Raw genomic sequence first — 57671 nt, forward strand, 5'->3', positions numbered from 1 at the left:
CCATCCAAGCGAGAACATTCTGTACGACGTGAAATGCACGCGGCACATCGCATCATGGGTCGAAAAGCATGGCGGCCGGCCGCTGATGTGGAAGACCGGGCATTCGCTGGTCAAGGCGAAGATGCGCGAGACGGGTGCGCCGCTGGGCGGCGAGATGAGCGGGCACATTTTCTTCAAGGACCGCTGGTACGGTTTCGACGATGGGCTGTACGCGGGGGCGCGGCTGCTGGAGCTGCTGAGCCGCGAGAAGGATCCGTCGGCAGTGCTCAATGCGTTGCCGCAGTCGACCAGCACACCGGAGCTGCACCTGCAGATGCAGGAAGGGGAGAACGCGGCGCTGATCGGGCGGTTGCAGCAGGAGGCGAAGTTTCCCGGCGCGGAGCAGATCGTGACGATCGACGGCGTGCGGGTCGAGTATGCGGACGGTTTCGGGCTGGCGCGCTCGTCGAACACAACGCCGGTGGTGGTGCTGCGCTTCGAGGGCGAATCGCAACAGGCGCTGCAGCGCATCCAGGGCGAGTTCCGGCGCGCCATCCTCGCCGTCAAGCCGGATGCGGCCTTGCCGTTCTGACAGGAGATTTCCGTGCGGCGTTCTTTTGACCCGTGAATAGCGACTGTCTAACGTACATCAACACCGTCGATCGAAATACGACCTATTTTCGAAACGGCCGATGTGATTTGAGGGAGTCTGCGAAGCACGGAATTTTTCGATCGACGGACGAATTTTTCACTCGAGGGAAGAAGAACAAGATGTTTATCGATACGCGACGGGTTGAGCAAGGTACAACGGTCCAAGCCACTGTTTGCATCATTGGCGGAGGTGTTGCGGGCATCACGCTCGCGATGGAGCTGGACAAGCAGGGGGTCGATGTCTGCCTGCTTGAAAGCGGTGGCTTTGCCCCTGACGACGGCACACGCGATCTGTATCGCGGCGAGGACGTGGGCGAATGGCGTTACAGCTTTGCCGACGGCAGCCGCAGCCGCTTCCTTGGCGGCAGCAGCAACTGCTGGGGCGGATGGTGCAGGCCGCTCGATCCATGGGACATGGAACAGCGTGACTGGATACCGCACAGCGGCTGGCCGTTCGGACTGGACGAGCTGCTGCCGTACTACGACCGCACGCATGCACTGCTCAAGCTCGGCCCGAACAACTACGATCCGGAATTCTGGGAAAGGTCGATCGACCGCCCCGACGTGCGCCGCATGCCGCTCGTCACCGGCAAGGTGCGCGACACCATTTCGCAGTTCAGCCCGCCGGCACGCATGGGCAAGCTGTACCGCGAGACCCTGAAGCGTTCGCCGCGCATTCGCGTGTTCCTGTATGCGAACGCCACCAACATCGACACCGACCGTTCGGCACATTCAGTGACGCGCATCCAGGTGGCGACGCTGACCGGCAAGTACATGGAGGTCACCGCCAAGTACTACATCCTTGCCACCGGCGGCATCGAGAATCCGCGCCTCCTGCTGGCATCGAACAAGGTGCAGCCATGCGGCGTTGGCAATGGCAACGACCTGGTCGGGCGCTTTTTCATGGACCATCCTCGACGCTACATCGGCAACATCAAATGGTCCAGGGAATGGGCGCGGAACAAGTTGTCCGACGTGAAGTACCACTACATGAATTCCGCAGTCGCGGCGTTCGGCACGCACGTCGCGCACCAGTTTGCGCTGACGGAGGATGTGCTGCGCGAGGAAAGGCTGTTGAACGCACGCGTCTGGTTCTGCTCTCTGTTCCCGGGCGAAGGCAGCGAAGGCGCGCAGGCGCTGTTCCGCATCAAGCAGGCGCTGCTCCAGAAGGACCAGGAAGACTGGAGCCTGTCGAAGGATGTCCTGACCATGCTGGCGCATCCGATCGATACCGTCGGCTATGGCTATACGCGCCTGTTCCAGCCGCGCTGGCTGATCCAGGGCGTGAAGTTCCAACTCATCGTGGAACCGGAACCCGACCCGGACAGCCGCGTGATGTTGTCACCGTCGCAGAAAGACCAGCTCGGCATGAACCGCGTCCGCGTCGACTGGCGCCTGGGCAGGAACGTGCAGCGCACCATCGACCGCACCCTGGCGATCATGGCGGACGATATGCATCGCAGCGGCGTGGCGCAGGTCGAGCTCGACCCGCCGATGGAAGGCCAGAAGTGGCCGTCCGACCTCGAAGGAACATGGCACCACATGGGCACGACGCGCATGCATGATTCCCCAAAGCACGGCGTGGTGGATCGCAATTGCAAGGTGCATGGCATGTCGAACCTGTATGTGGCGGGCAGCTCGGTATTCCCCACGGCGGGCGCGAACTTCCCGACCATCACCCTGGCGGCGCTGGCGTTCCGGCTGTCCGACCATATCGCAGAGCAGATCCGCACGTCCAGCCTTCACTTGACGGAACAGGCGGCGTAAGGACCATACAGGGCTGCATGGCGCTGCCTTGCAGCAACGGCAAGACGATCTGCCGCAGGCACGGTTTTCCCGCGCATCCCGCTCCAGAGCGGGATGCGCGGAAATTCTGCGTACTCCGGCATGACTGACATTTTCCAACATGACGACACACAAGACCATTCTCGTTACCGGAGCAGCGGGCTATATCGGTTCGCACACCTGCGTCGAACTCCTGTCGGCCGGCCATGCCGTCGTGGCACTCGATAACCTTTGCAACAGCTCGGCCGAGTCGCTCAGGCGGGTCGAGAAAATCACTGGCCACCTGATCCCGTTCTATGAGGCTGATGTGCGCGACAGGGCGGCATTGGTCGCTTTGCTGAAGACGCATCGCATCGATGCCGTCATTCATTTTGCCGGGCTCAAGTCCGTCGGCGAATCGGTGGAAGATCCGCTGGCGTATTTCGAGAACAACGTGAGCGGAACGGTCACCTTGCTGCAGGTGCTGCGCGAGGCGGACATCAAGAGATTCCTGTTCAGCTCGTCGGCCACCGTCTACGGCGATCCGGAGTTTGTGCCGCTGACCGAATCGGCACGGCTGTCGGTAACCAATCCCTATGGACGATCGAAGCTGATGGTCGAGCAGGTGCTGGCGGATCTGGCGAAATCCGATCCGTCCTGGGCAATCGGTGTGCTGCGCTACTTCAATCCGGCCGGCGCGCATGCGAGTGGCCTGATCGGTGAAGACCCGCGCGGCATTCCGAACAACTTGATGCCGTACATTGCGCAAGTGGCGATCGGCCGGCGCGAGCGGCTGTCGGTGTTCGGCAACGACTATCCCACGGCGGACGGCACCGGCGTGCGCGATTACATCCACGTCGTGGATCTCGCGCTCGGGCATGTCGCGGCGTTGCGCGAGATATTCCGTTCCGGCCAGGGCTTCACGGTTAACCTCGGAACGGGGCAGGGATACAGCGTGCTCGAGATGGTGCGTGCATTCGAAGAGGCCAGCGGGCGCGCGATTCCTTACCAGATCGTGTCACGTCGTCCGGGCGACATCGCGACGTGCTATGCCGACCCTGCGCTGGCGCAGCATGTGCTCGACTGGAAGGCGAAACGGGGGCTGGCGGAAATGTGTGCCGATCACTGGCGCTGGCAGAGCATGAATCCAAACGGGTTTGCTGATCATGCTTGATCCGGTCTGGTTGATCTCCGCTACCTGACGTCAGTGCACGGAGACGATCATGCACACACGAAAACACTTGCGACATGCTGTGCTGCTTGGCGCATTCCTGGCGCTTGCGTCTTCTGCCGGATGCGAAGAAAGCAGTGCGGGAGGCGATGCGCCTGCGACCGTGACGAATGTCGTGAAGAAGATGGTTAAATCGCCGAAGCGCGTCGACAAGTCGCCGTATGGACAGAATGGCGATGATTATGTGCTGACGTTTTCGGAAGAGTTCGATGGTTTCGACACGAACCGCTGGAACGATCACATCTGGTACGAGACGTCCAATCCGACAAAGAACTATCACGTCGAATACGGCCTGCTCAAGATATGGCCGCAGCGCGATGCGTCCGGCAAGTTCTTCAACAGGACGATCGACACTGATGGCAAGTTCGAGCAGACCTACGGCTATTTCGAAATCGAGGCGAAGCTCCCGCGCGGCAAAGGCACCTGGCCTGCCTTCTGGCTCTTCGCGCATCCCGGCAAGCGGCGTCCCGAGATCGACATCATGGAAGCCTATCCCGGTGGCGTCGATCCATGGGGATTCGTGGATGACTCGGGCGTTGCGCGGCCGCGCGCGTATGCCGTGACAGTGTGGCGCGACGAGGGCACGTCGATCGGCGCGCGACAGTTCGATACCGGTGTCGATTTGTCTACCAGGTTTCACAAGTACGCCGTGAAATGGGAGCCGCATGGACATACTTTCTATTTCGACGGCAAGAAAGTGCTGGAGGTCGCGGAGCGCATGTCGGATCCGATGTACCTGATGGTCGACCTGTGGTTCGGCAGTGCCAGCGGCGATCCGGACGAAACCACGCCGGAGGGAAAGCACAATTCCTTCGAAGTGAATTACGTCAGGGCGTGGCAATTCAAGCATCGCGTTGAGCGCGATTGACGTTTCAATTCCCCATCTCTGAAGCATTCTGACAAGACACGAAGGAGCGTCCCGCGCTTCTTCGCGCGCTGCTGTCCATTCATTTCCTTTCTTGCCACGCTTGCCGCGCCGTAACGCAAAGTTACAAAAATAAATGCCCCGAATCAACTGTCCGACCGGAACTATTTCTGATCGGAAATGCTCAGATGAAACTCTTGCTGACGAGTATCAGCAAACTTTCATTGTGAGAAGGGGACCATCTTGTCGAAATTATCTTTCAATCGTCGTACGTCGATCGCCTCGCTGTCTTCCGCCTGCGCGGCGGTTCTTCTTGCTGCCTGCGGCGGCGGCACATCGGGCGATCCTGCAGCACAAACCGCATCTGCTAACGGTGATACGACGCTCATGGCGACGACCACTACCAGCACCACTACCTGGACGCGTTGCGCCGTCGAAGAGGGTACTTGCACATTCTCCGGAACGAAGACCGTGCGTTATGGCCTGAGCGGCAAGTGGGCGTACAAGACTGCTACCGGTTCCATCGGTTGCAACAATAACGTGTTCGGCGATCCTTATCCTGGCGCTGACAAGGTCTGCGACTTTGCAACTACAACAACGACAGCACCGGCGCCTGCTCCTGCTCCTGCACCGGCACCGGCTCCTGCTCCTGCTCCTGCACCAGCACCAGCACCGACCACAACGACAACGAGTTGGACGCGTTGCGCTGTCGAGAACGGAACCTGCTCGTTCTCCGGCACCGCACAGGTGCGTTATGGCCTTAACACCACGTGGGCTTACAAGACTGCCACCGGTTCCATCGCTTGCAGCAATGACGTGTTCGGCGATCCGTATCCGGGTGCCGACAAGGTCTGTGATTATGCTGTGACAACATCGACATCGACATCAACGTCCACATCAACGTCTACATCAACGTCTACATCAACGTCTACGTCAACTTCCACGACGACTTCGCCGACCACGACGACAGCGTCAGGTCCCTACGGCCAGGACGCCAGCCTGTATACACAAACCTTCTCGGAAGACTTCAACAGCTACAACACCGGTTTGTGGAATGATCACATCTGGTACGAGACCTCGAACGCGACCAAGAACTATACGGTGGAAAACGGCGTGCTGAAGATCTGGCCGCAGCGTGATGGGAACGGCAACTTCTTCAACCGCACCATCGATACCGACGGCAAGTACTACCAGACCTATGGCTACTTCGAGATCGACGCGAAGCTCCCACAAGGCAAGGGCACCTGGCCGGCGTTCTGGCTGTTCAACCACGTTGGCACCCGTCGTCCTGAAATGGATGTGATGGAAGCCTATGCAGGTGGCGCAGCACCGTGGGGCTTCACTGATTCCAGCGGCATCTCGCATCCGCAAGCCTACGCGCCGACCGTGTGGAAGGGCGACTACGATGGCCAATTGATGGGTACGCTCCAGTTCGACACCGGCCTGGACCTGTCGGCTGGATTCCACAAGTATGCAGTGAAGTGGGAACCGACCAAGCAGACCTATTACTTCGATGGCAAGCAAGTCCTGGTGGTCAACGCCACGATGAGCGATCCGATGTACATCATGCTCGACCTGTGGTTCGGCAGCGCATCGGGCACGCCAGACAATTCGACGCCGCAGGGCAAGACGAATTCGTACCAAATCAACTACGTGCGCGCATGGCAGTTTAAATAACATGCATTGAACAGGCCGCGGGTCACCTGGCAACAGGGGCATCGCGGCAAGCACGAAGGCCGGCATGCATGCCGGCCTTTTTTCATGCTCGCTTATTCACCCGCCTGTACAGCACAAAATGCCGCAGGGCATTGCAAGCGCTTCTGAAGGCCAACGGATGCGCCGCATGCCGCGAATGCCTCAAGAAGCATCGAAGAGCGCTACGCCCGTTTAACGGGCGTCCACGGGCGGACATTCAGCTGCCCCTGAATTGCACGTGCGAAGCATTGTCCTGTTGGCATGCTCGACCTGTGGCCCGGCAGCATCTGCCACCCTGCGCAGGAAAAGTACTTCTGCGGCGCCACTCCTTTCTCCTTGCCGCATTGACACATCTGTTTGCAGAACGGCAAACGATTCGTTGTCAGGCAACTTACAAATCGGAAAAAAAGCCCGCTTTTTTCGTGTTTCGAGGAAATTTCCCGGAACCATTTTCCGGCGAGCAAGCTCTGACATGCACTTGCTAGCGAGAATTATTGGCTACCATCAATTTAAAGAGAGAGGAACTGTTTTGTTTAAACTGACTTTTCACCGATTCGCGATTTCCGCACTGTGTTGCGCTTCTACAACCGTACTGATCGCCTGCGGCGGCGGTGGCGGTGTCGGCCCTGCTGCCGATGCATCGTCCACGCAAACCCTCGCCTCGACTTCGCAAGTGCAACCGTCTGCTTCTGTACAACCCACCACGACGGGCACCACGGCGGCGACTACCACTACCACTGCGACTTCACCATCAACAGCAAATATTCTTGAGGCTGTTCAAACAACCGCACCCGCAACCGACGCCAAGAATCCGTTCGGCCAGGATGCGACTGCTTACACGCTGACCTTCTCGGAAGAGTTCGACAGCTTCAACAGCAGCCTTTGGAATGACCACATGTGGTATGACTCGTCCAACGCGACGAAGAACTACACCGTTGAAGATGGCAAGCTGAAGATCTGGCCGCAGCGCGATGCGAACGGCAACTTCTTCAACCGCACGGTCGACACCGACGGCAAGTACTATCAGACCTACGGCTACTTCGAAATCGAAGCGAAGCTGCCGCAAGGCAAAGGCACGTGGCCGGCATTCTGGCTGTTCAACCATATCGACAGCCGCCGTCCTGAAATGGATGTGATGGAAGCTTATGCAGGCGGCGCAGCGCCGTGGGGCTTCACCGATTCCAGTGGCGTCTCGCATCCGCAAGCCTACGCACCGACCGTGTGGAAGGGCGATACCGACGGCCAGTTGATGGGCACGCGCCAGTTTGACACCGGCACCGACCTGTCGGCCGGATTCCACAAGTACGCAGTGAAGTGGGAACCGACCAAGCAGACCTACTACTTTGACGGCAAGGAAGTCCTCGTGGTCAACGCCACGATGAGCGATCCGATGTACATCATGCTGGACCTGTGGTTCGGCAGCGCATCGGGCTCCCCGGACAACTCGACCCCGCAGGGCAAGGCGAATTCGTACGAAGTCAATTACGTGCGCGCCTGGAAGTTCAAGTAATACTGGCATGAAGCCCCTGGAAGCAGTGGGCGCCATCAAGACGAAGGCCGGCATGTTTGCCGGCCTTTTTTTCGTCTCGTCAAAACACAGCGCAACACCGCACAAGCCGCATAGCTGCATCATCAGCGAATTGTTGTAGTAACTCAAAGCTCCGCTTGGACGCTGCGGGATACTGTCAGACGGATTACTCCCGCTCGCCACCATCAACCGCACATTTCCACGGCGGAGACGCCCGGAATTCTCATCCGGCGGGCAAGAATAAAGAACAAGGCAGGGCGGCCCTTTTTGAAATGGCATGAACGCCATTCTCCGTGTCTTTGGTTTTGACGGCTGGAAAATCATGGAGCATCAAGGAATCACGATTTCCTGTTATGACGATGAAGTTCCTCCCTTCGTCGAGGCGGAAATCGAGCGACTGTACGGCAATATCTTTTCATCTCTGCTCGAATTCAGGATCTACGGCTGGTCCGGCGCAGACACCGGCACTTACGTGGAGCGGACCAACGGGAAGATCACGACACTGATCGTGTTCGAGCGCCGGCGTGGCAGGGTGAGGGTGCTCAACCAGGGGATCAGGATCGGCGCGGATGAACTCAACCGGTTTGCGCAGTGCCTTTTTTCGCAGGACAGATCGATCCAGGTCATCTCGCTGAAGGCAATCGAAACCGACATAGAGCACTCTGCATTCCCGATGCAGCGCTTCAATCATCTCGAAGACCTCGCGCTCGCATTGCCGACCACCACGCAGGAATATCTCGCCAGCCTTGGAAAGAACACCCGGCGCAACATCAAGCGTTACATGGACCGGCTCATGCGGCGCTTCCCCTCGTTCAGCTTCGAGGTGCATGAGTGCGGAGAGGTGGACGAAAAGGAAATCCGCGCGCTGATTGCATTCAATCGCATGCGCATGGCGGAAAAGAATGTGGTCGCCAACATCGATGAAGAAGAAACGCGGCACATCATCAGCCTGGCGCAAGCGTGCGGCCTGGTCGGCATTGCAAGGATCGACGGCCGGATATGTGCCGGCGCCGTCAGCTACAGGGCAGGGAACAACTACTTCCTGAACCTGCTTTCACACGATCCCGCCTATGACGATTACTGGGTCGGGTTCCTCTGCTGCTACCTGACGATGTGCGCCTGCATCGCGCGCGGCGCGCATGAATTCCATTTCCTTTGGGGGCGTTACGAATACAAGTATGCATTGGGCGCGGTGCAGCGGGACCTGGACAATGTGCATGTGTACCGCTCATGGCTGCACTTTGCGCTCAATGCGAACATGGCATGGGAAGCAGCGCGGGAAGGCTACCTGCGTCGTGCGAAGCTGTGGCTCAAGTACGGTGACAGGCCGCTCTCGAAGCGCATCAGGAAACTGGTCGAAGCGGCCACCGGCTTGCGCCACTCGCTGTCTGCAATGGCGGGCCTGCGAAGGCGGTGTTTGTTGCAGTCGAATCCGGAGAACTGAATTTTTGCTCCGTGCGCCAAAAACAATGCCTGACGTGCCGCGTGGACGATTTCCTGAAAGAGGAGTGCGCGGTAATGTGTTTGCCTGTTGCGAGCCTTCCCGGGTCTTTTCAAGTGCGGACTTCTTTCGCGGTCGCATCGACTGTCATGATGCTGGCTCCCGGGATACCCGCGTGCCCGCTTCCTTTTCTCATGTAAGCCTTCCGCAAAACCGCAAGATGCTGCCTGTCTCATCCATGTACCCGCGTCGGCGGCGCTGCGCGCATTCAATCGTCACGAGCCCGTGCCCCATGGAAAGCCTGAAGGGATGCGAGCACAGCAATGCTTCGCATTTCGGCTTTTCCATGATTTACGTCATCTATGGCTTTGCTCCACACTTTAAGATTAACCCATGACAAGACTTGCGATTCTCACCAACGAGCCGCCGCCATACCGCATTCCGGTGTTCAACCGCGTTGCGCGCATGCCGGGATTTACCGTGCAAGTGATCTTCTGCGCGAAACGCGAACCCAACCGGCAATGGGATCTTCCACCTTGCGAGTTCGATCATGTATTTCTGCGCGACAGGATCAAGACGGTGAACGGGCGCTATATCCACAACAATCCCGACGTCATTCCCGCGCTGCAGCGCTTCGCGCCCGACCTGCTGGTACTCGATGGATTGAACCCGACGCATCTCTACGCATTCTTCTATGCATGGCTGAAGGGCATCCCGCGCATTCCGCTGACCGATGGCACCTATCTTTCCGAGCAGAACCTGAGCAGGGTGCACAAGCTGGTGCGGAAGATTGTGTATTCGCATTCGGCGGCCTACCTGTCGGCGAGCCTTGGCGGGCGAACGCTGTATGAGAGCTATGGCGTCCCCGCCGATCACTGCTTTCGCTCCCATCTCTGCACCGACAACGACGCGTTCATGAAGACCGCCGAACCGACGGAAAAGAAATTCGACCTGATCTTCTGCGGACGCATGGTTCCGGAAAAGGGGCCGCTGTTCGCCTTGCACGTCGCACGGGAAACCGCGAGGCGGCTCGGGCGGAAGGTCAACATGCTGGTCGTCGGATCCGGCAGCGAGGAAGACCGGCTCAAGACGGCCGCCGCGCAGCAGACGGATCTGGTGGGTTGCCACTTTCACGGATTCGCGCTGCAGCGGGAATTGCCCGCGCTGTACAAGTCCGCGCGCATTTTTCTGTTTCCCACGCACGCCGATGTCTGGGGCGTGGTCGCCAACGAGGCGTGCGCCGCGGGCCTGCCGGTCATCGTTACTCCTCACGCCGGTGTCGCGGGCGAACTGGTGCTCGATGGTGAAAACGGATTTGTCTGCGAGCTAGATGCGGACATGTGGGCCGAACGTGCAGCCAGGTTGCTGGCGCAGGAGGAGCTAAGGGAAAAATTCTCCAGGCGCAGCCTCGACCTGGTGCGTGAATATTCCTTCGACAATGCCGCAGCAGGACTGATCGATGCCTGCCGCTTCGCGCTGGCGGCAGTCGAAGACAGCAAGGCGCGCCGTCCGGTGTGAGTGCCGCGCGATGATGTTGCTGCGTCAGCATGGTGATTCCACTTCTTTCAAATCCAAACATAAACACAAACACAAAAACATGCAGCAACGACCGGTACAAGCATTCTGGAGCTGATGATGGGACCTGTATTCACCTGTTCGATTGACGATGGTCATCCATCAGATCTGAAAACGGCAGAGCTGCTGCACAAACATGGCCTGCGCGGCACCTTCTACATCCCGATCAGGAATTGTGAAGGTGATGCGGTGCTGTCTGATGCAGAGATCAGGGACCTTGGGCGCCACTTTGAAATCGGCTCGCACACCTATGATCATTGCTATCTCAAGAAGGTTGATCTCTGGCGCGCCTATCACCAGATCAATGATGGCAAGAAGAAGCTCGAAGACCTGCTGGGAGCACCGGTCAACGGCTTCTGCTACCCCGGCGGCCGTTACTGTCCGCGCGACGTAGAACTGGTCAAGGCCTGCCGCTTCACCTATGCGCGCACGACCATGAATCTGTGCTTCGACGCCGGCAGCAGGGCTTACGAAATGCCGACCACCATCCAGTTCTACCCGCACGACCGCGCCGTCTACCTGCGCAATTTCCTCGGCTCAGGCCACTGGACCAAGAGGCTCGGTGGGCTCGCCCTGGTCATGCAGCATGAAAACTGGATCCACCGGCTCTATGCACTGTTCGATTACGCATGCCGGCATAAGGCGACGTTCCATTTGTGGGGACATTCGAAACAGATCGACCAGCTCAATGCCTGGCGCGAGTTTGATGACTTCCTGCAGCATGTGGCGAGCCGGATTCCGGCAGCGCAATGCGTGAGCAACGAAGAACTGGCCGCGCGCGCCGTATGGCTCCCCGAATCGCGCGCGGTGCAATCCGCCTGAATACGGAGCGGCCTCCGCCGCGAAGGATGCGATCTGCTCTGCGATCTGCTCAGACCGCTGCGCCGCCTTCGCGCCCCATGCAATTGTTCGTCCTGTTGCCGCACTCCCGCGACATGCATCGCGGGCGCCCGCCTTCAATGTGATGTCACGGCGAGAGGGCGATCGTCAGGTGTGCCCGTTGTTCCGGCGCGAATCACGCCCGGGCGCAGGAAGGGATTGCCTTCCCTCGCAATATATTGATCTCCCAGCAGCGCAGCGGCCCTGGTGTTGATATGGTTGTCGTCCTTGTACAGGGCGATGTTCTGTATGTAGGTCCGGCATTCTGCCTTGTTGCACATGATGCGCTTGGGATCGATCACCAGCACTTCAGGATGTTTTGCCTTGATCCTGTCGATGATCGCATCGGGCGTCGCCTGCGACTGCGCGACGAAGCGGTAGGGAATGTTGCAGTTCTGCTCGGGGCCGATCCAGCCGCGCTTGCGGTAAAGGATGCAGCGCGACAGGTCAGGTTCGTAGTAGGGATTGTCCTTGAATACGACCGGAATGGCTCCTGCCTGCAGGATTTTCTCGACGAGCGCCGGAATGGTCCTGGCAAAGGGGCGCTGCGGTTCTGATGCCCAGAAGCCGGCGACAGCCACATATTTGAAATTGCCCGCCATTTCAAGCAGGTCTTCATTGCGCTTTTCGCAGGCACCGACAGTGTTTGCATCTGACGTGCCGGCCGGTGGAAATTCCGTCGGAAAGCATCCGCCCTGCACGTGGAACACGGCCTTCATGCCGGCATCCTTCGCGAGCTGGTCGATAAAGGGCTTGAAGTGGTTAGCGTGCGAGTCGCCGATGAGGAGGATGTCCGCTTTCTTCTGACTCATGTCGCCGAACGCGCAGTACTGCATCAGGTGCGCCATCGTCACCTTCTGGTAGTCTTCGGCACGAATCGAGCAGGAGCGTGCCAGGTCGCGCTCGAACGAGTAGCTGGAAATCAGGTCACGGATCTCGCTGGAGAAGCGTTCCGGTGCGCCTTCCGTCAAATAGGAATAGAGGCCGATGCTCATGAAAGCCGCTGCCGGCACAAGATAGAGCTGCACGAAAGCCTTGCGGAAGCGGAACGCACCGCTGCGGCGGATCGGGACTTCAACGAACTTCCACGTCAGCCAGGACAGTGCGAAGGCAAGCGCGATCGCGGCCGTGGTGACGGGAAGCGTCAGGGCAATCCTGCGGTAGCGCAGGAAGGAAAAGATCGGCCAGTGCCACAGATAGAGCGAATAGGAAATCAACCCCACGCGCACCATCGCACGGCTGGCGAGGACGGGCCTGAGGATGTTGTCTGCGCTGCCGGCGTAGATCAGCAGCGCAGCACCGATGCAGGGATAGAGCGAGTTGATGCCCGGGTAGGGCATGCCCTGGTTGATCTGGAACACAGATCCCAGCATGAGCGCCAGGCCGGCCGCCGCGAGCAGGTTGGCGAGGATGCCCGGACGGGCAGGAACGCGCTGCGAAATGAACCAGGCGACTGCCCCTATGATGAGTTCGTGCGCGCGCGATGTCAGCAGGAAGTAGGATTTGACTTCGCCCGTTTTCAGCTGCGACAGCGCGACAAAGAGGCAGCCGAGCAGGAGCAATGCGGAGACGACATGCCTCCTCAGATACTTGAACAGGAAGATCAGCAGGATGGGAAAGATGAAGTAGAACTGCTCTTCCACCGACAGCGACCAGGTGTGCAACAAGGGAAATTCTTCGGTGCGCTGGCCGAAATACCCCCAGCTCAGCATCGAGAAAAACACGTTCGATACGAAGGCAAACGATGCGGCCAGCGAGGTCGTGTAGAAGATGTAATCGTTGGGGATGAGCAGATAGGACGACACGGCCAGCGTCGTGACCGCCACCAGAATATACGCCGGAAAGATCCGCTTGATGCGTCGCGTGTAGAACTCCGTGAACGTGAAATTGCCGGCCTCGATGCCCTTGGCGATCAGGCCGGTGATCAGGAATCCGGAAATGACGAAAAAGATGTCCACGCCGACGAATCCGCCTTGCACGAGGCTGGGGTTCGCATGAAAGGCGATGACCGCGAGGACGGCAATGGCCCGCATGCCGTCAATGTCCGGACGATAGCTTTGTCTTGTGGTCGCTGAGGTCACATTCATTCTTGAGGCTCGGGGATGAGAGGTTTCAAGGCGGCGCGAGCACGGTCCTGATCGTGTCTACGGCGGCATGGCCGTTACCGATATCGCGACGCGTTCAATACGGCGGCTCGGCCATGCATAGGCACGTCATCATGCGTTGATGACGACGTGCCTATGATTCCATTTCTGGCTGTTACGCAATTGACATTGCATAAACGTCCGCTTTGAGGTGACGCAATGCAGGTTCCGTGCAGAAACGATTCGCGTGGCAGAAAAAGTGCGCCAAACGCGTCTGCAATTGACTCGTCGCGGTGACTTCAGTCCGGCACGGTGTCGCTCACCGGCACCTTGGTCGTGAGCATCTGGCGCAGGAAGCCCACCACGAACAAGGTGTTGGTGACGAGGTAGCGCTTGAAGAGACGGCGCGGTTCGGAGCCGAGACGATACAGCCATTCCAGGCCGTTGCGCTGCCACCATAAAGGGGCGCGCTTGATGACGCCTGCATGATAGTCGAACGCGGCACCCACACCGATCATCACGGCCGTGACGCGGCCGCGATGGTCTGCCATCCATTTCTCCTGCTTCGGGCAGCCGAGCCCGACGAAAACCACGTTCGCGCCCGAGTCGTTGATCAGTGAGATCACCTGCTCGTCTTCCTCCAGCGAGAGCGGGCGGAACGGTGGTGAATACATGCCGGCGATACGCAACAGGGGATACTTCTTCGCGAGTTCCGCCCGCAGGCGCGCGAGCGTCGCATCGGTACTGCCGTAGAAGAACACCTTGTGGTCGAGACGTTCGGCTTCGGCAAGGTACTTCGTCATCAGGTCCGGGCCATTGATCCTCTCCTGCGACGGATGGCCGAGGCGGCGCAAGGCCCAGGCAATGGGGGCGCCGTCAGGGGTCGCCATGTCGGCGTTGTTCACCGCGATCTTGAATTCGACATCCTGTGTGGTCGTCACGACAGAATGCACATTGCAGATGCAGACATAGCGCGATTCATGCGCCGTGCCCCAATGGGTGATGCGCCCGATCGCCTCATCCCACGACAGCGCGTCAATGAATGCTTCCAGGACGGCCTGGCCTTCACGCGGCCCGGTGTCCTCGCTTTCGCGCGGCGCGGGACTCTCGACTTCGCGCGGTGCGGGATGTTCGCCCTTACGCGATGCGGGATCCTCGCCCTTGCGCAGCGCGGGATTCTCGATATCGTGCTGAAATTGCGTCTTCATAGATGTCCATGAGCATTTCATAATTGCGTTCAGGGGTGTATTGCGCGTCATAGTCGGCGCGGGCCGCGCAGCCCATGCGCGCCATCTGTTCCGGATGGGCTGCTGCCCAATCCATTTTTCGTGCAAGGTCGGCGGGATCGGCAGGATTGAAGAGCAGGCCTGTCACGCCGTCATGCACCATGTCGGCCAGTGCGCCGAGCCGGCTGGCAATAACCGGAAGTCCGCAGGCAAAGGCCTCGACAATGGTGCGCGGCGAATTCTCATAGCAGATGCTGGGCAGCACCAGAAATCGCGCCTTGCCCATGCGTGCCATGATCTCGTCCAGCGTGCGCACGCCGAGATAGCGCTCGCCGAACACCTCGCGGACCGGCGCTTCCATCGGGCCGCCGCCGATGACTTCCACCGTTACCTCGCGCGCCGAGCGCATGGCCGCATTCAGCACGCCAATGCCTTTTTCCTGCGACAGCCGCCCGACATACAGGCCGCCGCTGCGCGTCTCCCAGGACGGCGATTGCGCGGCCTGCACGAAGTTGGGCTTGATCCTGAAGCGCTCCGCGGGCAAGCCTCCCTCGATGTACTTGTCGCGCGCAAAGCGGTTGAGCGCGATGTAGCGCGTCACCCGTTCCCGGTAGGTGCCGATGGCGCGGTGCGTCGCCAGCATCGTCGTGATGACTGCGGACTGCACCGCCGATCCGCGATAGCACTTGCGCGTGACCGCGCGCCACGGCAGCCTGCCGACGCAATCCTCGCAGATCTTCCCGTCGCGCAGGAAGATCGCCTGCGGACAAAGAAGACGGAAATTGTGCAGCGTCTGCACGACGGGCACGTCGTGCTTCGATGCCGCCCAGTACAGCGAAGGTGAAATCAGGGGAAAGGTGTTGTGCACGTGGATCACGTCCGGCCTGAAACGGTCGCACAAGTCGTGGATCTGCGCCGCCGACTGCTGCGACCAGATGGCAGCGACGGCGGCCGCCGGGCGCGACATGCCGTTCAGCGCGTCGTTATGCAGCGCAAAGACCTCGACCTCATGGCCGAAGCGGCGCAGCAGCGCGATTTCGGCCTCGACGACGACGTCCTCGCCTCCGCGGTGCTGGTACGCATTGTGTGCGACAAGTATCTTCATTGTGCTGGCAGGTGACGCGGTATGCGGCGCCGGGGGGCACAGCCGGCGCCGCCGGGTCAGCCGGCTTCGTTCCGGCTTGCCCTGGGTTGTCCTGATTTCGTTTCCGTCAGCGCGAACCGGCAGGCATCGATGATGCCGGCTGCGGCGTGCTCGAAGGTGTAGCGGCTGACCAGTGCGCGGCTGCGCTGGGCGAAGCGCTGGTAGAGCGCCTCGTCCGACAGCAGCAGCGCGGTGTGTTCTATCCAGCGCGCGGCATCCAGCTCGCAGACGAAGCCGTTGTCTGCATTGACGACGAGCTCGCCGATCACGCCGGCATGTGGCGAGACGATCACCGGCAGGCCGGCAGCGCAGGCCTCATTGGCCACCACACCCCACACGTCCTGCGCCGTAGGAAAAAGGAAGATGCGCGCCGAACCGTACAGGGCGGGCAGTTCCTCCTGCGTTGCATGGCCGTAGAATTCCACGTTGACGAGCGAGGACTTGCGCTCGGCTTCCGCGCGGACTTCCTCTTCCTGTTCGCCGGTGCCGATGAACAGGATGCTGACCCGGCGCCCGAGACGCTCTGCCACGCCTTCGGCCACCTCCAGCGCGAACAAGGGATTCTTCTCCTGCACGATGCGTCCACAGAAAACCAGGTCGTGCTTCTTCTCTTCGCTGACGGCGCGCTGTGCGTACATCCCGTTATCGACGCACAGGCAGGACTGGAAGCAGCGGCTGGCCGGCACGCCATAGCTCTGGTACAGGCGCAGGCCGCCGTGGCTGGCGGCGAGGAATGCGCGCGAGCGAGAATAGACGAAGCGGCGAATCATCCGGTGCATGCGGCTCAGGGCGCGCTCGGAACTGTCGGTGCCGTCCGTCATCGGAATGTGCGGAATGCCCTTCAGTTGAGCATAGGCGAAGGCATACAGAAAGGTCGGGTTGAACCCGGTCGTGATGATGACGTCGGGAGAAAGACGATGCAGCACGGCGATGACATCCGGATTGTTGTGGATGAAATTCGAGCCGCGCGTGACAAATCGTTCCTTCAGGAAGACGTGGTTGAAGCGCAGCGGCGGCACGTCCCATTGACGATTGGGCTCGCGCGCGCTGCAGAACACGGCCTGCAGCTCGACGCCCGCCATGTTTCCGATCTGTTCGTAGATAGGGATCCGGAAGGGCGGCGGGTGGTTGGTGATGAGCGCGATCCTGATCATTGGGGCGTTGCGCGTCCGGCTGGATTGCCCGCGCGATTCAATGGAAGATGCAGTGCGCCACTTGTTGCTTTTCGATTCATCCATCCTGAGATAGTGGAGTTGTTCCCGCTTCGCGGGCAATTGCTCCGCAAAACAATTCGTCGCCGTGACGGTCTTTCGGTTTGATGTAGGTCCGTTCATCCGGTTGCGCTTTTTTCCTGTGATGTCGATCCCGCGCAATGCGAGCTGATGTTCAGATTTTGAGCGTGAAGAATTCTCCCGATCCGGCCTACATCAAACACGATGAATTTCTCTGCGGTCTGTTTTGTAACTTAATGTGTACACAATAGATCACCCCTTGCAGCTCCGGATTGACGCTGCACAGAGGGAATCGAAATGGGCTTCGCGGGTCGGAACTTTTCGAGGGGGCGTGCTTTCAGGCGGTTCGCCTGTGCACGCGTGGCACGGCACTCAAGGCTTGATGCGCCGCCATCCCCGCAGGCCGTCGATACGGCCCAGCATCGTTGCAACACCGAGCGCGAGCTCCGCGCCGAAGGATCCCTTCAGCAAGGGCCGCAGCACCGGCGCCGCCAGGCCGCGGGCAATGACCCACGCGGGCAGGCGGTGCTTGGCGTACAGTGCGCCCGTGCCACGCGCGCGGTGGCGCACTGCAAGCCGTGCCTGCGGCGTGGCTTGCAGTGTCTCCGACCTCACGGCGTGATGCACTTCCGCCAGCGGTTCATAGGCAATGAGCGCGCCGTTGCGCAGCGCGCGCAGGACGAAATCGGTTTCCTCGCCGGCGCCGAACCATTGTCCGATGCCCAGGCGTGCATCGAATCCACCGATCTTTCGCGCCAGATCGCGATCGCAGAACAGGGTGATGGAACTGACCGGAATATCGCGGAAGGCGCGCGAGCGCTCCCACGACAAGGAGGATGCGGCGAGCGGCTGCTCGTCCGCTTCCACCCAGCGCACAATGAGGCCGGAAGGCTTGTCGGTGCTGGCGAAGCGGCTCCCCACGCGCTCCAGGACGCGCGAGTCGTACCAGCAGTCGTCGTCCGGAAAGCCCAGCCATCTTCCCTTTGCGGCTTCGATGCCGGCGTTGCGCGCGGCGGCAAGATTGGGTGGATGGTGCTTCAAGTGCCTGACGGCGATGCCGAGATAGCGCGCACGATCCAGGTGCGCCTGCAGGCGATCATCATTGTTCTGGTCCACGACAACCACTTCGAAATTGCTGTACGTCTGCGCGGCAAGCGATTCGAACAGGCGGTCCAGTTCATCCGTGCGGCCCACGGTCGCGAGGATCAGCGAAATTTCGGGCCGTCTCATGCGTGACCTTTCGCCTGAAGAATGCGGCGCCGGCGCACGAAATAGCGCGCGTAGTGCGCGATCCGCTCGATCGGGTTATTGCTGGCATAGGCAAGGCGCACGCGGAAATCTTCCGCCATCGCGGCCAGGCGGGTGCGCGAGGAGGTGGACAGGCTGCCCTCATGCTCGCGGAAGGCCGTGAGCGCCTCGTCCAGTTGCACCGGTTCGCTGATGGTCGCCAGCTTCAGCCAGAGGTCATAGTCCATCGCATACTTGAGCGTGGTGTTGAATCCGCCCGCGCGCATCATCAGCTCGCGCCGCACGAAGGCGGCGGGGTGTGGCACGAAATTGCCGCGCAACAGATTGCGATAACTGAAGCGCGGTGCCACGTAGCTGTCGGGACGCAGCTCATGTCCGATCAGCGCCATCGTGCGCCCGAACAGCCAGCCGCGCCCGCTCTCCTCAAGGTGGCGTGCGACGGTCGACAGGATGTCCGGCCGCAGGTAATAGTCATCCGAGTGCAGGTAGGCGATCACGTCGCCGGTGGCAATGCTCAGGCCCTGGTTCATGGCGCGGCTCACGCCGCCGCGCACGTTCTCCAGCAATTTGTAGGGACGCTGCAGCGCGTGGATCATGTCGAGCGTGCCGTCGGTGGAACCGCCGTCGACAAAGATGTATTCAATGTGCGGATAGTCTTGCGCCAGCACCGATGCGATCGATTCGCCGAGGTAGCGCTCGCTGTTCCAGGTGCAGGTAATGACGGAAAAAGTAAGTGCCATGGACAAACCTGTTAACGAATGGAGTGGCCCGGAGGGAGCCGGTAAATATGCAATAACTTTTGCGCCGCAAGGTCGGCACTGCCCAGGCCTTCCGGTGCAAAGCCAAATTGTGTCTGCGGATCGAAGGCGATCAGGTCATCGACCAGCGATGCCATGTCCGGATGCAGCCGCAGCTGCCCCGGAGCGGCCTGGTAGGCGACGAGCTCGGGCGTGCCGCCGCGTTGCAGGGCGAAGGTCGGCTTGCCGAGGAACAGGCCTTCGAGCACGGTCGTGGCGCAGGACTCCTCGCAGACAGAGGGCACCACGACGGCCGACGATGCGGCTGCAAGCTTGAGGGTCTTGTCCGGGGGGCACCAGCCGAGGAACTGGACCTGACTGCTTTCGAACATCTTGCGCAGCCGCGTTTCATCGCCGCCATCGCCGACGATGGTCAGTCGCATGTGTGCGGGCAGGCGAGGGGTAAGCGCCTGCAGGAATTTCTCGATGCCCTTGGCCGGATACAGCTTGGAAGCGATGAACACATGAAAGCCCGCGGGTGGAGGAAGGCGGCTTGCCGCCTCGCGAATTTCCTCCAGCAAGGTGCGATCGACAAAGTTGTGAACGGTGGCGCCCCAAGGTCCCGGCCCGAGCGTGCGGGAAAGATTCTTCTGCAGCAGGTCCGAAACGAACACCGTCTTGTGCCGGCGAAAGCTCTTGGCAACTTCGTCGCGGTAGCGGGAAACGGCGATCGCCGACACCGTGCGCTGCACCGCGTTCGGCTTCTCTGTCAGGCAGTGGGCGCAATCGCCGGGAACGAGTGTGCTGCACACCTCGCCGTTACGAAAGCGCGTATGCCGGAAACAGTCGCTGCCCTGGTCATGCCGCGTCTGGATAAAGTTGATGCTCTCCGGGATGAACAGCGCGACATTCGGCACGTGGCCGTGATAATGCACGACGTCATAGTTCGGCGCGTGGCGCATGATGATCGACGCGAAGCGCTTCGCAAGCACGGTGCGCTTGAGCGGCATGTACATGCCAAGGCTCACCTCTTTCCATCCCGCATGGAATCCATTGAGCTCCCCGATGAAATGTCCGCCGAAATTTCCTTCCTCGCCGCAGACCGAAATCGGGTGTTCGTCATTGCCAAGCAGGTCGACTTTATGGCCCGCGCGCACGAGTGCGCGCGCCAGGTTAAGGGCGTGCTTGGCGAGACCACCCATGTTGGGATAGGGAATGTCTTCGCTGGCGATAAGAATCCGCATTGATACCATCCTCAGGAACGAAGGCGCCGGGCAAAGGCAAGCATGGCGGCGCGCTCCTCCACGCCGACAATGAAATAAAGACCGGCCATCGTCAGCGCAAGCATTGCTGCACAGACGATGGCAACCGTACTGGCGACGCCTGCCGGCATCAGCCACTTGAGCGGCACCAGTACGGCGATGACAATCGCGCCGATGGCAAGGCTGCGCCCGAATCCTGTGCGCAGCGCTTCACCGAAGGTGACCGGCACGGTGCGGCCATGGACGAAAACCAGGAAACTCAGGCCCAGCGTCAGCGACGCCAGGAGATGTCCGCTCGCCGCGCCGACGATGCCGCCCCAGAGCGTGCCGAAGTAGACCGTGGCGATGCCGAACACGCCATTGGCCAGCGCGAAGCGGCCCGTGATGCGCGGATGGCCGAGCGCGTCGTTGACGAGCGACGGAATGTTGGTCAGCGAGTCGACCAGCAGGGCAACGGTCATAAGCACCAGCACCGGATAACCGTTCTGCACGAAGGCTTCGCCGACCCAGCGCCGCAGGAATTCGTCGCCGGCAAGGACGATGGCGCCCAGCGCCGCAATGTTGATGTAGGTGACGTAGCGCATGACCACGAGATATACCGGCCGCAATTCATTGATGCGGCCCGCACCGGCAAGCGCCGAGGCACGCGGATAGATCACGCTGGAGAGCCTGTAAGTCAATCCGAGGATACGGCCGGCAAGCGTGACAGGGACGGTATAGAAGGTGAGCGCAACCGGCCCGGCAATCGCGCCGACGATCAGCTTGTCCGCATGCTGGTGCAGGGTCGATGCGATCTTGCTCAGGTAGGCGTAGGCACTGAAGGAGGTCAGCAGCGTGCGTACTTCCTTGCGCGGCCAGCAGGGAGCAAGGCCAAGGTCGAAGCCGCGGATCAGCCATATCAGGTACAGCAGGTTGGTGACGGCAACCGCCACGCGTGCGGTGATCACGCCGGTGACGCCGGTGCCCGCCAAGGCGGCGGCGACCGAGGCAAGGTTCACCAGCACGCCGAAGAACGCCTCGCTCTGCGCGGAGCGATCGTAACGCTGCAGGGCTTGCGGCACGACCAGCAGGTAGTTTTGCGCTTGCGACAGCGCGAACCCAAGCGCACCGATCCGGAACGCTTCTACTGTTGCCTCGCGCATGCCGGGCGTGACATCGAAGAAGTGATCGATCAGGGCCTGTGCGCCGAAGAAGAGGGCGAGCGCGCCAACCAGCCCGAGCAGGCCATAGAACATGATGCCGAACCAGAACGTTTCGGCAAAGCGGGTACGATCGCCGGCCGCATGATGCTCGGAAAGATACTTGATCGCGCCGGCGCTCAGGTTGACGTCGAGGACGCCGAAGTAACCGATCACCGATCCGACCAGCGTCACGATGCCGAATCCTTCGACACCGAGCGCATGGATCAGCAGTGGCACGGTCGCCAGGGCGACCACCATCGGCACGGCCGAGCCGGAGAGGTTCCAGAGGGAATTACGCAGCAGCATAGTGGGCTTGTTGGTAGAGATAGCGACGGATCTGGTAGTTGTGTATGCCGACGGCGACAAAAGGCATCGCGAGCACAAGCCCGAGATCCATCATGCTCCGGAATTCGATGATCGGCGTGCCGATCAGCAGGGTCGGGATCCAGAACAGGAAGCCTGCGAAGCCGGCATCGGCGATCAGGTGCGCATTGCCGCTGAGATAGCGCCGATGCTTGAAGTAGAAGGAAACATAGGCTGCGAGGATGCAGCAGAACAGGATCAGACCGACGATGCCTGTCTTGAACAGCACATGCCCGAAGCCGCTGTGCACGAAGCTGAAGTCGTTGCCATGGTAGGACAGCGCATCCTTGTCACCGATGAAGGTGCCCCAGGTGCCGCGTCCGAACAGCCAGTTGCCGTCCATGCTTTGCGCGGCGGCGTACAGTTCGTAGAAGCGGTTCTCCTTGATGCCGCCGCGGTCGGGTGCGATATCGTAGATCAGCGATTCCAGGACACCGCCACCATCGGCAGCGAACTGCAGCCGCTGCTGGAAGAAGATGGATGCCACTCCGGCCAGGGCCACCGCCGCGACCAGGGCAAAAAAGAATTTGCGTTTGCCCGGCAACTGCAGGAACAGGAAACCAAGCATGAGCGCGAGGCCGATGAGCGAAGAGCGGCGGAAGGACAGCGCCACCGCAGCGATTTCCAGGCCGATGAACAGCAGCATGAGGATGCGCGTGTACCAGGCCAGCTTCACCTCCGGCTTTGTCAGCAGCCAGGCGGCGCAGAACGCGGCCAGCGAGGCGACGAAGTTGTCGTTGATGTCGAAGAAGAAGATCTTGATGTCGAGTCCTTCGAAGTTGCGGTAGGGGTTGGCGCTGTCGCCGTCGAACAGGAAATAGCGCACCGCGCCGAAGGCTGCACGAACGCCGGCGAGCACGAGGATGATGGCCAGCAGTCGCACTGAATCCTTGTCGCTCTCGAAAGCCATGATCACGATGTACATGAATATCAGCATGTTCAGGATGTTGAACACGCCGTTGTAGCCGAGGATGACGTTCAGGTCGATGCCAGCCATGAGCCCCATCACGACATGCGCTAGCAGCAGGAAAATGAAGGCGACGAAATATTTCGATATGGGCGGCGCAAGTTGCGGGCTATGCGGATTGGCCAGCCGCTTGAGGAATGCCGTGAAGCCGGATACCAGCAGGATCAGGTTGAGCAGCGAGAAATAGAATATCCCTGCGCCGCGCGAGTAGAGAGTTGCTTCCTGCTCGATCTGGCCCCAGGTCGAATCGGAAAACAGAAACAGCACGCCGATGAAGCCGAACACGATCAGCTTGGGCGCCTTGATGAAAATCCCTGCAATCACAGGAATGACGAAGAGGGCGGCAAGAAGATTGAAAAATATCTCGCCTGGTGAAAGTGCTGGTGTCATGGCTGTGTTCAGTGAGTTGAACGGATCTCCAATCGGGCATGATCACGATTGGTATAACGAGGGCGTTTTGGGCAGGCTCTTATGGTATGCATCCATCTTTGCAACTTGCATTCGAGGGCGGGTGCCCGTGGTTGATCTTGTCGTACACCTCCCCCGTTATCCCCGTGCGCACACGGGGACCCATAATGAGCTCGATCGCAAGTCGGGCATATGCGCCTACGCCTTCGCGGGAGCGACGGAGAAGGTGCACTGCCCAGCATGCTGACCGCGCCGACATTCAGGCATTCCGGCAGTCACTCAGCGTCTCTGGATCGTGCCTGCACCTCTCCCCGATGCCGTACCTGACGATGCCTATGGCCGATACTCGGTCTTGAAGCATTCGTAGGTTTCCTTGATGCCTTCACCCAGACGCATGCCGGGCCGCCATCCGAGGGAGGTCAGCTTTGCCGTGTTCATCAGCTTGCGCGGCGTGCCATCCGGCTTGCTTGCATCAAACTCAATGGCACCGGTGAAGCCCACCGCTTTTCTTATGATCTCGGCAACTTCACGTATTGTGACGTCCTCGCCTGTGCCCACATTGATATGGGACAACATCGGTGTCGTGTGCTTTTCATAGGTAGCGCGATCGAGCTCCATGACATGCACGCAGGCATCAGCCATGTCATCGACATACAAGAATTCGCGACGCGGCGTTCCCGTTCCCCAGATCACCACCTTGTCCGCGCCGGCCAGCTTTGCTTCATGGAAACGGCGTATCAGTGCGGGAATCACGTGACTGTTTTCCGGATGGTAGTTGTCGCCCGGACCGTACAGATTGGTCGGCATCACGCTGCGGAAATCGGTGTTGTACTGGCGGTTGTAGCTCTCGCACATCTTGATGCCGGCGATCTTGGCGATGGCATAGGGCTCATTGGTCGGCTCCAGGGAACCCGACATCAGATACTCTTCCCTGATCGGCTGCTCGGCGAGCCGCGGATAGATGCACGACGAGCCGAGGAACAGCAGACGCTTGACGCCCGCGCGCCATGCTTCATGGATGACGTTTGCCTGCACCATCAGGTTGTCGTAGATGAACTCGGCAGGATAAGTGTTGTTCGCATGGATGCCGCCCACGCGCGCGGCGGCGAGGTACACCTCGTCGATCTGCTCATTGGCGAAGAAGGCGCGCACCTGCTCCTGGTCCGTCAGTTCCAGCTCCGCATGGGGGCGCGTGACGATATTGTTGAAGTCGCGCTTGTGCAGCGCGCGCACGATGGCCGAGCCGACCAGGCCGCGATGGCCGGCAACATAGATGCGTTTGTTCAGGTTGGACTTCATTTTTCACTTCCTCTCGATGGATTTGCGGGCCGGCTTCAGGCCGCCGGCGGTCCGGCCGGGGACGCTCGCGGGAAGCGTCCCCCTGATATTCATTCCTGGTAGTTGCCGGGCACGTTGGCGGTCTGGCTGAGTTGCAGATCCTTGCTGGCGGCGTCAAGATCCGTGCGCACCATTTCACCGACCAGATCGTCGAATGACACGGTCGGGTGCCATCCGAGCTTGTCGCGCGCCTTGCTCGCATCGCCGACCATGCAGTCCACTTCCGTTGGACGGAAGTAGCGCGGATCGACACGCACAATGACCTGGCCCGGCTGAACGCCCGCGTGGACGCGCGAGGTGACGACGGTGGCCGTCTCATCGACGCCGCGTCCGTTCCATCGCAGTACGATGCCCAGTTCCGCTGCCGCTGCGGTGACGAACTCGCGCACGCTGTGCTGGACGCCGGTTGCGACAACGAAGTCCTCGGGCGTGGCCTGCTGCAGCATCCTCCATTGCATCTCCACGTAATCGCGCGCATGTCCCCAGTCGCGTTGCGCGTCAAGATTGCCGAGGTAGATGCAGTCCTGCATGTTCAGGACGATGCGCGCGAGGCCGCGCGTGATCTTGCGCGTGACGAAGGTCTCGCCGCGCAGGGGCGATTCATGGTTGAACAGGATGCCGTTGCAGGCGTACATGCCGTACGCCTCGCGATAGTTCACGGTGATCCAGTAGGCGTACAGCTTGGCTATCGCATAGGGGCTGCGCGGACGGAAGGGCGTGGTTTCGCGCTGCGGAAACTCTTGGGTGAGCCCGAACATTTCGGAAGTCGACGCCTGGTAGAAGCGGGTCTTCTTCTCAAGCCCGAGCTGTCGCACGCTTTCGAGTATCCGCAAGGGGCCGAGCGCATCGGCATTCGCCGTGTACTCTGGCTCTTCGAACGACACTGCGACATGGCTCTGCGCGGCGAGGTTGTAGATCTCGTCCGGTTGCGTCTGCTGGATGATGCGCCAGAGCGAAGATGAGTCCGTCATGTCGCCGTGGTAGAGGATGAATCGCCGTTCCGTCTCCTGCGGTCCTTCGTAGAGGTGGTCGATGCGATCGGTGTTGAAGCGTGAGGTGCGGCGCTTGAGGCCATGCACGATATAGCCCTTCGACAGCAGCAGTTCGGCGAGGTAGGCGCCGTCCTGGCCGCTGATGCCGGTGATGAGCGCCACCTTGGGCGTGTGGCCGGAGCGGGAGGGCACCAGGTGCTCCGGCATCTTCGGATTGGTGGTCATTGCGTTGTCCTTCCTGTCCATGGCTTAACCCGTGCAGGCGATCGCTTCGGCCGGAAGCGGTTGGAGGGATGAGGAGTGCGGCTGCGCGGCATGCTGCGCAAACGGAAGGCCTTGCAGGAACGCACGGAATTCTTCACGCACCTCGGGATGGCGAAGCGCGAACTGCACCGTCGCTTCCAGGTAACCGATCTTGCTGCCGCAGTCGTAGCGGATGCCTTCGAACTGATACGCGTACACCGACTCCTCCCGCAGCAGGGAGGCGATGCCGTCGGTGAGCTGCAGCTCGCCGCCAGCACCGGGGCGCACCTTGCGCAGGTGGTCAAAAATGGCCGGCGTCAGTATGTAGCGTCCGACGACGCCGAGCGTGGAGGGCGCGTTCTCGGGAGCGGGTTTTTCAACGATGCCGTGCAGCCGGATCAGGCGCTCCTCGCAGGCACTGCCGGCAACCACGCCATACGAACGGCTGTGTTCGCGCGCGATGTTCTCGACGCCGATCAGGCTGTGGCCATGCTTCTCGTACAGTTCGGTCATCTGGCGAAGCACCGGGGTCTGTCCGTCGAGAAGGTCATCGGCAAGGATCACTGCGAACGGCTCGCCGCGTACCAGGCGCTCGGCGCACAGCACGGCGTGGCCCAGTCCCAGCGCTTCGGCCTGCCGCACATAAAAGCATTCCACGTTATCGGGCTTGATCCCGTGCAGCACGTCCAGCAGGGATTGCTTGTTGCGCGCTTCGAGTTCGGCCTCCAGTTCGTAGGCCTTGTCGAAGTGGTCTTCGATCGCGCGCTTGTTCCTGCCTGTGACAAAAATCATTTCGGTGATACCGGCGGCGACGGCTTCCTCGACTGCATACTGGATCAAGGGCTTGTCGACGATCGGCAGCATCTCTTTCGGGCTCGCCTTGGTTGCGGGCAGAAAGCGGGTGCCGAGCCCCGCGACCGGAAAGACTGCTTTCGTAATCTTTTTGTTCATGGCCTTCCTTGCAAAAAAAGGATCTCAGGGCGCCGGCTTTCGGCTGTGCCGCATGTCCTCTGGTGATCGTTGCGCCGCTTCGCGCAAGGGAACAGGAGCAAACCATTGCGCGACGATGAGGAAGGCGACGCATGCCATCGCGGCATACATGTCGAACTTCCAGTCCATCCAGCTCGCATTGCGGTAAGGCATCAGCGACTGCAAGCCCTCGTCGGTTCCACCGAGCAGGCCGATGACTAACAGCGTCAGCACTGCGCGCCGCGTCGGGCTGCCATGCGCTGCGCCCCAGACCAGGCATGCCAGGACGGCGTACGCAAAGAAATGCAGCAGCTTGTCGTAGACGACAGCGGACACCGCCTGCGCGTTGCCTGGAATGGCGCCCACGCCGATCAGCAGCGAATAGAAGGCTGCGGCGGCGACCAGGTAATGCCGTGGCGTCATGAAGGAGAGCGGTGACATGATGGGATTGCGCATGAGGGTTCTGCCTGTCGTCTGTCGTAAGTCATCGCGGTGCGCCCGCACCCGGCCCGGCCCGGCTTCAATACGCATTCGTCCCTGTCCACCCCTTGAACGCGGTCCAGATGATGATCCGGATGTCCATCCAGAGCGACCAGTTCTGGATGTAGTGCAGGTCGAACTTCACGCGCGCGGCCATCTTGTCGACCGTGTCGGTCTCGCCGCGCAGACCATGTATCTGCGCCCAGCCCGTGATGCCAGGCTTCACGCGATGGCGCAGCATGTACGTCTCGAGCAGGTCCTTGTACATTTCGTTGTGCTGAAGCGCGTGCGGACGCGGCCCTACCACCGACATGTCACCGAACAGCACGTTGATGAACTGCGGCAATTCATCGAGGCTGGTGCGGCGCAGGAAGGCACCGATCGAGGTGATGCGCGGGTCGTTCTTCGTTGCCTGCGTCACCTTGTCCTTTTCTTCATGCACCTTCATCGTGCGGAACTTGTAGACGTTGAAGGTGCGTCCGTTCAGGCCCAGGCGTGGTTGCCTGAAGAACACGGGGCCGGGCGACGAGCGCTTGATGGCGATCGCGATCACGATGAACAGCGGAAGCAGCAGCACAAGCGCGACGGTCGCAAACACGCGGTCGAAGATTTCCTTGACGATGCCATTCAGCCCGCTCGAAATCGGCTGGTTCAGGTCGACGGCCGGCAGGCCGAGGAAGTTGCCGATCTTGTTGCTCAGCATCTGCACGCCTAGGATGTCCGGCACCCAGCGGATGTCGACCAGGGTATTGCGGAGCAGGTACTGCAATTCCTGCAGCTTGGGCGAGGCCAGCAGCGGCAGCGTGATCCATATTTCGTGGATATGGTTCGCCTCGACGTAGGAGGGAATGTCCTCCAGGCTGCCAAGGTGCGCCACGGAAGGATCGAGGATCTTGCCTGCATCTTCCGGCGCGGCATGCACAGCCTTGACGTCGTATCCTGCCCAGTCCTGCTCCATAGCGCGGCGATGCATTTCTCGCCCTGTGCTGCCGTAGCCGACGATCACCACGCGCTTGTTGTTCAGCCCCTTTGTGCGCAAGAAGCGCAGCGCAAAGTAGGCGGCGGCCCGGTACGTCACGAGGAAAGCGACGCCAATGCCGTACCAGTAGAACATCCAGAGACGGGAGACGTTGCCGACATGGTGGATCAGGAAGCTGAAGAACAGGCCGATCAGCAGAACCAGCGCCCACGACGCGGCGAGGCGCAAGAACATGTCCCACAGAGAACGGCCGCGCCACGAGCCGTACAGGTCGAGCTGCGGAAACACGAGAAATGCCAACGCACAGCCGAAGTGCAGGAGCACGACATGAATCGGCGGCGTTTCGCTCAAGGGAATATGGAAATGGATCAGACCAGCGACGGCCCCGGCAATCTCGAGCACCAGGATATCCATGAGCCGCATTGACAGTTCCAACCGGGAAGAATTGGTGATGATGAAATCTCGCATGGCGTTTCTGTCGTTTCGTCGGTTACAACAATCTCAAAACCATCGACAATCGATTGCGGTATGCTCGCCGCAAGGCGCTCGCTTCCGTGCGCTCTGGCGACACCGTTTCCGGGCGATACAAGCCTGTCTATGTGGATATCAAGTTGTCGAAATCTGACCTCTGGTGGCTAAAATTGTTATTACCTTTTAGACAATGGTAATCACTAAAGAACCTGAGAATTTGCTAAGTCGTGTTTGCTTGCGTACGCTCAAACACGCGGTTGCTGGGCGTCAAACTTGCCTTTGCGAAGGATCAAATTCGCCAGTCTGCTTTCCTTGAGGACAGTGAAATTTCCGCGCAGTACTGCATCGACAGCGGGATCAGAGATGAATACTTGCCCTTGCGATCGTTGAGAATTATTGCGAAGTCGTTGCGTTCGGGAACTTGATTCCTCGGAGACACCCAATGCGCTATCATTCGTGCCATGGCAACTGAAGATTCCCAACAACAGTCGGCATTCGAGCTGGTAGGCGGCAGCGAGAAGCTGCGCGAACTGGTCGACCGTTTCTACGACCTGATGGACCTCGAAGCGGAATTCGCCGGCATCCGCGCGATGCATCCTGCCAACCTCGACAGCTCGCGCGACAAGCTCTACTGGTTTCTTTCCGGCTGGATGGGCGGCCCCGACATGTATATCGAACGCCTGGGGCATCCGCGCCTTCGCGCGCGCCATCTCCCGTATGCCATCGCGTCAGGTGAACGCGACCAGTGGCTGCGATGCATGGCGCTTGCCATGCAGGATGTCGGCATGCCGCAGCAGCTGCAGGAGCGCCTGATGCAATCCTTCTACCAGACCGCCGACTGGATGCGTAACAAGGCAGGCTGACTGCCGCGCAGCCGGAAACGCGCCCAACGTCAAGCGCACCCAACTTCAAGCGCACCCAACCTCAATCCATCATTTCATGAATTCCATCGAACTCATCCTCCTCCTGCTGGGCGCAGTCATCGTCATCCTGCAGATCATCCTCGTCATGCGTTCTCGCAACGGCGATGCCGCTACCCAGTTGATGCAACTCCAGAGCGAGCTGCAAGGTCACCAGCAGCAGACCGGCGAACGTATCGAACGCGAGCTGCGCAACCAGATGCAGACCAGCGCGCAGGGAACGCGGCAGGAACTGAGCGGAAACCTGCACCAGTTCCAGCAGGCACTGACGACGCAGCTGACCAGCGTCGCCACCATTCAGAACAACCAGATCGATACCTTCGCACAGCAGCTTGCCAAGCTGAACGAGGTCAATGCGCAGCAACTGGAAGCGATGCGCGAAGCCATCGCATCGCATGCAAAGGCAGGCCGCGAGGAGCAGGCGGCGGCAATGAAACGTTTCGGCGACACGCTGAACCAGACGCTCGCCACGCTGACTGAATCGAACGCGCAACGCATGGCCGAAGTGCGCTCTACGCTCGAAGCGAAGATCAAGGACCTGCAGAACGACAACGGCGCGCGGCTCGAAGAAATGCGCAAGACGGTGGACGAGAAACTGCATGCGACGCTGGAGCAGCGCCTGGGCGAATCCTTCAAGCTGGTTTCCGACCGTCTTGAAAAAGTGCACCAGGGCCTCGGCGAGATGCAGCAGCTCGCAATCGGCGTCGGCGACCTCAAGCGCGTGCTGACCAATGTGAAGACGCGCGGCACATGGGGCGAAGTGCAGCTCGAAATGCTGCTCGAACAGGTCCTCACGCCCGACCAGTATGCGAAGAACGTGGAAACCGTGCCCGGCTCCGGCGAGCGCGTGGAATTTGCCGTGAAGCTGCCAGGGCAGGACGATGGCGCGCGACCGGTCTGGATGCCGATCGATGCCAAGTTCCCCAAGGAGCAGTATGAACGCCTGGCCGAAGCCGCCGAGCTGGCGGATGCCGAGGGCGTTGCCGCCGCCGGCCGCGAACTCGAGCGCGCCGTGCGCCTGGAGGCAAAGACGATCGCGGAGAAATACCTGTCGCCGCCGCTCACCACCGATTTCGCCATCCTGTTCCTTCCCACTGAAGGACTGTACGCTGAAGTGATGCGCCGGCCCGGACTGGCCGATGAGCTGCAGCGGATATGTCGCGTGAGCATCGCCGGCCCGTCGACCTTGTCGGCCTTGCTCAACAGTCTGCAGATGGGATTCCGTACACTGGCGCTTGAAAAGCGCTCGTCGGAAGTCTGGCAGGTGCTGGGCGCGGTCAAGACCGAGTTCGGCAAATTCGGCGATGTGCTGGCGGCGACCAAGACCACACTGGAGCGGGCGGCAAAGAACATCGAGCAGGCGGAAACCCGCACCCGCCAGATGTCGCGCAAGCTGAAGTCCGTCGAGGCCTTGCCGGTAGAGACGGCGCAGTTGTTGCTCGGAACGGATGGCTCCGAGGCGAGCGAGGAATAGCAACCGTGAGGGCAACCGTGGAGGGCGGCATCGACAGTCACAAAAGCAATGGCAGTAGCGGCAGTAATCCGGCTATCCGGCATTCTGCAAATGCACCACGAGCACGTCAGCGCACGACAAGCCTGGCATGCAGTATCGATGATTGTTTCCCGGCGTCTGCAAGCCTGCACGGACAGCCGACGCGGAAGCTTGCATATCCCGTTAATGGATCGGATGCATTCCGATCGCGAGGCAGGACATAACTTATGGAAATCGCGATACTTCTTGGCCTGATTCTCATCAACGGCGTCTTCGCGATGTCGGAGATCGCGCTCGTCACGGCACGCAAGGCGCGCTTGCAGAAGCTGGCGGAAAGCGGCGACGCATCGGCACAGGCAGCCATGGAACTCGGCGACGATCCGAACCGGTTCCTGTCCACCGTACAGATCGGGATCACCTCCATCGGCATCCTGAACGGCATCGTCGGTGAAGCGACGCTCGCCTATCCCTTCAGCGTCTGGCTGCAGCATATGGGCGTGGAGGTGCGCGTCTCGGAGTATCTGGCCACGGTACTGGTGGTCGTATCCATCACCTATTTTTCGATTGTGCTCGGCGAGCTGGTGCCGAAGCGCATTGGCCAGATCAGCCCCGAACCGATCGCGCGCCTCGTGGCTCGTCCCATGCTCCTGCTGGCGGCGATGACCAAGCCTTTCGTGCGCCTGCTTTCCGGCTCGACGCAACTGGTCCTGCGCACCTTCGGCGTGACCGAGCGCACCGAGCCCAGCGTGACGCAGGAAGAAATCAACCTGATGCTCGCAGAAGGTTCCAGCGCAGGCGTGATCGAAAAACACGAGCACCAGATGGTGCGCAACGTGTTCCGCCTGGACGACCGCCAGATCGCGTCGCTGATGGTGCCGCGCAGCGAGATCGTCTGCTTCGACGTGAACGACCCGGTGGAAGACAACCTCGTGCGCTTCGAGGAGAGCGACCACTCGCGCTATCCGGTCGTACGCGGCGGCTGGGACGAAGTGCTCGGCGTTGCCAACGCGCGCCAGTTGCTGGCGCAGACGCTGCGCGGCGAAAAGCCGAGCCTGACCGAGAACCTGCAGCCGGCAGTGTTCGTGCCCGAGTCGCTGACCGGCATGGAGCTGCTGGAGAACTTCAAGAATTCCGGCGTGAAGCTGGCGTTCGTCGTCGATGAATACGGCGAAGTGCAGGGCATTGTCACGCTGCAGGATGTGATGGAAGCGATCACCGGCGAATTCAAGACCCATCGCGCCGAGGATGCCTGGGCAGTTCAGCGCGAGGATGGGTCGTGGTTGCTGGATGGCCTCATACCGATTCCCGAACTGAAGGACCGCCTCGGCCTCAAGGGTGTGCCCGAAGAAGAGCGGGGACGCTACAACACCCTGAGCGGGATGCTCATGCTGCTGCTCGGCCGCATACCGCAGACAACGGATCGTTGCGATTGGGAAGACTGGACTTTCGAGATCGTCGACCTTGACGGCAAGCGCATCGACAAGGTGCTGGCCACGCAAAAAGTCTCGCCGGAGGAAAGCCTGCTGCTGCCGCCGCCCTGACGGGGATGGTTTTCGCGCGCAGCAACAAGGAAGCGTCGGCAATACCGTTACATGCAATGCGTATCGGATCTGCATCAACCAGCGGACTTGCCATTCGGGCATAATTGCCTGGCAGTCCGCCGACGCAGTCAAGGCGGCCGGTTCGACAGTCATGATGGAGGCATCCATGGTACATCGCATCCCGGACCCCATGTCGGGCGGTTCCCGTCCTTCAAGCCGGCACAAGATCGTCTCTGCCGCCGAAGCAGTCCGCCTCATCCATGACGGCGACACGATTGCCACCGGCGGATTCGTCGGCATCGGCTTCGCGGAAAACATCGCCGTCGCACTGGAGAAGCGTTTCCTCGATAGCGAAGATGAACTGCTCGGCATCGGCAAGCCAAGCAATCTCACGCTCATCTATGCCGCAGGACAGGGCGATGGCAAGGACCGCGGCCTGAACCATTTCGGACACGAAGGCCTGGTCAGGCGCGTGATCGGCGGGCATTGGGGCCTGGTGCCCAAGCTGCAGCAACTCGCCATCGCCAACAAGATCGAAGCCTATAACCTGCCGCAAGGCGTCATCACCCACCTGTTCCGCGACATTGCCGCCGGTAAGCCCGGCCTGCTCTCCACGGTCGGACTCGGCACCTTCGTCGATCCGCGCTTCGGTGGTGGCAAGATCAACGATGCCACCCATGAGGAGCTGGTCGAGTTGATGACCATCGGCGGCAGGGAATACCTGTTCTACAAGGCATTGCCGATCAACGTCGGCATCATTCGCGGCACGACCGCCGATCCCGACGGCAACGTGACGATGGAAAAGGAGGCGCTGACGCTCGAAGCGCTTGCGATCGCCATGGCCGCGCACAATTCAGGCGGCATCGTGGTCGCGCAGGTCGAACGCATTGCCGAAAGTGGTTCACTGCATCCGCGCCAGGTGAAGATTCCCGGCATCCTGGTCGACTGCGTGGTGGTGGCCGAAAAGCCGGAATACCAGATGCAGACCTTCATCGAACCCTACAGCGCCGCATTCGCGAGCGAAATCCGCGTGCCGATGTCGTCCATCCAGCCGATGGAAATGAGCGAGCGCAAGATCATCGCGCGCCGCGCACTGCTCGAAATCAAGCCGAACAATGTGGTCAACCTCGGCATCGGCATGCCGGAAGGCGTGGCCAGCGTGGCGGCAGAGGAAAAGGTGCTCGACCTCGTGACGCTCACCGCGGAACCCGGCGTCATCGGCGGGATTCCTGCTGGCGGGCTCAATTTCGGCGCGGCGACCAATGCCACCGCCATCATCGACCAGCCATACCAGTTCGACTTCTACGACGGTGGCGGTCTCGACGTCGCCTTCCTCGGCCTGGCGCAGGCTGACAGGCATGGAAACCTCAACGTCAGCAAGTTCGGGCCGCGACTCGCGGGTGCAGGCGGATTCATCAACATCAGCCAGAATGCCAAGAAGGTGGTGTTCGTAGGTACCTTCACCGCAGGCGGACTGGAGGTGGCGATCGCAGACGGCCAGTTGCACATCCGGCGCGAAGGCACGGCGCAGAAATTCGTCGAGGAGGTTGAGCACCGCACCTTCAGCGGCGAATATGCGCGGCAGCGCGCGCAGGCCGTGCTGTATATCACGGAGCGCTGCGTATTCCGGCTGGCGCAGGAAGGACTGGAGGTGATCGAGATTGCTCCCGGCGTCGACCTTGAACGCGACATCCTGGCGCAAATGCATTTCCGTCCGGCGATCAGCCCGCAGCTGAAGCTGATGGACGCCCGCATCTTCAGGACGACGCCGATGGGATTGCGCAACGATATCCTGTACGTGCCGCTGGAGCAGCGCCTGATCTATGACGCGAAGAGGAACATGTTCTTCGTCAATTTCGAAGGCTTCGAAGTGAAGAACGTCGCCGACATTGAGCAGATCCGGGATCTTGTCGAGGAGCGCCTGCGTCCGCTCGAACAGAAAGTCCCGGCGATCGTCAACTACGACAATTTCTCCATCGCGCCGGATCTGCTGGATAGTTATGTCGACATGGTGCGCGAACTTGCCGACCGCTTCTACAGCCGTGTCACCCGCTACACCAGCAGCACTTTCATGCGCAGCTATTTCGGCACGGCGTTCCGGCGACACCATACGGAACCGTCGCTCTATGCGAGTCGTGAGGAGGCGATTTCGCACTTGGGCGAAACCTGAACGTTCCCAGGTTTAAATCCGGAGAATGAGGAGCGGCTAGCAAAGCCCGTCGAACAGCACCACATTCACGGGATCTCCAGCGTTCACGTTCCCTTGCTCGTGGTGCAGGATGATCATGCAGTTCGCCTCCGACATCGAACGCAGGATGCCGGAACCCTGCGAGCCGGTGACGCGCACCTGCGGGTTGCCGTTTGCATCCATCGAAAGAATGCCGCGCTGATACTCGGTGCGCCCCGGCTTCTTGCGGATCGCGGTTTGCGATGCCGCTTGGATCAGCGGCGTCGAATCCTTGGTCCCGCCCATCATGCGCAGCAGCGCATCACGTGCGAAGAAGTAGAAGGTCACCATCACGGCGACAGGATTGCCCGGCAAGCCGAACAGGTAGGCGCTCTTGCCATTCGACGCGATCCTGCCGAAGGCCATGGGCCGGCCAGGACGCATCGCCAGCTTCCAGAATGCGACCTCGCCCAGCTTTGCCATCATCTCCCGCGTGAAATCGGCCTCGCCGACCGAGACGCCGCCCGAGGTGACGATCGCATCCGCGCTTTCGCATGCGGTGCGCAGTGCAGCTTCCAGTGATTCCCGGTCATCCTTGACGATGCCCATGTCCAGGACATCGCAGCCCAGTCGCGTCAGCATGGCACGTATCGTGTAGCGGTTGCTGTCGTAGATGCAGCCTTCATCCAGGTGCTCGCCGATGTTGCGCAGTTCATCGCCTGTCGAGAACACGGCAACGCGCAAGCGCCGTTGAACAGGGATCTGTCCGATGCCGAGCGAAGCGAGCAGGCCGAGGTCGGCGGCATGCAATGTTTTACCTTTGCGCAGCGCCGATTTGCCCGCCATCAGGTCCTCGCCTTTCAGGCGGCGATTGTCGCCGGGCCTGACGACGCCGGGCGCGAGTGTCATCGATGCCTCGCTGGCGCTCGTCACCAGTTCTTGCGGCACGACGGTATCGCAATCTGCAGGCATGACCGCGCCGGTCATGATGCGTACGCACTCGCCGGTGTTCACCGGGCCTTCGTGTTTGTGTCCGGCGAAGGCGGTGCCGACCACCTTGAACATCACCGCTTCGACCCCGAGATCACTGCCGCGGAATGCATAGCCGTCCATCGCGGAGTTGTCATGCGCAGGCACGTTGATTGGCGAGATCACGTCTTCGCTCAGCACCCGGCACAAGGCATCGTTCAGGCCAACTGTTTCCGATGAATCGGTCGCTTGCACATAGTCGCGAATCAATTGCTGTGCATCTGCAACGCTGAGCGAGTCCGGATTGTAGGAGGTCAGTTGTGTGGCGAGCGCGGAGAGGGTAGGGACGGTCATGGTGTTTCTAGTTTGTGCAATTCTTCCAGTGTGTTGATGTTCCGAAAGGCCTCTTCGTCCAGAAAGTGCACCTTCACGGCGCGCAGCCGGGCAAACCATTTGCCCATCTTGCGCTCGCCGGATTCGAGATAGTCGCTCAGGCTCGGCAGCAGCGCTGCCTTCAGCAGGCAAAATACCGGATGCGCCTGTCGCGACTCGCCTTCGCCGGTCTCGGCATAGGCGATGTCGGCACTTTCAGAGTGCAGAGCATCCCTCAGCCGCGCCACCAGGTCCATAGGCAGAAAGGGGGAGTCGCAGGGCGCGGTGACGAGTAGCGGCGTCTCGCAATGCGCCAGTCCGGTTTGCAGGCCCGCGAGAGGCCCGGGAAATTCTTCCATCCGGTCCGGCCAAACGGGCAGCCCGAAACGATGGTAGACATCCAGGTTCTGGTTGGCATTGATCGCCAGCGTCGAGACTTGCGGCGCAAGGCGGCGCATCACATGCGCCACCATCGGTTCGCCGCGGAACGCCTGCAATCCTTTGTCCACGCCTCCCATGCGCGACCCTCGGCCGCCCGCAAGAATCATTCCGGTTATCGTCACAGTTCGTCCTCCGTGCGGTTTGTTCGCCGCGCAGTTCACCCACCAATGTAGGACATCTCGACTTTCCTGCCGGTCTGGTTGAGACCTTCCGTGTTGGCCGTCCGTAATTCGGAATAGCGGTCTGACCGCGCGCGCCACACATGCGCGACGACCGTCGAAATCTCCTCGTCGCTACGCCCGTCGCGCAGTAGCGCGCGCAAGTCATTACCGCCGGTGGCGAACAGGCAGGTATAGAGCTTTCCTTCTGTTGACAGGCGTGCACGCGTGCAATCGCGGCAGAAGGCGCGCGTCACGCTGGAGATCAGGCCGATCTCGCCGCCGCCGTCGCGGTAGCGCCAGCGCTCGGCGGTTTCGCCGGTGTAGTTGGGGTTGATCGCTTCCAGCGGCATTTCTGCGTTGATCTGCCGCACGATGTCGGCCGAAGGTATGACTTCATCCATCTTCCAGCCATTGCTAGTGCCGACATCCATGTATTCGATGAAACGCAGGATGAAGGGCGAGCCCTTGAAGTGGCGCGCCATTGGCACGATCTCGTGATCGTTCATGCCGCGCTTGACCACCATGTTGATCTTGATCGGTCCGAGGCCGACCTTGTGTGCCGTCTCGATACCGTGCAGAACGTCAGCAACCGGAAATCCGACGTCGTTCATGCGCTGGAAGATCTCGTCGTCGAGCGCGTCGAGCGACACCGTCACGCGCTGCAGCCCGGCATCCTTCAATGCCTGCGCCTTGCGCGCAAGCAGCGCTCCGTTGGTCGTCAGCGTGAGGTCGAGCGGCTGGCCATCCGGTGTCCGCAGTGCGCTCAGCATCGCAATCAGTCGCTCGATATCCTTGCGCAGCAGCGGTTCGCCGCCTGTCAGCCGGATCTTGCCGACGCCGTGCGCGACGAAAATCCGTGCGATGCGCGTGATCTCTTCGAACGACAGCAGCGCCGAATGCGGCATGAAGGCGTGGTCCTTGCCAAATATCGCCTTCGGCATGCAATACACGCAGCGGAAATTACAGCGATCGGTGACGGAAATGCGCAGGTCCTGTAGTGGGCGCGCGAGCGTATCCGAAAGCAGGCCTGTCGGTGCTTCCAGCTCCGAAGGAATCGTCGAACCGGCGGTCGTCAGACGCTGGTCGACCAGAGGAATGAATCTGTCAGTCATGCGAGGAATGAAATACGGAAACGCGCGGAGGAGACAGCGCTATCGAAGATAAGATACCACGTGGCGGGCGGGCTCACATGCGTCAATCCGCGGAGCATGAAGCAAGAAGGGTTAATTCTTGCCGGCAATACAATGGCAATAAATCCCTGTTGCCGGATCAGCATTACGATCCAAAAGTCAGGCTGGGCGAAAAATATCGGAAGGCTTGCGATCACGCCGGCCGCTGCTGGTGAGACGCCTTCAGTGGCGCGATCCGGCGACACTCCCAGAAAAAAAGGGAGCAGATGCTCCCTTTTGAAAAACGATGAGCTGCCTCCAGCAATCTCTGCCGGAGGCAGATGCATTAGCGGCGCGTCTCGACCTGAATCAACGGCTCATTAGAGACTGGCGGCAAGGGCTTGCGCTCGCGCGGGATGCGCGGCGGCGGGACCATGCGGGCGGCTGCTTCCTGTGCCGCACGCAGTTTCTCCGGATCCGTCGTTGCCAGCGTCAGCCCGGCATCGGCCAGGATTTCGCTCAAGTGCTCCAGCGGCAACGGTGCCGTGGCAACTGTCGGTGCAGCTTCCACATGCTGCACGGCTTCAGCTGCGGCCGGTGCGGCTTCCACCGGCGCAGTTACCGGAGCCTCTTCCACTGCGCTTGCAACAGCCGCAGTTTCCTGTGCCGTTTCTGCCGCAATCTCGGCAACCGGGGCTGGTTCAGCCGCCGCTGCCTGCTCGGAAACGGGCGCAGGTTCGGTGGCCGGCACCGCTTCTGCAGCAGGCACTGCCTCAACGATCGCTGCTGCCGGGGTTTCTTCCAGCTTCACGAGCGCCGGCGTGGGGCCGGCCTGGGCAGGGGCTTCAGCCTCAAGGGCAATGGTCTCCTGCGGTGCGGAAGGTGCAGTCGCTTCAGCGGCCGCAGCAGTTTCCGTCGGCATCGCCACTTCCGCGATTTCCAGCTGAACTGCTTGCTGTGGAGCGGCCTCTCCGCCCTCCGCCTCAGATTCTGCGGCACCGATCAGTTCGCCGGTTTCGCGATCACGACGGTTGCGATTGCGGCCTCCGCGGCGACGGCGGCGACGGCGCTCCTCGCCCTGTTCGGCGGTACCTTCCTCACCAACCGGCATGGCCTCAGTCATCTCCGTTTCAGTTTCAGGAGCCTGGACGGCGGCGAGAGGCATGACCGGTGCTGCTGCCGGAATGTTCAGCAATTCTTCCGTGACGGCTTCCTTGCGTTCCTCTCGCTGGCGTTGCTGGCGCTCGCCACGTTCACCACGCTCGCGGCGGGATTCTCCAGTCTCGCGCGGTTCACGCTGCTCACGCGGCTCGCGCGGTTCACGCGCCTCGCGTTGTTCGCGCGGCGGCCTGGGCTGGCGCTGTGCCGGCTGGCCCTCGGCTGCGGGAACTGGCTGCTTTGCGATCTCTTCGCGTGCCTCGACGCGTCCGGTCTCGCGTTCCTCGCGATCGCGTCCGCCACGTCCGCGGCCACGGGTGCGGCCACGTCCGGCTCGCTCGCCGCGCTCGCCACGTTCGCGGGTCGGCTGCGGCTTCTCTTCCACGACAGGTGCAGGTGCGACAACTGGCGCAACCGCCTTCTTGCGGAAAAAGCCAAACATGCGGCTGAAGAAACCCTCCTCCACGGGCGCGGCCACCGGAGTCGGCGCAGGTGCGGGTTCGACCGGTTTGCGTTCCACGATCGGTGCCGGCTGTTCCGGCGTGATGCCCTTGACGACAGCTTCCTGGCGCGGACGGACTTCTTCCTTCTGGCGTTTGCCGTAGCTGATGTCGGTATCGGCTTCCTCGGCCATGGCATAGCTGGCTTGCGGCTCTTCCAGCCGCGGATCGTCGTGCTTGATGCGCTCCAGCTTGTAGTGCGGCGTCTCGAGATGCTTGTTCGGAATCAGGATGATCGTCACGCGATGGCGGGTTTCGATCTTCAGGATTTCGCCGCGCTTCTCGTTCAGCAGGAAAGCAGCCACATCGACCGGTGCCTGCACGTGGATGGCCGCCGAGTTTTCCTTCATCGCCTCTTCCTGGATGATGCGCAGGACCTGCAATGCGGAGGATTCGGTGTCACGGATATGGCCAGTGCCGTTGCAGCGCGGGCAAGTCACATGGCTGCCTTCGGACAGCGACGGACGCAGGCGCTGGCGGGACAACTCCATCAGGCCGAAGCGGGAAATCTTGCCCATTTGTACGCGTGCGCGATCGTAGCGCAGCGCATCCTTCAGCCGGGTTTCCACCTCGCGCTGATTCTTCGCGTTCTCCATATCGATGAAGTCGATCACGATCAGGCCGCCGAGGTCGCGCAGGCGCAACTGGCGGGCCACTTCATCGGCGGCTTCGAGGTTCGTGTGGAGGGCGGTGGTTTCGATGTCGCTGCCACGGGTAGCGCGGGCCGAGTTGACGTCGATTGACACCAGCGCTTCGGTATGGTCGATGACGATGGCGCCGCCGGAGGGCAGCGGCACAGTGCGGGAGTACGCAGTTTCGATCTGGTGTTCGATCTGGAAGCGCGAGAACAGCGGCACGTCGTCGCGATAGCGCTTCACGCGGTGCACCATGTCGGGCATGACATGGCTCATGAACTGCTGAGCCTGTTCGTAGATCTCGTCGGTATCGATCAGGATCTCGCCAATATCAGGCTGGAAATAGTCGCGGATGGCGCGGATCACCAGCGAGGATTCCTGGTAGATCAGGAAGGCACCCGGTGCGGACTGGCCGGCGCCTTCAATCGCGCGCCACAACTGCATCAGGTAATTCAGGTCCCACTGCAATTCCTCGACGTTGCGGCCGATGCCGGCGGTGCGCGCAATGACCGACATACCGGAAGGGAGATCCAGCTTGTCCATGGTCTCGCGAAGCTCCTGGCGGTCTTCGCCTTCCACTCGGCGGGAAACGCCGCCACCGCGCGGATTGTTCGGCATCAGGACGAGGTAGCGTCCAGCCAGCGAAATGAACGAGGTGAGGGCAGCGCCCTTGTTGCCGCGTTCCTCCTTTTCCACCTGGACCATGATTTCCTGGCCTTCGCGCAGGGCATCCTTGATCGAGGCGCTGCGCACGTCGACGCCATCCTTGAAATAGCTGCGGGCCACTTCCTTGAACGGCAGGAAGCCGTGACGCTCTTCGCCATAGTTGACGAAGCAGGCTTCCAGCGAGGGTTCGATGCGGGTGATGACGCCTTTATAGATATTCGATTTACGTTGCTCGCGCCCCGTTGTCTCGATATCGATGTCGATCAGCTTCTGTCCGTCGACAATGGCCACGCGCAACTCTTCCTGCTGCGTGGCGTTGAACAACATCCGTTTCATTTTTCTACTCCGTGACTCTTAGGTCAACTTTAGGGCCGCTGATGACAGTGTTTGTCAGGGCGGCCGGGTACAGGGATGTACGCGAGGTCGGAGTGCTTGATGGAGGGAACTGCCTTAGTGTGCGGTGAGTCGCTGCAAGAGCGCGACAACCGCAACGGGGCGCGGATGGGGTTGATAGCAGTGCCGACGATGCGGTTCGTCCATGCCGCGCGAATCGAACGGGCCGCAATGGACCGGGTCGGGCGCAGCGCCAGGCAGCGAACAGCTTGGTGGAGCCAGATAAATCATAAGATCCAGCAGAATCGGCAAACAGGGTTCTCAACCACATCAACCAGCAAGCATCCCTCTCGGGAAGTGCTTGCCGGATTTATCCTTGAATTTCAAGCAATCTTGTCCAGCACCGATGCGCGCAATCCGATTGCAACTACGGTGCAACCCTGACTCGCACAACGATGATGCATACACATCTTCCGGTCATCTCCACCAATCGCCTGCCCAAGATACCCACTCTCAGACCCCGCGATGCGCAATGGACCTGTCTTTCGTACCTGTCCACGTCGCGATCCGGCCTTGGGTGCTTGCGTCAATTTATGGAGATGCCTTTTCCATCCAATTTGCAATTCGGCGGGGCCGATGGAGACGCCCCTGTGTAGAATGTGCTTTTTATTCTTACACGCGCATCGGATTTGTAACCGACGCGAAACAATTATATATTCAAAATGAAGGACTTAGCGAGATTTTCTGGGGGGCAGACGAATCCTGCTGCGCATAACCAGTCCTCACATGCGTCCGTGCAAGTCCGTTTGATCACGATTTCCGGTGAGGAAGCAGACCAACGCATCGACAATTACCTTTTACGCATCTGTAAAGGCGTCCCGAAAAGCCATATCTATCGCGTCTTGCGCTCGGGTGAGGTTCGAGTAAACAAGGGACGTGTCGACCAGACCTACCGGCTGAAGGAGGGTGATGTCGTTCGCGTCCCGCCGGTACGGGTTGCCGAAAAATCAACACAGGTGGTGCCCGGCGCGGAATTCAGCATCCTGTTTGAAGACGCCTGGCTCTTGGTCATCGACAAGCCTGCCGGCGTCGCGGTGCACGGTGGATCCGGCGTAAGCTACGGCGTGATCGAGCAATTGCGCGCGGCACGTCCCGAGGCAAAATTCCTGGAACTGGTCCATCGGCTCGACCGTGAAACCTCCGGCATCCTGATGCTCGCGAAAAAGCGTTCCGCACTGACCAACCTGCATGAACAAATCCGGGAAGGCCAGCTCGACAAGCGTTACCTCGCACTGATCCATGGCGATTGGCAAAATGCCCGCCAGCATGTCAAGTTGCCACTGTTCAAGTACACGACGCCAGCCGGCGAGCGGCGGGTGCGGGTGCAGTCGGATGGTCAGCCTTCGCACACGGTGTTCAATCTGGTTAGACGGTACGGTGCCTTTGTGCTGCTCGAAGCCGAGCTCAAGACGGGCAGGACCCACCAAATCCGCGTGCACCTGGCATCCAGCGGATTTCCCATCGCAGGCGACGACAAGTACGGCGATTTCGCGCTGAATCGGATGCTGCAGAAAAGTGACGGTCCGCGTATTGCGCTTAAAAGGATGTTCCTTCACGCTTACCAGATTACTTTCCGGCACCCCGAAACCGGCGTTCCTGTTACTCTGAAGGCGCCGCTTCCGCCCGAATGCGAGAAGTTCTTGAAAAGTCTGGAACAGACCAGCAAATAGGCAAGCTTAATACATAGCAATTTCAATGAGATACCGCACGCGCTTCTGAAAAATATGCCAAGAAAGCAATTTGATTTGATCGTATTCGACTGGGACGGCACGCTGATGGACAGCACTGCCACCATCGTGGCCTGTATCCAGGCGGCCGCGAAGGATCTCGGATTGCCGATTCCCGACAGGAGGCAGGCATCATACGTGATCGGACTCGGCCTGGAAGATGCCATGCAGGCTGTCTTGCCCGGCCTAGAGGCGAAATACTACCCGCACATGGCCGAGCGTTATCGATATCACTATCTCACGCGCGACAAGGAGTTGACGCTGTTCGACGGTGTGCGCGAAATGCTGAAGGACCTTGCGCAACAGGGATATTTCCTGGCTGTCGCCACCGGCAAGAGCCGCGTAGGGCTCAATCGAGCCCTTGATACCGCAAAGCTGCTGTCGGTATTTGATGCAACGCGCTGCGCGGATGAAACTTTTTCCAAGCCGCATCCTGCCATGCTGCATGAACTGACCCGCGAATTGGGGCAGGATGTCGAGCGCACTGTGATGATTGGCGACACGACCCATGATCTGCAGATGGCCATCAATGCAGGCGCGACAGGGGTTGCGGTGCACTACGGGGCGCATTCCGCTCCAGAATTGCAGGCGCTGAATCCTGCTTTTGCAGCAACATCCGTGTCCGAACTGCACGCATGGCTGAATGAAAATGCATAATCCGGACATGGACGACCTTGCCATCCTGATTTGCGCGTCCTCCGATCTTGTCGAAGGAGGAAAAGGGGTGCGCTTCCCGCTGACCGCGGGCGGCGAGGATGGTACCGGCTTTGCCGTCCGCTATCAGAACACGGTTTACGCCTACCTGAACCGCTGTGCGCACGTGCCGATCGAGCTGGACTGGAATGAAGGCGAGTTCTTCGAATCGAGTGGCCTTTACCTGATGTGCTCTACCCATGGGGCGATCTACGTTCCCGAGAGCGGAAGATGCGCCGGCGGCCCATGCCGTGGCGGCCGCTTGCGGCAAATTACCGTATTCGAAAAGGACGGCCAGGTATTCTGGCATCCGGACGATTACATCAAACCGGCACGGGCGTGAGACCCTCCGAATATAAAACGAGCAAACGTGATGATGGATAATAATTTCGAGCAAAACAATCAGACGCCATCTGGCGGCGCCCCTTCACGCAAGGAGGGCTGGGAGCGCGAGGTGCTGGAGAAGCTTGCCTTCGCCACACTCAATGAGCAGCGGGCGCGGCGCCGCTGGAGCATTTTTTTCCGGCTTGTTTCGCTCGGGATCATTGGCGTCGGCCTGTGGATCGCGTTCGGCATGGCGAACAAGGAGGATGAAGTCCTCGGTCCGCATACGGCGTTGATCGAAATTGACGGCACTATCGAGACAGGGACGTCAGGTGCGGCGGACGCCGTGATTCCCGCCCTGGATCGCGCTTATTCGGAAGACAACGCGGTCGGCGTCATCCTGCACATCAACAGCCCTGGCGGCAGCCCGGTGCAGGCCGGGATGATCAATGACGAGATCGTGCGTCTGCGGGCCGAGTATCCTCGTAAGCCGTTGTACGTCGTGGTCGACGAAATGTGTGCATCGGGCGGGTATTACATCGCCGCCGCCGCCGACAAGATCTTTGTCAATAAGGCCAGCATCGTCGGCTCGATCGGCGTCCTGATGGACGGTTTTGGTTTCACTGGCCTGATGGACAAGCTCGGCATTGAACGCCGTCTCATGACTGCCGGCGAGAACAAGGGATTCATGGACCCGTTCAGCCCGCAAAGCGCGAAGCACAAGGCCTATGCGCAGGAGATGCTGAATGAGGTGCACCAGCAATTCATCGACGTCGTCCGAAAGGGCAGGGGAAAACGCCTGAAGGAAACACCGGAAACGTTTTCGGGCCTGTTCTGGAGCGGATCCAAGGCCGTCGAAATTGGCTTGGCAGACGGTTTTGGAACGGTGGATTCGGTCGCGCGGGATGAGCTGAAAGCGGAAGATATCGTTGACTACACGCAGCACGAAGCATTGTCCGAACGCCTGCTGAAGAAATTCGGCGGCGCAGTGGGTACTGCGGCGATGGCATCGATATGGAGTACCGCGGCAAAGCCTGGTTTCAGATAGAGAGTGCGCTACGGTGGGGGCAGGTCCGACGACAGATGTCTCGTGATCAATGAAACATTAAATAGGAACGTCCGGTTGGCGATCCCACCTTGAAACCCGGATATCGTGATTTATACTTTAGTTGTCTGGCTCTGTTTCGATCCTGTCACGCATAAAAAGCACGTAACGGGAAAAACTCACGAACTGGACGACTGCTACCACGTCTTGGATGTGGTTCCGAGAAGCTAATGTCTTCTCGATAGTCTGCCCAACTGGGCATGCAAAACGGCGGCGCAATACCGCCGTTTTGCGCATTATGGTGCTGCGAGCAACAGGAACACCGTTGGTTTCTTCTGGAAATCCGGCGCTTTCCCCGCCGCCAAATCCGCCTTCCATTTTCCCGCAGTCTGCGTCCTGATCGATTCTGTCGCGAGGCTGAGATCCGTGGCAATGCAAAGCAGTGTGTTCGCCTGGCAAGCAGAAACAATCGCCTCCAGCAACGTCCCGTTTCGATATGGCGTTTCAATGAAGAGCTGGGTCTGTTTTTCCACCCGTGAACGCTCCTCGAGCACCTTGAGGCGCTTCGCGCGCAACGCGCCATCAGTAGGCAAATAGCCATTGAAGGCGAAGCTTTGTCCATTCAAGCCGCTTGCCATCACCGCGAGCAACAATGAGGACGGACCGACCAGTGGTTTCACCGTGATGCCTTGAGCATGAGCGAGGCGGACGAGGTTGGCACCGGGGTCGGCAACGGCAGGCACACCTGCCTCGGAGATCAGTCCGGCATCCTCTCCTGCGAGAATCGGCGCAAGAAGCGCAGGCAGCGCGGCGGGATCGGTGTTTACGTTGAGTTCGCTTATGCGTATCTCCTGCAGCGGCGCGCTCAATGGATAACGTACAGCGACCAGCTTGAGGTAGGCGCGCGTGGTTTTGGCGTTTTCTGCAACGAAATACTTGAGACTGGCGGTGATTGCCCGGACCTGTTCGGGAATGATCCACGCGAGCGGATCCGCTTGCGAGGAATCAACCGGGCCAAGCGTATTTGGAATGAGATAAAGGGTGCCGGCCATGATGTCTATCTGTTGAAGAAAGGCACGCCTGCATTGCGCAGCATCGTGGTCAGGGCGATCAGTGGCAGTCCTGTCAATGCGGTGGGATCGGCGCTTTCTATCCTCTCGAGAATCGCTATCCCGAGCCCTTCGTTCTTGGCGCTGCCGGCGCAGTCATAAGGCTGCTCGATGTGCAGATAGGCCTCAAGTTCTTCCTCCGCCAGATTGCGGAAGGTGACAAATGTCCGAACATTTTCGACTTGCGCAGCCTTTGCCTTGTCCGCGCACCGCCCATCCCAGAGGCACAATGCCGTGTGAAAGACAACTTCGCGGCCGCGCATTTTCCGCAACTGCGCCAGTGCGTTTATATGTGTGCCCGGTTTCCCAATCTGCTCGCCGTCAAGCGTCGCCACCTGATCGGATCCGATGACAAGCGCATCGGGCACTTGCTCTACAACGGCAAATGCTTTTTCCTGTGCAAGTCTCAATGCCGTCATTTCGGGACTTTCCCCGGCCTGCGGCGTTTCATCGATCGCAGGCACAAGAACCTCGAACGGGAGGTGCAGCCGCGATAACAGTTCTTTTCGGTATTTCGAGCTGGAAGCCAGGATCAGTCGGGGCAATGAGGGCTGCAAAGGCATTTTCTGGTCTGATTTGAATGGGTGCTCAAGAAAAGCAGCCTAACACTTTGACGAATAAGAGAAAAGCCTGTTATTATCGCAGGTTTTCCGGGATCGGCTTGTGGTATGGATGCTTTTGTGATCGACGCATTCGAATTCTGTCGGCTCAAAGAGCGCCGCGAGGGCGAAATCGCGATTGCGGACTTGCCTAGGCTGGCCGATGAGTCCGCCGACAGGGCTGGCTCCGTAAGTTGGGAGTTGCAGGGAGGTGTTGATGAGCGCGGGCATGCGCAGTTGATACTGTCGGTGAAAGGTGCAATCAATCTGATGTGCCAGCGCTGCCTGACTCCGTTTTCGTTTGAGATTGCGTCCGAATCGATCCTTGTGCTTGCGTCTGATGAAGCAAGTGCTGATGAAATTGATGCACAACTTGCCGACGAAGCTGTTGAAGTCATTGTTGGCAGCCGCAATTTCAATATCACTCAATTGGTTGAGGACGATGTTCTGCTGGCAATTCCATCGTCGCCCAAGCATGAGGTGTGTCCGGATCATGTGATGCCGACGGCAGAAAAAGCAGTGGAAAAAGAATCGCCGTTTGCAGTGCTGAAAAATTTGAAGAAATAAGTTTTTGCGGCGAAAGATGCTCGCCAAACAATAAAACGCAGCAAGGATTCCCGGTTCGCAAGAGATTGGCAAGCCGGATATGTTAAAATTTCAGATCTTAAGGTTTAGGAGTCATCATGGCCGTTCAGCAAAATAAAAAGTCCCCGTCCAAGCGCGGTATGCATCGTTCGCACGATCACCTGTCCGTTCCGCCGCTCGCAGTCGAGCCGACCACTGGTGAGACGCACCTGCGTCACCACATCAGCCCGAATGGTTACTATCGTGGTCGCAAGGTCCTCAAGACCAAGAACGACGAGTAATTGCGGTCATTGTTTCAAGACAGGAAAAGCGGCGCGGGTGAATTTGACTTGGCGCCGTTTTTTCATATGCTGAAAAAACGCATTGCGTCATTTTGAATCGCACCGGATCTGGCCCGCCGGAAGCCTTCGGGTTCCGGTAGTTGGAGCGAGGTACTGAGTCAAAACAATGACAATCAAAATTTCTATCGACTGCATGGGTGGCGATTTTGGCCCGTCAGTTACTATTCCAGCCGCCGTCTCATTCGCTCAACACGAACCTGACGCTGAATTGATTTTGGTCGGCCTCGAAGATGTCATTCGGGCTGAACTGAAAAAACATAACGCATCCAGCCATTCCCGTCTCTCCATCGTCAATGCGACGGAAGTCGTCACCATGGACGACCCGCTGGAAGTAGCTCTGCGTCGCAAGAAGGATTCTTCGATGCGAGTTGCGGTCAACCTGGTCAAGGAAGGCAAGGCGCAGGTATGCGTCTCTGCGGGTAACACCGGTGCGTTGATGGCGGTATCCCGCTACGTCCTGAAAACGATTCCCGGTGTCGACCGTCCGGCAATCTGCTTTCCCATGCCGAATCAAAAGGATTCGCCGACCTACATGCTGGACCTCGGTGCAAATGTCGACTGTGAGCCGCTGCATCTGCACCAGTTTGCAGTAATGGGCTCGGCGCTTGTATCGGCGCTTGAGAACAAGCCAAGGCCTACCGTCGGCCTCCTGAACATCGGCGAAGAGGACATCAAGGGCAATGAAGTCGTGAAGCAGACTGCGGCACTGTTGCGCGCGGATCACGAAAAAGGCATCCTCAATTTCTACGGCAACGTGGAAGGTAACGATATCTTTGAAGGCACCACCGACGTGGTCGTGTGCGACGGCTTCGTTGGTAACGTGGTGCTGAAGGCTTCCGAAGGATTGGGGCGCTGGGTCAAGACGATTTTCAAGACCGAGTTCAAGAGCAATCCAGTCAATATCCTCGGCGCCCTGATCGCAAGGGGGGCGATCAATTCGATTTCGCAGCACATGAATCCGTCCCGCTACAATGGCGCGAGTTTCCTCGGTTTGCGAGGGCTCGTGTTCAAGAGTCACGGCGGTGAAGATGCATATGGTTTCGAGTGGGCGATCAAGCGCGCCTTTGACGCTGCGAACCATGATCTCCTGTCGCGCATCACCAAAACGATCGGGGAATTGATGCCGCAATCGGGCACCGGCGCAGAAGTCGGGACAGCAGGTGCGGCCACGGAATTAACCAAACAGAAAACGGCATGACTCTCTATAGCAAAATTATAGGTACGGGAAGTTATCTGCCACCTAAACGCGTCACGAATCATGATCTCGCCGCGCAGTTGGCGACCAAGGGGATCGAGACTTCCGATGAGTGGATTGTTTCGCGCAGCGGGATTTCAGCGCGTCATTACGCCGAATCCACGGTGCAGTCGAGCGATCTCGCAGTAGAGGCGGCACGACGCGCTCTCGACATGGCAGGCATGGGCCCGAACGATATTGACCTGCTCATTCTCGCAAGTTCCACCCCAGATCATTTTGGAGGCTTTCCGAGCACCGCATGCGTCGTGCAGCGCAAGCTTGGCATCAGCAATGGCAGCCCCGCGTTCGACGTGCAGGCGGTATGCAGCGGTTTTGTCTACGCGGTCTCGATTGCTGACAGCTTCATCAAGTCCGGAGCGCACAAGAACGTGCTCATTATCGGCGCGGAAGTGTTCTCAAGGATCCTCAATTTCGAGGACCGCACTACGTGTGTCCTGTTCGGCGATGGCGCCGGCGCAATGGTCCTGACCGCAGCGAAGGAACCCGGCATTCTTGCGACGAAACTGCATGCAGATGGCCGCCATGGCGACATTCTCTGCGTTCCCGGCAGCGTCAACGGCGGGGCGATCGACGGCAGCGCTTTCCTTTACATGGATGGGCAGGCCGTATTCAAGCTGGCAGTTTCCGTCCTCGAAAAGGTCGCCAATGAAGCGCTCGATGCCGCCGACATGAATGCTTCGCAAATCGATTGGCTGATTCCGCATCAGGCCAACATCCGCATCATGCAGGGCACGGCGAAGAAGCTCGGACTCTCCCCCGAAAAGATGGTGGTGACTGTTGACCAGCATGGCAATACGTCCGCGGCATCCATCCCTCTCGCGCTTGATGTTGCGCTTCGCGACGGACGTGTGAAGCCGGGCCATAACGTGATGATGGAAGGAGTCGGCGGCGGATTCACCTGGGGTGCGGTGCTCGCACGGATCTAAGAACTTCTCACATAACAAGCATGACCAAATTTGCATTTGTTTTCCCTGGGCAGGGCTCGCAAGCTGTCGGGATGCTGAATGGCTTTGCCGACAACCCGGTTGTCAAGCAGACGATTGCAGAAGCATCGGATGTCTTGCAATTCGACCTCGGCAAGCTGATCGCGGAAGGCCCGAAAGAAGATCTCGACCTGACCACGAACACGCAGCCGGTAATGCTGACCGCGGCAATCGCCTGCTATCGCGCGTGGATTGCCGCAGGGGGCAAGACGCCTGCCGTCGTGGCCGGCCACAGCCTCGGTGAATATTCGGCACTGGTTGCTGCCGGCGTGATTGCGTTCAAGGATGCTGTGCCGCTGGTGCGCTTCCGTGCGCAGGCCATGCAGGAGGCGGTTCCAGTCGGACAGGGCGGCATGGCCGCGATCCTCGGGCTCTCCGATGATGATGTGCGCGCTGCGTGCGCTGAAGCCGCGCAGGGCGAAGTCGTGGAAGCAGTCAATTTCAATGCGCCCGCCCAGGTCGTCATCGCCGGACACAAGGCTGCCGTCGAACGCGCATGTGCTTCAGCAAAGGAAAAAGGCGCAAAGCGCGCGTTACCCTTGCCCGTATCGGCACCATTCCATTCCTCTCTGCTGAAACCTGCGTCGGATCGTTTGCGCGACTATATGGAAAAGCTGGCCTTTTCCGTGCCGCAGATTCCGGTAATCAATAACGTCGACGTTGCATTTGCGCAGGATGCATCTGCCGTCAAGGATGCCTTGGTGCGTCAAGCCGCAAGCCCGGTGCGCTGGGTGGAAACCGTGCAGAAAATGGCGACGGAAGGCATCACGCATGTGATCGAATGCGGCCCAGGCAAGGTGTTGGCGGGCTTGACCAAGCGCATCAACGGCGATCTGATCGGCGAAGCAATCGTCGATCAGGCTTCTCTCGACAAAGTGTTGGAGCTCCTCAAGTGAATCTGGTTAATCAAGTGGCGCTGGTCACCGGCGCATCGCGTGGCATTGGTCGGGCAATCGCACAGGAGCTGGCGAGACAGGGCGCGAAAGTGGTCGGAACCGCGACCACCGAATCCGGAGCTGCGGCGATAAGCGAATACCTCGAAGCTGCTCAGCCCGGTTGTGGCAAAGGCGTAGTCTTGAACGTGACGGATGCCGAACGTTGCCTCGCTGTGGTGGATGAGGTGCAGAAAGAGTTTGGCAGCCTGTCCATTCTTGTCAATAATGCCGGCATCACCCAGGACCAGCTGGCAATGCGCATGAAGGATGAGGAGTGGGATGCCGTCATCGCAACCAACCTGACGGCGGTCGCGCGCCTTTCTCGCGCCGTACTGCGTGGCATGATGAAGGCTCGCCACGGACGCATCATCAACATTACCTCTGTGGTTGGCTCCGCAGGTAATCCGGGTCAGATGAACTATGCTGCGGCGAAGGCCGGCGTAGCCGGGATGAGCCGTGCGCTTGCACGGGAGATCGGAAGCCGCAACATCACGGTCAATTGCGTCGCTCCAGGCTTCATCGATACCGATATGACCAGGGAGTTGGGGGAACAACAAGTGTCCGCATTGATGCAGCAAATTCCTCTCGGGCGTTTCGGCCTGCCAGAAGATATCGCTGCTGCCGTAGCGTTTCTTGCCTCGCCGCAAGCGAGTTACATCACCGGGACGACAATGCATGTGAACGGCGGCATGTTCATGAGTTAATGAATACTTAGACACTTTTGACTGCAGTTCAAGCAATATTCAAAACAAAAGCCAAAAGTGAATTTTCAATGCGCAAACCTGATAAAATGCGCGCACTTTCTGTAACCCACTGGAGGGATAATATGTCCGATATCGAACAACGCGTTAAGAAGATCGTCGCCGAGCAATTGGGCGTCGCCGAAGCAGACATCAAGAATGAGTCGTCTTTCGTGGATGATCTCGGTGCCGATTCGCTTGACACCGTAGAACTCGTGATGGCGCTCGAAGACGAATTCGAAATGGAAATTCCGGACGAGCAGGCTGAAAAGATCACGACGGTGCAGCAGGCAATCGACTACGCCAAGGCGCACGTCAAGGCCTAATAGAGACATTTAGATAGAATCCAGGAGAACCGCTTGAGCCGCTCACGTGAACGTCGCGTCGTAGTGACTGGCCTCGGTTGCGTTTCCCCCGTCGGCAACACGGTCGCCGATGCGTGGGCCGCGCTGACTGAAGGCAAATCAGGCATTGCGACCATCACTAAATTTGACGCCACGCCTTTCTCCACGCGTTTTGCGGGTGAAGTAAAGGGCTTCAATATCGAGGACTACATTCCCGGTAAGGAAGCGCGCCACATGGATACCTTCATCCACTTCGGCATGGCTGCGGGAATCCAGGCATTTGAGGACAGTGGCTTGAAGGTCACTGAAGAGAATGCCGAAAGAATCGGTGTCATCATTGGCTCCGGTATCGGCGGCCTGCCGATGATCGAAGAAACGCATGAGGAGCTGACCAAACGCGGTCCACGCCGGATTAGTCCGTTCTTCGTACCCGCCTCGATCATCAATATGATCTCCGGCCATCTTTCGATCAAGTATGGTCTGAAGGGGCCGAACCTTGCCATCGTGACCGCATGCACGACAGGCTTGCATTGCATCGGCGCGGCCGCACGTATGATCGAGTATGGCGACGCCGATATCATGGTTGCAGGCGGCGCCGAATCGACAGTGTCGCCGCTGGGTGTTGGCGGATTTGCCGCGGCGCGCGCACTGTCGTCGCGCAACGACGATCCGGCAACTGCTTCCCGTCCCTGGGACAAAGACCGTGACGGTTTTGTGCTTGGTGAAGGTGCAGGCGTCATGGTGCTGGAAGAATATGAGCATGCAAAAGCACGTGGAGCGAAGATTTATGCCGAAGTCATCGGCTTCGGCATGAGCGCGGATGCTCATCACATGACCGCTCCGCTCGATGATGGCGATGGCGCGCGCCGCTGCATGATCGCGGCGATGAAAAATGCACAGATCAACCCTGACCAGGTCGACTACGTGAATGCGCATGGCACGTCCACACCGCTTGGCGATCTCGCTGAGACAATCGCGATCAAGCGGGCTTTGGGCGACCATTCGAAGAAGACTGTGGTCAATTCCACCAAGTCCATGACCGGCCACCTGCTCGGCGGCGCTGGCGGACTGGAGTCGGTCTTCACAGTGCTCGCAGTACACAATCAGTTGTCTCCGCCTACCATCAACATCTTCAATCAGGATCCTGCCTGCGATCTGGACTATTGCGCCAACAGCGCACGCAATATGCCGATCAATATCGCAGTCAAGAACTCCTTCGGCTTCGGTGGTACGAACGGTACCCTCATCTTCGGCAAGGTCTGATTTGCCCCGCTTCCTTCCTCGTCACGAGGAAGGAAGCTTCTCCTGACTCATCGTTGCCATGTCTATCGCAGTATCCGCCGTCGTTCATCCGTCCCGGCTGCTGCGGGCCATGCTTTTGACCATGTCGACCGGGACTCTCCTGGTCGGGACTGCCATCGCAGCGGGTTGGGTTGGTGAGCCATCTCTCTCCGTCAGGATTGGCTCGGCATTCATTGCCATTTTCCTCTCATTTTTTGGGTTTTATCATGACGTTCGATACCGAAAACCCATACATATTGATATCACTGGAACAGGACAGTTACGCTTGACCGAAGTGAGCGCCAAAGGGCCTTGCACAGACACGAACTGGCCGCATCTTGGAAAGAATGGCGAAGTGGTTCACTTATTGAGAGATACGACGATCTGGCCGTGTTTGCTTCTGCTGCGAGTACAGAACGAATACGGAGAGAAAAGGTCGGTGGCTATCTTGCCGGATTGTGTGTCTCGGGACAGTTTTCGGGCCTTGTCGGTGGTATGTCGTTGGATTGCAGGGCAAGGCAATCCGCACCAAGCCGAAAAATTCTAGAAAATGTTCGAGATAAATTGAACTTCTTGCATTTCCTACAGTCAACTACTCTAGCCGCGTGTATGTTGCAACGAAACAAGGGAACGGGGATTGACGACAGAACGCGACATTGACCAACTGCTTGTCGAGCGTGTCCAGCGCGGCGATAAAAAAGCATTCGAGCTCTTGGTGACCAAGTATCAACGGAAACTGATGCGGCTCGTGTCGCGGCTTGTGCGCGACCAGGCGGAAGCGGAAGACGTGGTGCAGGAGGCCTTCATCAAGGCGTATCGCGCCTTGCCTCAGTTCCGCGGGGATTCCGCGTTTTATACTTGGTTGTACCGGATCGGGATCAATACAGCGAAAAATTACCTGGTGACGCAGGGGCGGCGTGCGCCGACCTCCACAGAGGCGGATGCTGAAGAAGCAGAAACTTTTGACGATGGAGAACACCTAAGGGACATCAATACGCCCGAGTCCATGCTGGCCACGAAACAGATCGCTGAGACGGTGAATGTGGCGATGGATGCACTTCCCGACGAGTTGCGCATAGCAATTACGTTGCGTGAAATTGAAGGGTTGAGCTACGATGAAATTGCGGAAGCAATGGGATGCCCGATAGGTACAGTACGCAGTCGGATATTTCGAGCCCGTGAGGCCATCGCGGAAAAGTTGAGACCGCTGCTGGGCACTGCAATCGACAAGCGCTGGTAGCGGCGAAAAGCAGGCGAAACAGCTTTTTGGATGAAACAAGGGTTGGCGCAGCCCGAACGAGGTAGTTATGAAAACGAATGAAATGACCCGGCAGCAGATTTCCGCCCTTGTCGATGGGGAGTTGGCTGAAGAGCAGGTGGATCCTGTGCTGGCAGGTTTGCGTCATGCGGAGGGGCGAGCAGATTGGGAGATCTATCATCAGATCGGCGATGTGCTGCGTTCTGAAGATATGGCGGTTTCGATGAGCCCGAGTTTCGCTGCACGCATGGCAATGCGCCTTGAGTCCGAGCCGACAATCGTCGCTCCGGCCGTCCCCGAGAAGCACGCAGGATTCGCGCAAGCGGACCAGCATTCGACGGCGAAGCGGTGGACCGTGGGCAGCATGATCGCTGCAGCGGCGGTGGCTGCCGCAGCGTTCGTTGCGACTCCCCAGCTGATGGTCGCGATAAAGGGGAATGCTGTTGCGGGTGACGATGCTGCGACCGTCGCGACTGCGTCAGTAGAACAGAACGCCGTCGTGCCTGCATCCGCGTCCGAAGGCGTCGTCCTCCGGGATCCGCGCATCGACGACTATTTGCTGGCACACCAGCGTTTTTCTCCTTCTGTCTACAGCACCGCGCAATACGCACGCTCTGCCACCTTTTCCAATAAATGATTCGTATGCGGCAAACACTCGTTTTATTTAGGTTTGTCGTTGCTCTGTCGTTTTTCTGGGGACTCTCGGCTTATGCCGAAAACATCGATCCATCTTCAGATGGGCGGGATGCCCAGGCCTGGTTGAAGAAGATTCAGTCAGCGGCACAGAAACTCAACTATTCCGGTACATTCGTTTACCAGCAGGGTAACCAGATGCGCACATCGCGCATCACGCATATCCTGAATGGAAAGAACGAAGTCGAGAAACTCGAGATTCTTGACGGCAAACCGCGCGAATATATCCGCAACGACGAGGAGATCGTCTGCTATGTTCCCGAGACGCGGACACTCCTGGTCGAAAAGCGCATCACGCATGACATCTTCCCCGCCATCCTGGCCGCCAATCCTTCCGACCTGACGGAATTTTACAATGTCCGAAAGGGGGAGGCCGGGCGCGTCGCCGGCCACGATTGCCAGTCGGTGGTACTTGAGCCGAAGGATAATCTCCGATACGGCTACAAGCTTTGGGCTGACAAGTCCTCGGGCTTGCTGCTTCGCGCACAGACTCTCAACGAAAAACGGGAGACTGTCGAACAGATCGCATTTACGCAGATTTCGATCGGTAATGTCGACCACGCGCGTGTCAAACCGAGCATCCAGAATACGAGTGGCTGGCATGTCGAGAACGCCGTAATGAGCCAGGCAAGTCTCGCGGGCTGGTCCGTAAAAGGCCTGCCGCCCGGATTCAGGAAGATCCACGAAGTGAAGCGGATGGTATCGAACCAGTCGTCTTCCAGTGGCGCGGCGAGCACCGTTCCAAGCCAGCGCGAGGTTTCCCAAATGGTGTTTTCAGATGGCCTTGCCGCGATTTCGGTATTCATCGAGCCGGGCTCACAGAGCCGGACCGAGGGATCAATTCAACAGGGAGCGTTGAATATCGTGGGTAAGCGCCAGGGTGATTTTTGGCTTACCATCGTCGGAGAGGTGCCGTCGACGGCAATCAAGCAGGTCGCCAATTCGATCGAATTCAAATCAAAATAGCTAAAAAAGACAGGATTCCATGAAAACAAGCCCATTCGCTCGCCACATCGTGCTGGCCGTCGTTCTCGGCGCAGCTGCTGTTCTGATTGATTCACCCCTATTCAACATCATTCCGACTGCGCAGGCAGCATCCGTTGCCGGGCTGCCGGATTTTGCCGACTTGGCTGAGAAAACCGGGCCGGCGGTTGTCAACATTCGTACAACCGAACGGGTCAAGCCAGGTCAAGGTGGCCTTCCAGGGGGCGACGATGAAGAAATGCAGGAATTTTTCCGTCGCTTTTTCGGTGTCCCGATTCCGCGTCAGCAGCAGCCCGATCGCGCGCCGCGCAACCGGAAGCCCTCTCCTCAGCAGGAGGAGGAAGTGCCGCGAGGCGTCGGGTCTGGCTTCATCATTTCCGCTGATGGATTCATCCTCACGAATGCGCACGTGGTGGATGGCGCTGATGACGTCTACGTGACAATGACGGACAAGCGTGAATTCAAGGCAAAGATCATTGGTGTCGACAAGCGAACCGATGTTGCGGTCGTCAGGATCGAAGGCACCAATCTGCCACGCCTCACGATGGGCGATCCGAACAAGCTGCGCGTTGGCGAGTGGGTGATCGCCATCGGTTCACCGTTCGGGCTCGACAATACCGTCACCGCCGGCATTATCTCGGCCAAGGCGCGTGACACGGGCGAATACCTGCCGCTGATCCAGACTGACGTTGCGGTCAATCCTGGAAACTCCGGTGGGCCGCTGATCAACATGCGTGGCGAAGTGGTTGGCATCAATTCCCAGATTTATAGCCGTTCGGGCGGCTACATGGGAATTTCCTTCGCGGTACCGATCGATGAAGCGATGCGCGTTGCCGAACAGCTTCGGACCACTGGTCGTGTAACCCGTGGACGCATCGGCGTGCAAATCGGAGAAGTGACCAAGGACGTCGCAGAATCGCTTGGCCTGCCCCATGCTCAGGGCGCCTTGGTTCAGCGCGTGGAACCGGGTGGCCCGGCGGAGAAGGGTGGGTTGGAAGCTGGAGATATCATCCTCAAGTTCAACGGTACACCAATCGAGAAAGCTACCGACCTGCCGCGCATGGTCGGCGCAACCAAGCCCGGAACGCGTTCGACGCTGATGATTTGGCGCAAGGGTGCAAGCAGGGACGTGACATTGAATGTTGCGGAACTGGAGCCGGAAAAAATTGCGAAGAAAGATGAACGCAAAGCCAAGCCGGAGCAAGCCCCGAATGTGCTCGGCCTCGTTGTCAGCGACCTGACCGATGCCCAGAAGAAGGAACTCAAGGTTGACGGTGGCGTGATCGTAGATACGGCCGAGGGAGCGGCGGCACGTGTCG

Annotated in this window: 52 protein-coding genes and 1 pseudogene (1 of these 53 running past the window's edge); 32 read left to right on the forward strand and 21 right to left on the reverse strand. The window is 59.5% G+C overall.

Annotated features, from left to right (window positions below; all coding sequences use genetic code 11):
• The 10 genes and pseudogenes from VJ698_RS16070 to VJ698_RS16115 all read left to right on the forward strand — a co-directional run.
• Window positions 1-571, forward strand: a pseudogene (locus VJ698_RS16070) (phosphomannomutase/phosphoglucomutase); the annotation flags it as partial.
• Window positions 572-750: 179 nt separating this feature from the next.
• The gene (locus VJ698_RS16075; RefSeq protein WP_324103799.1) at window positions 751-2397 is read left to right on the forward strand and encodes a GMC family oxidoreductase; all 1647 of its coding nucleotides are present in this window, start codon (window positions 751-753) and stop codon (window positions 2395-2397) included.
• 139 nt (window positions 2398-2536) lie between these two features.
• On the forward strand, window positions 2537-3568 hold the full coding sequence (gene galE, locus VJ698_RS16080) for a UDP-glucose 4-epimerase GalE (protein ID WP_324103800.1): 1032 nt from the start codon (window positions 2537-2539) through the stop codon (window positions 3566-3568).
• A gap of 49 nt (window positions 3569-3617) precedes the next feature.
• On the forward strand, window positions 3618-4493 hold the full coding sequence (locus VJ698_RS16085) for a glycoside hydrolase family 16 protein (RefSeq protein ID WP_324103801.1): 876 nt from the start codon (window positions 3618-3620) through the stop codon (window positions 4491-4493).
• A gap of 240 nt (window positions 4494-4733) precedes the next feature.
• Window positions 4734-6167 carry a glycoside hydrolase family 16 protein gene (locus VJ698_RS16090; protein WP_324103802.1) on the forward strand — a complete coding sequence of 478 codons (1434 nt, stop codon included), beginning with the start codon at window positions 4734-4736 and terminating at the stop codon, window positions 6165-6167.
• A gap of 547 nt (window positions 6168-6714) precedes the next feature.
• Window positions 6715-7695 carry a glycoside hydrolase family 16 protein gene (locus tag VJ698_RS16095; protein ID WP_324103803.1) on the forward strand — a complete coding sequence of 327 codons (981 nt, stop codon included), beginning with the start codon at window positions 6715-6717 and terminating at the stop codon, window positions 7693-7695.
• A 7-nt stretch (window positions 7696-7702) separates the two neighbouring features.
• The gene (locus VJ698_RS16100) at window positions 7703-7834 is read left to right on the forward strand and encodes a hypothetical protein (protein ID WP_324103804.1); all 132 of its coding nucleotides are present in this window, start codon (window positions 7703-7705) and stop codon (window positions 7832-7834) included.
• 201 nt (window positions 7835-8035) lie between these two features.
• Window positions 8036-9157, forward strand: a complete 1122-nt coding sequence (locus tag VJ698_RS16105) for a GNAT family N-acetyltransferase (protein WP_324103805.1) — start codon at window positions 8036-8038, stop codon at window positions 9155-9157.
• A 390-nt stretch (window positions 9158-9547) separates the two neighbouring features.
• On the forward strand, window positions 9548-10672 hold the full coding sequence (locus tag VJ698_RS16110; RefSeq protein WP_324103806.1) for a glycosyltransferase family 4 protein: 1125 nt from the start codon (window positions 9548-9550) through the stop codon (window positions 10670-10672).
• A 114-nt stretch (window positions 10673-10786) separates the two neighbouring features.
• A complete protein-coding gene (locus VJ698_RS16115; RefSeq protein WP_324103808.1) occupies window positions 10787-11551 on the forward strand; it encodes a polysaccharide deacetylase family protein in 765 nt (254 codons plus the stop codon).
• A gap of 134 nt (window positions 11552-11685) precedes the next feature.
• On the opposite strand, the gene VJ698_RS16120 is transcribed toward VJ698_RS16115, so the two are convergent.
• The 14 genes from VJ698_RS16120 to VJ698_RS16185 all read right to left on the reverse strand — a co-directional run bounded on the left by VJ698_RS16120 (window position 11686) and on the right by VJ698_RS16185 (window position 28929).
• Complete coding sequence (locus VJ698_RS16120; protein WP_324103809.1) at window positions 11686-13695, reverse strand: acyltransferase family protein; 2010 nt, start codon at window positions 13693-13695, stop codon at window positions 11686-11688.
• A gap of 296 nt (window positions 13696-13991) precedes the next feature.
• A complete protein-coding gene (locus tag VJ698_RS16125; RefSeq protein ID WP_324103810.1) occupies window positions 13992-14900 on the reverse strand; it encodes a WecB/TagA/CpsF family glycosyltransferase in 909 nt (302 codons plus the stop codon).
• The gene (locus VJ698_RS16130) at window positions 14830-16023 is read right to left on the reverse strand and encodes a glycosyltransferase family 4 protein (protein ID WP_324103811.1); all 1194 of its coding nucleotides are present in this window, start codon (window positions 16021-16023) and stop codon (window positions 14830-14832) included. The genes VJ698_RS16125 and VJ698_RS16130 overlap by 71 nt, the downstream gene beginning before the upstream one ends.
• Before the next feature lie 56 nt (window positions 16024-16079).
• Complete coding sequence (locus tag VJ698_RS16135) at window positions 16080-17216, reverse strand: glycosyltransferase family 4 protein (protein ID WP_324103812.1); 1137 nt, start codon at window positions 17214-17216, stop codon at window positions 16080-16082.
• 450 nt (window positions 17217-17666) lie between these two features.
• Window positions 17667-18524, reverse strand: coding sequence for a glycosyltransferase family A protein (locus VJ698_RS16140; protein ID WP_324103813.1), 858 nt, complete (start codon window positions 18522-18524; stop codon window positions 17667-17669).
• Entirely contained in the window at window positions 18521-19282 is a 762-nt protein-coding gene (locus VJ698_RS16145; RefSeq protein WP_324103814.1) for a glycosyltransferase family 2 protein, read from the reverse strand. The genes VJ698_RS16140 and VJ698_RS16145 overlap by 4 nt, the downstream gene beginning before the upstream one ends.
• Window positions 19283-19293: 11 nt before the next feature.
• Window positions 19294-20523: a glycosyltransferase family 4 protein gene (locus VJ698_RS16150; RefSeq protein ID WP_324103815.1), complete on the reverse strand. Its 1230-nt coding sequence runs from the start codon at window positions 20521-20523 to the stop codon at window positions 19294-19296.
• Between the two features lie 11 nt (window positions 20524-20534).
• On the reverse strand, window positions 20535-22028 hold the full coding sequence (locus VJ698_RS16155) for an oligosaccharide flippase family protein (RefSeq protein WP_324103816.1): 1494 nt from the start codon (window positions 22026-22028) through the stop codon (window positions 20535-20537).
• Window positions 22015-23442: an O-antigen ligase family protein gene (locus tag VJ698_RS16160; protein ID WP_324103817.1), complete on the reverse strand. Its 1428-nt coding sequence runs from the start codon at window positions 23440-23442 to the stop codon at window positions 22015-22017. Before VJ698_RS16160 ends, VJ698_RS16155 begins: the two co-directional genes overlap by 14 nt.
• Before the next feature lie 351 nt (window positions 23443-23793).
• Window positions 23794-24759 carry a GDP-L-fucose synthase gene (gene fcl / locus VJ698_RS16165; protein WP_324103818.1) on the reverse strand — a complete coding sequence of 322 codons (966 nt, stop codon included), beginning with the start codon at window positions 24757-24759 and terminating at the stop codon, window positions 23794-23796.
• A gap of 89 nt (window positions 24760-24848) precedes the next feature.
• Window positions 24849-26015 (reverse strand): GDP-mannose 4,6-dehydratase, encoded by a 1167-nt coding sequence (gene gmd, locus VJ698_RS16170; protein ID WP_324103819.1) that lies wholly within the window; start codon window positions 26013-26015, stop codon window positions 24849-24851.
• Window positions 26016-26039: 24 nt separating this feature from the next.
• Complete coding sequence (gene galU / locus VJ698_RS16175; RefSeq protein ID WP_324103820.1) at window positions 26040-26984, reverse strand: UTP--glucose-1-phosphate uridylyltransferase GalU; 945 nt, start codon at window positions 26982-26984, stop codon at window positions 26040-26042.
• A 24-nt stretch (window positions 26985-27008) separates the two neighbouring features.
• Window positions 27009-27458, reverse strand: coding sequence for a VanZ family protein (locus VJ698_RS16180; RefSeq protein WP_324103821.1), 450 nt, complete (start codon window positions 27456-27458; stop codon window positions 27009-27011).
• Between the two features lie 64 nt (window positions 27459-27522).
• Entirely contained in the window at window positions 27523-28929 is a 1407-nt protein-coding gene (locus VJ698_RS16185; protein WP_324103822.1) for an undecaprenyl-phosphate glucose phosphotransferase, read from the reverse strand.
• A gap of 464 nt (window positions 28930-29393) precedes the next feature.
• Here VJ698_RS16185 and VJ698_RS16190 point away from each other — a divergent pair, with 464 nt between their 5' ends.
• The 4 genes from VJ698_RS16190 (at window position 29394) to VJ698_RS16205 (ending at window position 35055) form a co-directional block, all read left to right on the forward strand.
• Complete coding sequence (locus tag VJ698_RS16190; protein WP_324103823.1) at window positions 29394-29795, forward strand: group II truncated hemoglobin; 402 nt, start codon at window positions 29394-29396, stop codon at window positions 29793-29795.
• Between the two features lie 76 nt (window positions 29796-29871).
• Window positions 29872-31326 carry a DNA recombination protein RmuC gene (gene rmuC, locus VJ698_RS16195; protein ID WP_324103824.1) on the forward strand — a complete coding sequence of 485 codons (1455 nt, stop codon included), beginning with the start codon at window positions 29872-29874 and terminating at the stop codon, window positions 31324-31326.
• A gap of 245 nt (window positions 31327-31571) precedes the next feature.
• The gene (locus VJ698_RS16200; protein WP_324103825.1) at window positions 31572-32885 is read left to right on the forward strand and encodes a hemolysin family protein; all 1314 of its coding nucleotides are present in this window, start codon (window positions 31572-31574) and stop codon (window positions 32883-32885) included.
• A 166-nt stretch (window positions 32886-33051) separates the two neighbouring features.
• A complete protein-coding gene (locus tag VJ698_RS16205) occupies window positions 33052-35055 on the forward strand; it encodes an acyl CoA:acetate/3-ketoacid CoA transferase (protein WP_324103826.1) in 2004 nt (667 codons plus the stop codon).
• A 36-nt stretch (window positions 35056-35091) separates the two neighbouring features.
• Here the strand turns inward: VJ698_RS16205 and glp are convergent, their stop codons facing one another.
• From glp to VJ698_RS16230, 5 genes are read right to left on the reverse strand one after another with little or no spacing between them, the layout of a single operon-like run.
• Window positions 35092-36375 carry a gephyrin-like molybdotransferase Glp gene (gene glp / locus VJ698_RS16210; protein WP_324103827.1) on the reverse strand — a complete coding sequence of 428 codons (1284 nt, stop codon included), beginning with the start codon at window positions 36373-36375 and terminating at the stop codon, window positions 35092-35094.
• Window positions 36372-36956 (reverse strand): molybdenum cofactor guanylyltransferase MobA, encoded by a 585-nt coding sequence (gene mobA, locus VJ698_RS16215; protein WP_324103828.1) that lies wholly within the window; start codon window positions 36954-36956, stop codon window positions 36372-36374. Before mobA ends, glp begins: the two co-directional genes overlap by 4 nt.
• 35 nt (window positions 36957-36991) lie before the next feature.
• Window positions 36992-38107 (reverse strand): GTP 3',8-cyclase MoaA, encoded by a 1116-nt coding sequence (moaA, locus tag VJ698_RS16220; protein ID WP_324103829.1) that lies wholly within the window; start codon window positions 38105-38107, stop codon window positions 36992-36994.
• Entirely contained in the window at window positions 38104-38451 is a 348-nt protein-coding gene (locus VJ698_RS16225) for a hypothetical protein (protein WP_324103830.1), read from the reverse strand. The genes moaA and VJ698_RS16225 overlap by 4 nt, the downstream gene beginning before the upstream one ends.
• Window positions 38451-41399 carry an Rne/Rng family ribonuclease gene (locus tag VJ698_RS16230; protein WP_324103831.1) on the reverse strand — a complete coding sequence of 983 codons (2949 nt, stop codon included), beginning with the start codon at window positions 41397-41399 and terminating at the stop codon, window positions 38451-38453. Before VJ698_RS16230 ends, VJ698_RS16225 begins: the two co-directional genes overlap by 1 nt.
• A 99-nt stretch (window positions 41400-41498) precedes the next feature.
• On the opposite strand from VJ698_RS16230, the gene VJ698_RS16235 reads away from it, so the two are divergent.
• The 5 genes from VJ698_RS16235 (at window position 41499) to VJ698_RS16255 (ending at window position 45248) form a co-directional block, all read left to right on the forward strand.
• Window positions 41499-41840 (forward strand): hypothetical protein, encoded by a 342-nt coding sequence (locus tag VJ698_RS16235; RefSeq protein WP_324103832.1) that lies wholly within the window; start codon window positions 41499-41501, stop codon window positions 41838-41840.
• Between the two features lie 278 nt (window positions 41841-42118).
• A complete protein-coding gene (rluC, locus tag VJ698_RS16240) occupies window positions 42119-43126 on the forward strand; it encodes a 23S rRNA pseudouridine(955/2504/2580) synthase RluC (RefSeq protein ID WP_324103833.1) in 1008 nt (335 codons plus the stop codon).
• A 54-nt stretch (window positions 43127-43180) separates the two neighbouring features.
• A complete protein-coding gene (locus VJ698_RS16245) occupies window positions 43181-43840 on the forward strand; it encodes an HAD-IIIA family hydrolase (RefSeq protein ID WP_324103834.1) in 660 nt (219 codons plus the stop codon).
• Window positions 43841-43847: 7 nt separating this feature from the next.
• On the forward strand, window positions 43848-44219 hold the full coding sequence (locus tag VJ698_RS16250) for a Rieske (2Fe-2S) protein (RefSeq protein WP_324103960.1): 372 nt from the start codon (window positions 43848-43850) through the stop codon (window positions 44217-44219).
• A 30-nt stretch (window positions 44220-44249) separates the two neighbouring features.
• Window positions 44250-45248 carry a S49 family peptidase gene (locus tag VJ698_RS16255; RefSeq protein WP_414691176.1) on the forward strand — a complete coding sequence of 333 codons (999 nt, stop codon included), beginning with the start codon at window positions 44250-44252 and terminating at the stop codon, window positions 45246-45248.
• A 293-nt stretch (window positions 45249-45541) separates the two neighbouring features.
• On the opposite strand, the gene VJ698_RS16260 is transcribed toward VJ698_RS16255, so the two are convergent.
• Complete coding sequence (locus VJ698_RS16260) at window positions 45542-46297, reverse strand: SAM-dependent methyltransferase (RefSeq protein WP_324103835.1); 756 nt, start codon at window positions 46295-46297, stop codon at window positions 45542-45544.
• A gap of 5 nt (window positions 46298-46302) precedes the next feature.
• Complete coding sequence (locus VJ698_RS16265; RefSeq protein ID WP_324103836.1) at window positions 46303-46917, reverse strand: Maf-like protein; 615 nt, start codon at window positions 46915-46917, stop codon at window positions 46303-46305.
• 117 nt (window positions 46918-47034) lie between these two features.
• Here VJ698_RS16265 and VJ698_RS16270 point away from each other — a divergent pair, with 117 nt between their 5' ends.
• The 13 genes from VJ698_RS16270 to VJ698_RS16325 form a co-directional block, all read left to right on the forward strand.
• Window positions 47035-47520, forward strand: a complete 486-nt coding sequence (locus VJ698_RS16270) for a YceD family protein (protein ID WP_324103837.1) — start codon at window positions 47035-47037, stop codon at window positions 47518-47520.
• A 116-nt stretch (window positions 47521-47636) separates the two neighbouring features.
• The gene (gene rpmF / locus VJ698_RS16275) at window positions 47637-47819 is read left to right on the forward strand and encodes a 50S ribosomal protein L32 (RefSeq protein ID WP_057293158.1); all 183 of its coding nucleotides are present in this window, start codon (window positions 47637-47639) and stop codon (window positions 47817-47819) included.
• 166 nt (window positions 47820-47985) lie between these two features.
• On the forward strand, window positions 47986-49077 hold the full coding sequence (gene plsX / locus VJ698_RS16280) for a phosphate acyltransferase PlsX (RefSeq protein ID WP_324103838.1): 1092 nt from the start codon (window positions 47986-47988) through the stop codon (window positions 49075-49077).
• Window positions 49074-50060: a beta-ketoacyl-ACP synthase III gene (locus VJ698_RS16285; protein ID WP_324103839.1), complete on the forward strand. Its 987-nt coding sequence runs from the start codon at window positions 49074-49076 to the stop codon at window positions 50058-50060. Before plsX ends, VJ698_RS16285 begins: the two co-directional genes overlap by 4 nt.
• Before the next feature lie 20 nt (window positions 50061-50080).
• Window positions 50081-51013 carry an ACP S-malonyltransferase gene (fabD, locus tag VJ698_RS16290; protein WP_324103840.1) on the forward strand — a complete coding sequence of 311 codons (933 nt, stop codon included), beginning with the start codon at window positions 50081-50083 and terminating at the stop codon, window positions 51011-51013.
• On the forward strand, window positions 51010-51756 hold the full coding sequence (fabG, locus tag VJ698_RS16295) for a 3-oxoacyl-ACP reductase FabG (RefSeq protein ID WP_324103841.1): 747 nt from the start codon (window positions 51010-51012) through the stop codon (window positions 51754-51756). The genes fabD and fabG overlap by 4 nt, the downstream gene beginning before the upstream one ends.
• Before the next feature lie 122 nt (window positions 51757-51878).
• Window positions 51879-52118: an acyl carrier protein gene (acpP, locus tag VJ698_RS16300; protein ID WP_040041346.1), complete on the forward strand. Its 240-nt coding sequence runs from the start codon at window positions 51879-51881 to the stop codon at window positions 52116-52118.
• A 33-nt stretch (window positions 52119-52151) separates the two neighbouring features.
• Complete coding sequence (gene fabF / locus VJ698_RS16305) at window positions 52152-53399, forward strand: beta-ketoacyl-ACP synthase II (RefSeq protein ID WP_324103842.1); 1248 nt, start codon at window positions 52152-52154, stop codon at window positions 53397-53399.
• A 58-nt stretch (window positions 53400-53457) separates the two neighbouring features.
• A complete protein-coding gene (locus tag VJ698_RS24625) occupies window positions 53458-53964 on the forward strand; it encodes a protein YgfX (protein ID WP_414691177.1) in 507 nt (168 codons plus the stop codon).
• A 90-nt stretch (window positions 53965-54054) separates the two neighbouring features.
• The gene (gene rpoE, locus VJ698_RS16310) at window positions 54055-54657 is read left to right on the forward strand and encodes an RNA polymerase sigma factor RpoE (RefSeq protein ID WP_040041344.1); all 603 of its coding nucleotides are present in this window, start codon (window positions 54055-54057) and stop codon (window positions 54655-54657) included.
• Window positions 54658-54724: 67 nt separating this feature from the next.
• Window positions 54725-55312, forward strand: a complete 588-nt coding sequence (locus VJ698_RS16315) for a sigma-E factor negative regulatory protein (protein ID WP_324103843.1) — start codon at window positions 54725-54727, stop codon at window positions 55310-55312.
• A 5-nt stretch (window positions 55313-55317) separates the two neighbouring features.
• Window positions 55318-56334: a MucB/RseB C-terminal domain-containing protein gene (locus VJ698_RS16320; RefSeq protein ID WP_324103844.1), complete on the forward strand. Its 1017-nt coding sequence runs from the start codon at window positions 55318-55320 to the stop codon at window positions 56332-56334.
• Window positions 56335-56353: 19 nt separating this feature from the next.
• Window positions 56354-57671, forward strand: the 5' portion of a protein-coding gene (locus tag VJ698_RS16325) for a DegQ family serine endoprotease (protein ID WP_324103845.1). Its footprint extends 167 nt past the window's final position; 1318 of the gene's 1485 nt are visible here — the first part of the coding sequence; it begins with the start codon at window positions 56354-56356; its stop codon lies off the right edge, out of view.

The organism is Noviherbaspirillum sp. (assembly GCF_035254685.1).
In the GTDB taxonomy this organism is placed as follows: domain Bacteria; phylum Pseudomonadota; class Gammaproteobacteria; order Burkholderiales; family Burkholderiaceae_D; genus Noviherbaspirillum.

Excerpts from the sequence above, each read along its gene's own strand:
- glp (WP_324103827.1), bottom strand. The coding sequence starts at position 36,375 with ATGACCGTCCCTACCCTCTCCGCGCTCGCCACACAACTGACCTCCTAC.
- VJ698_RS16125 (WP_324103810.1), bottom strand. The coding sequence starts at position 14,900 with ATGAAGACGCAATTTCAGCACGATATCGAGAATCCCGCGCTGCGCAAG.
- VJ698_RS16135 (WP_324103812.1), bottom strand. The coding sequence starts at position 17,216 with ATGATCAGGATCGCGCTCATCACCAACCACCCGCCGCCCTTCCGGATC.
- galE (WP_324103800.1), top strand. The coding sequence starts at position 2,537 with ATGACGACACACAAGACCATTCTCGTTACCGGAGCAGCGGGCTATATC.
- VJ698_RS16130 (WP_324103811.1), bottom strand. The coding sequence starts at position 16,023 with ATGAAGATACTTGTCGCACACAATGCGTACCAGCACCGCGGAGGCGAG.
- VJ698_RS16225 (WP_324103830.1), bottom strand. The coding sequence starts at position 38,451 with ATGCATCTGCCTCCGGCAGAGATTGCTGGAGGCAGCTCATCGTTTTTC.
- VJ698_RS24625 (WP_414691177.1), top strand. The coding sequence starts at position 53,458 with ATGTCTATCGCAGTATCCGCCGTCGTTCATCCGTCCCGGCTGCTGCGG.
- VJ698_RS16115 (WP_324103808.1), top strand. The coding sequence starts at position 10,787 with ATGATGGGACCTGTATTCACCTGTTCGATTGACGATGGTCATCCATCA.
- VJ698_RS16190 (WP_324103823.1), top strand. The coding sequence starts at position 29,394 with ATGGCAACTGAAGATTCCCAACAACAGTCGGCATTCGAGCTGGTAGGC.
- VJ698_RS16140 (WP_324103813.1), bottom strand. The coding sequence starts at position 18,524 with ATGAGACGGCCCGAAATTTCGCTGATCCTCGCGACCGTGGGCCGCACG.
- gmd (WP_324103819.1), bottom strand. The coding sequence starts at position 26,015 with ATGACCACCAATCCGAAGATGCCGGAGCACCTGGTGCCCTCCCGCTCC.
- plsX (WP_324103838.1), top strand. The coding sequence starts at position 47,986 with ATGACAATCAAAATTTCTATCGACTGCATGGGTGGCGATTTTGGCCCG.
- VJ698_RS16110 (WP_324103806.1), top strand. The coding sequence starts at position 9,548 with ATGACAAGACTTGCGATTCTCACCAACGAGCCGCCGCCATACCGCATT.
- VJ698_RS16265 (WP_324103836.1), bottom strand. The coding sequence starts at position 46,917 with ATGCCTTTGCAGCCCTCATTGCCCCGACTGATCCTGGCTTCCAGCTCG.
- VJ698_RS16145 (WP_324103814.1), bottom strand. The coding sequence starts at position 19,282 with ATGGCACTTACTTTTTCCGTCATTACCTGCACCTGGAACAGCGAGCGC.
- VJ698_RS16075 (WP_324103799.1), top strand. The coding sequence starts at position 751 with ATGTTTATCGATACGCGACGGGTTGAGCAAGGTACAACGGTCCAAGCC.
- VJ698_RS16250 (WP_324103960.1), top strand. The coding sequence starts at position 43,848 with ATGGACGACCTTGCCATCCTGATTTGCGCGTCCTCCGATCTTGTCGAA.
- VJ698_RS16245 (WP_324103834.1), top strand. The coding sequence starts at position 43,181 with ATGCCAAGAAAGCAATTTGATTTGATCGTATTCGACTGGGACGGCACG.
- VJ698_RS16205 (WP_324103826.1), top strand. The coding sequence starts at position 33,052 with ATGGTACATCGCATCCCGGACCCCATGTCGGGCGGTTCCCGTCCTTCA.
- fcl (WP_324103818.1), bottom strand. The coding sequence starts at position 24,759 with ATGAAGTCCAACCTGAACAAACGCATCTATGTTGCCGGCCATCGCGGC.
- VJ698_RS16120 (WP_324103809.1), bottom strand. The coding sequence starts at position 13,695 with ATGAATGTGACCTCAGCGACCACAAGACAAAGCTATCGTCCGGACATT.
- VJ698_RS16230 (WP_324103831.1), bottom strand. The coding sequence starts at position 41,399 with ATGAAACGGATGTTGTTCAACGCCACGCAGCAGGAAGAGTTGCGCGTG.
- galU (WP_324103820.1), bottom strand. The coding sequence starts at position 26,984 with ATGAACAAAAAGATTACGAAAGCAGTCTTTCCGGTCGCGGGGCTCGGC.
- VJ698_RS16200 (WP_324103825.1), top strand. The coding sequence starts at position 31,572 with ATGGAAATCGCGATACTTCTTGGCCTGATTCTCATCAACGGCGTCTTC.
- fabD (WP_324103840.1), top strand. The coding sequence starts at position 50,081 with ATGACCAAATTTGCATTTGTTTTCCCTGGGCAGGGCTCGCAAGCTGTC.
- rpmF (WP_057293158.1), top strand. The coding sequence starts at position 47,637 with ATGGCCGTTCAGCAAAATAAAAAGTCCCCGTCCAAGCGCGGTATGCAT.
- VJ698_RS16150 (WP_324103815.1), bottom strand. The coding sequence starts at position 20,523 with ATGCGGATTCTTATCGCCAGCGAAGACATTCCCTATCCCAACATGGGT.
- VJ698_RS16185 (WP_324103822.1), bottom strand. The coding sequence starts at position 28,929 with ATGCGAGATTTCATCATCACCAATTCTTCCCGGTTGGAACTGTCAATG.
- VJ698_RS16255 (WP_414691176.1), top strand. The coding sequence starts at position 44,250 with ATGATGGATAATAATTTCGAGCAAAACAATCAGACGCCATCTGGCGGC.
- acpP (WP_040041346.1), top strand. The coding sequence starts at position 51,879 with ATGTCCGATATCGAACAACGCGTTAAGAAGATCGTCGCCGAGCAATTG.
- VJ698_RS16320 (WP_324103844.1), top strand. The coding sequence starts at position 55,318 with ATGCGGCAAACACTCGTTTTATTTAGGTTTGTCGTTGCTCTGTCGTTT.
- VJ698_RS16105 (WP_324103805.1), top strand. The coding sequence starts at position 8,036 with ATGGAGCATCAAGGAATCACGATTTCCTGTTATGACGATGAAGTTCCT.
- VJ698_RS16155 (WP_324103816.1), bottom strand. The coding sequence starts at position 22,028 with ATGCTGCTGCGTAATTCCCTCTGGAACCTCTCCGGCTCGGCCGTGCCG.
- rmuC (WP_324103824.1), top strand. The coding sequence starts at position 29,872 with ATGAATTCCATCGAACTCATCCTCCTCCTGCTGGGCGCAGTCATCGTC.
- moaA (WP_324103829.1), bottom strand. The coding sequence starts at position 38,107 with ATGACTGACAGATTCATTCCTCTGGTCGACCAGCGTCTGACGACCGCC.
- rluC (WP_324103833.1), top strand. The coding sequence starts at position 42,119 with ATGAAGGACTTAGCGAGATTTTCTGGGGGGCAGACGAATCCTGCTGCG.
- VJ698_RS16100 (WP_324103804.1), top strand. The coding sequence starts at position 7,703 with ATGAAGCCCCTGGAAGCAGTGGGCGCCATCAAGACGAAGGCCGGCATG.
- VJ698_RS16235 (WP_324103832.1), top strand. The coding sequence starts at position 41,499 with ATGGAGGGAACTGCCTTAGTGTGCGGTGAGTCGCTGCAAGAGCGCGAC.
- VJ698_RS16315 (WP_324103843.1), top strand. The coding sequence starts at position 54,725 with ATGAAAACGAATGAAATGACCCGGCAGCAGATTTCCGCCCTTGTCGAT.
- VJ698_RS16085 (WP_324103801.1), top strand. The coding sequence starts at position 3,618 with ATGCACACACGAAAACACTTGCGACATGCTGTGCTGCTTGGCGCATTC.
- VJ698_RS16180 (WP_324103821.1), bottom strand. The coding sequence starts at position 27,458 with ATGCGCAATCCCATCATGTCACCGCTCTCCTTCATGACGCCACGGCAT.
- VJ698_RS16160 (WP_324103817.1), bottom strand. The coding sequence starts at position 23,442 with ATGACACCAGCACTTTCACCAGGCGAGATATTTTTCAATCTTCTTGCC.
- VJ698_RS16285 (WP_324103839.1), top strand. The coding sequence starts at position 49,074 with ATGACTCTCTATAGCAAAATTATAGGTACGGGAAGTTATCTGCCACCT.
- VJ698_RS16260 (WP_324103835.1), bottom strand. The coding sequence starts at position 46,297 with ATGGCCGGCACCCTTTATCTCATTCCAAATACGCTTGGCCCGGTTGAT.